Annotated in this window: 48 protein-coding genes and 1 other RNA gene (2 of these 49 only partly in view); 18 read left to right on the plus strand and 31 right to left on the minus strand. The window is 30.8% G+C overall.

Annotated elements, in window-relative coordinates; all coding sequences use genetic code 11:
• From AC2I98_RS10155 to mfd, 8 genes are all read right to left on the minus strand, one after another.
• Positions 1 to 645, minus strand: the 5' portion of a protein-coding gene (locus AC2I98_RS10155; RefSeq protein ID WP_486411571.1) for an NADH-quinone oxidoreductase subunit G. Its footprint begins 438 nt before the window's first position; the window shows 645 of its 1083 coding nt (coding positions 1-645); it begins with the start codon at positions 643 to 645; its stop codon lies beyond the left edge, outside the window.
• Positions 646 to 652: 7 nt separating this feature from the next.
• Positions 653 to 2011, minus strand: coding sequence for an NADH-quinone oxidoreductase subunit NuoF (gene nuoF / locus AC2I98_RS10160; protein ID WP_486411572.1), 1359 nt, complete (start codon positions 2009 to 2011; stop codon positions 653 to 655).
• On the minus strand, positions 2011 to 2502 hold the full coding sequence (locus tag AC2I98_RS10165; protein ID WP_260541458.1) for an NADH-quinone oxidoreductase subunit NuoE family protein: 492 nt from the start codon (positions 2500 to 2502) through the stop codon (positions 2011 to 2013). Before AC2I98_RS10165 ends, nuoF begins: the two co-directional genes overlap by 1 nt.
• Positions 2503 to 2517: 15 nt before the next feature.
• Positions 2518 to 3759: an NADH-quinone oxidoreductase subunit D gene (locus tag AC2I98_RS10170; protein ID WP_486411573.1), complete on the minus strand. Its 1242-nt coding sequence runs from the start codon at positions 3757 to 3759 to the stop codon at positions 2518 to 2520.
• Positions 3760 to 3761: 2 nt separating this feature from the next.
• The gene (locus AC2I98_RS10175; protein WP_486411574.1) at positions 3762 to 4301 is read right to left on the minus strand and encodes an NADH-quinone oxidoreductase subunit C; all 540 of its coding nucleotides are present in this window, start codon (positions 4299 to 4301) and stop codon (positions 3762 to 3764) included.
• A gap of 9 nt (positions 4302 to 4310) precedes the next feature.
• Positions 4311 to 4883, minus strand: coding sequence for an NADH-quinone oxidoreductase subunit B (locus AC2I98_RS10180; protein ID WP_486411575.1), 573 nt, complete (start codon positions 4881 to 4883; stop codon positions 4311 to 4313).
• A gap of 28 nt (positions 4884 to 4911) precedes the next feature.
• The gene (locus AC2I98_RS10185; RefSeq protein WP_092908477.1) at positions 4912 to 5277 is read right to left on the minus strand and encodes an NADH-quinone oxidoreductase subunit A; all 366 of its coding nucleotides are present in this window, start codon (positions 5275 to 5277) and stop codon (positions 4912 to 4914) included.
• Positions 5278 to 5506: 229 nt separating this feature from the next.
• A complete protein-coding gene (gene mfd, locus AC2I98_RS10190; RefSeq protein ID WP_486411576.1) occupies positions 5507 to 8875 on the minus strand; it encodes a transcription-repair coupling factor in 3369 nt (1122 codons plus the stop codon).
• Positions 8876 to 9368: 493 nt separating this feature from the next.
• Between mfd and ilvD the strand changes: the two genes are divergently transcribed.
• From ilvD to ilvA, 5 genes are read left to right on the plus strand one after another with little or no spacing between them, the layout of a single operon-like run.
• Positions 9369 to 11060: a dihydroxy-acid dehydratase gene (gene ilvD, locus AC2I98_RS10195; protein WP_486411577.1), complete on the plus strand. Its 1692-nt coding sequence runs from the start codon at positions 9369 to 9371 to the stop codon at positions 11058 to 11060.
• Positions 10993 to 12753 (plus strand): biosynthetic-type acetolactate synthase large subunit, encoded by a 1761-nt coding sequence (ilvB, locus tag AC2I98_RS10200; RefSeq protein WP_486411578.1) that lies wholly within the window; start codon positions 10993 to 10995, stop codon positions 12751 to 12753. The genes ilvD and ilvB overlap by 68 nt, the downstream gene beginning before the upstream one ends.
• A 6-nt stretch (positions 12754 to 12759) precedes the next feature.
• A complete protein-coding gene (gene ilvN / locus AC2I98_RS10205; protein ID WP_486411579.1) occupies positions 12760 to 13353 on the plus strand; it encodes an acetolactate synthase small subunit in 594 nt (197 codons plus the stop codon).
• 43 nt (positions 13354 to 13396) lie between these two features.
• Positions 13397 to 14878: a ketol-acid reductoisomerase gene (ilvC, locus tag AC2I98_RS10210; RefSeq protein ID WP_486411580.1), complete on the plus strand. Its 1482-nt coding sequence runs from the start codon at positions 13397 to 13399 to the stop codon at positions 14876 to 14878.
• 57 nt (positions 14879 to 14935) lie between these two features.
• Positions 14936 to 16219: a threonine ammonia-lyase IlvA gene (gene ilvA, locus AC2I98_RS10215; RefSeq protein ID WP_486411581.1), complete on the plus strand. Its 1284-nt coding sequence runs from the start codon at positions 14936 to 14938 to the stop codon at positions 16217 to 16219.
• Positions 16220 to 16273: 54 nt separating this feature from the next.
• Here ilvA and AC2I98_RS10220 read toward each other — a convergent pair whose 3' ends face one another.
• The 8 genes from AC2I98_RS10220 to AC2I98_RS10255 all read right to left on the minus strand — a co-directional run bounded on the left by AC2I98_RS10220 (position 16274) and on the right by AC2I98_RS10255 (position 27569).
• Positions 16274 to 17641 (minus strand): T9SS type A sorting domain-containing protein, encoded by a 1368-nt coding sequence (locus AC2I98_RS10220; protein ID WP_486411582.1) that lies wholly within the window; start codon positions 17639 to 17641, stop codon positions 16274 to 16276.
• Positions 17642 to 17871: 230 nt separating this feature from the next.
• Positions 17872 to 19263, minus strand: coding sequence for a T9SS type A sorting domain-containing protein (locus tag AC2I98_RS10225; RefSeq protein ID WP_486411583.1), 1392 nt, complete (start codon positions 19261 to 19263; stop codon positions 17872 to 17874).
• 146 nt (positions 19264 to 19409) lie between these two features.
• The gene (locus tag AC2I98_RS10230; protein ID WP_486411584.1) at positions 19410 to 20909 is read right to left on the minus strand and encodes a tetratricopeptide repeat protein; all 1500 of its coding nucleotides are present in this window, start codon (positions 20907 to 20909) and stop codon (positions 19410 to 19412) included.
• Between the two features lie 310 nt (positions 20910 to 21219).
• On the minus strand, positions 21220 to 22530 hold the full coding sequence (thrC, locus tag AC2I98_RS10235; protein WP_486411585.1) for a threonine synthase: 1311 nt from the start codon (positions 22528 to 22530) through the stop codon (positions 21220 to 21222).
• A gap of 3 nt (positions 22531 to 22533) precedes the next feature.
• Positions 22534 to 23517 (minus strand): homoserine kinase, encoded by a 984-nt coding sequence (locus AC2I98_RS10240; RefSeq protein ID WP_486411586.1) that lies wholly within the window; start codon positions 23515 to 23517, stop codon positions 22534 to 22536.
• Positions 23518 to 23529: 12 nt separating this feature from the next.
• Positions 23530 to 25983 (minus strand): bifunctional aspartate kinase/homoserine dehydrogenase I, encoded by a 2454-nt coding sequence (gene thrA / locus AC2I98_RS10245; protein ID WP_486411587.1) that lies wholly within the window; start codon positions 25981 to 25983, stop codon positions 23530 to 23532.
• 215 nt (positions 25984 to 26198) lie between these two features.
• Positions 26199 to 26627: a hypothetical protein gene (locus AC2I98_RS10250; protein WP_486411588.1), complete on the minus strand. Its 429-nt coding sequence runs from the start codon at positions 26625 to 26627 to the stop codon at positions 26199 to 26201.
• Between the two features lie 150 nt (positions 26628 to 26777).
• Positions 26778 to 27569, minus strand: a complete 792-nt coding sequence (locus AC2I98_RS10255; protein WP_486411589.1) for a DUF2797 domain-containing protein — start codon at positions 27567 to 27569, stop codon at positions 26778 to 26780.
• 52 nt (positions 27570 to 27621) lie between these two features.
• Here AC2I98_RS10255 and AC2I98_RS10260 point away from each other — a divergent pair, with 52 nt between their 5' ends.
• The 5 genes from AC2I98_RS10260 to AC2I98_RS10280 all read left to right on the plus strand — a co-directional run bounded on the left by AC2I98_RS10260 (position 27622) and on the right by AC2I98_RS10280 (position 33971).
• Complete coding sequence (locus AC2I98_RS10260; protein WP_486411590.1) at positions 27622 to 29130, plus strand: GH3 auxin-responsive promoter family protein; 1509 nt, start codon at positions 27622 to 27624, stop codon at positions 29128 to 29130.
• Positions 29131 to 29311: 181 nt separating this feature from the next.
• Positions 29312 to 31783 carry a phosphoenolpyruvate carboxylase gene (locus tag AC2I98_RS10265; RefSeq protein ID WP_486411591.1) on the plus strand — a complete coding sequence of 824 codons (2472 nt, stop codon included), beginning with the start codon at positions 29312 to 29314 and terminating at the stop codon, positions 31781 to 31783.
• A gap of 31 nt (positions 31784 to 31814) precedes the next feature.
• Positions 31815 to 32363, plus strand: a complete 549-nt coding sequence (gene ruvC, locus AC2I98_RS10270; RefSeq protein ID WP_486411592.1) for a crossover junction endodeoxyribonuclease RuvC — start codon at positions 31815 to 31817, stop codon at positions 32361 to 32363.
• 53 nt (positions 32364 to 32416) lie between these two features.
• Positions 32417 to 33475 (plus strand): glutaminyl-peptide cyclotransferase, encoded by a 1059-nt coding sequence (locus AC2I98_RS10275; protein ID WP_486411593.1) that lies wholly within the window; start codon positions 32417 to 32419, stop codon positions 33473 to 33475.
• A gap of 1 nt (position 33476) precedes the next feature.
• The gene (locus tag AC2I98_RS10280) at positions 33477 to 33971 is read left to right on the plus strand and encodes a hypothetical protein (protein WP_486411594.1); all 495 of its coding nucleotides are present in this window, start codon (positions 33477 to 33479) and stop codon (positions 33969 to 33971) included.
• 92 nt (positions 33972 to 34063) lie between these two features.
• On the opposite strand, the gene AC2I98_RS10285 is transcribed toward AC2I98_RS10280, so the two are convergent.
• From AC2I98_RS10285 to AC2I98_RS10300, 4 genes are all read right to left on the minus strand, one after another.
• Complete coding sequence (locus AC2I98_RS10285) at positions 34064 to 34561, minus strand: hemerythrin domain-containing protein (protein ID WP_486411595.1); 498 nt, start codon at positions 34559 to 34561, stop codon at positions 34064 to 34066.
• Between the two features lie 61 nt (positions 34562 to 34622).
• Positions 34623 to 35057: an RrF2 family transcriptional regulator gene (locus AC2I98_RS10290; protein WP_486411596.1), complete on the minus strand. Its 435-nt coding sequence runs from the start codon at positions 35055 to 35057 to the stop codon at positions 34623 to 34625.
• Positions 35058 to 35197: 140 nt separating this feature from the next.
• A complete protein-coding gene (locus tag AC2I98_RS10295; protein WP_486411597.1) occupies positions 35198 to 35782 on the minus strand; it encodes a 50S ribosomal protein L25/general stress protein Ctc in 585 nt (194 codons plus the stop codon).
• 45 nt (positions 35783 to 35827) lie between these two features.
• Positions 35828 to 36763: a ribose-phosphate pyrophosphokinase gene (locus tag AC2I98_RS10300; RefSeq protein WP_486411598.1), complete on the minus strand. Its 936-nt coding sequence runs from the start codon at positions 36761 to 36763 to the stop codon at positions 35828 to 35830.
• Positions 36764 to 36984: 221 nt separating this feature from the next.
• Between AC2I98_RS10300 and AC2I98_RS10305 the strand changes: the two genes are divergently transcribed.
• The 4 genes from AC2I98_RS10305 (at position 36985) to AC2I98_RS10320 (ending at position 43438) form a co-directional block, all read left to right on the plus strand.
• Complete coding sequence (locus AC2I98_RS10305) at positions 36985 to 38250, plus strand: OmpA family protein (protein WP_486411599.1); 1266 nt, start codon at positions 36985 to 36987, stop codon at positions 38248 to 38250.
• Between the two features lie 104 nt (positions 38251 to 38354).
• Positions 38355 to 40295 carry a polysaccharide biosynthesis protein gene (locus tag AC2I98_RS10310; RefSeq protein ID WP_486411600.1) on the plus strand — a complete coding sequence of 647 codons (1941 nt, stop codon included), beginning with the start codon at positions 38355 to 38357 and terminating at the stop codon, positions 40293 to 40295.
• Entirely contained in the window at positions 40285 to 41049 is a 765-nt protein-coding gene (locus AC2I98_RS10315) for a polysaccharide biosynthesis/export family protein (RefSeq protein ID WP_486411601.1), read from the plus strand. The genes AC2I98_RS10310 and AC2I98_RS10315 overlap by 11 nt, the downstream gene beginning before the upstream one ends.
• Position 41050: 1 nt before the next feature.
• Positions 41051 to 43438, plus strand: a complete 2388-nt coding sequence (locus AC2I98_RS10320; RefSeq protein WP_486411602.1) for a GumC family protein — start codon at positions 41051 to 41053, stop codon at positions 43436 to 43438.
• Positions 43439 to 43495: 57 nt separating this feature from the next.
• Here the strand turns inward: AC2I98_RS10320 and AC2I98_RS10325 are convergent, their stop codons facing one another.
• Positions 43496 to 44269, minus strand: a complete 774-nt coding sequence (locus AC2I98_RS10325) for a TrmH family RNA methyltransferase (protein ID WP_486411603.1) — start codon at positions 44267 to 44269, stop codon at positions 43496 to 43498.
• Positions 44270 to 44423: 154 nt separating this feature from the next.
• Here AC2I98_RS10325 and AC2I98_RS10330 point away from each other — a divergent pair, with 154 nt between their 5' ends.
• Together AC2I98_RS10330 and AC2I98_RS10335 are read left to right on the plus strand one after the other, a co-directional pair.
• On the plus strand, positions 44424 to 45716 hold the full coding sequence (locus tag AC2I98_RS10330) for a peptidase U32 family protein (RefSeq protein ID WP_486411604.1): 1293 nt from the start codon (positions 44424 to 44426) through the stop codon (positions 45714 to 45716).
• Positions 45717 to 45731: 15 nt separating this feature from the next.
• Positions 45732 to 45962, plus strand: coding sequence for a ferredoxin (locus AC2I98_RS10335; protein WP_486411605.1), 231 nt, complete (start codon positions 45732 to 45734; stop codon positions 45960 to 45962).
• A gap of 70 nt (positions 45963 to 46032) precedes the next feature.
• Here AC2I98_RS10335 and AC2I98_RS10340 read toward each other — a convergent pair whose 3' ends face one another.
• Positions 46033 to 46734, minus strand: coding sequence for a hypothetical protein (locus tag AC2I98_RS10340; protein WP_486411606.1), 702 nt, complete (start codon positions 46732 to 46734; stop codon positions 46033 to 46035).
• Positions 46735 to 46918: 184 nt separating this feature from the next.
• Here AC2I98_RS10340 and AC2I98_RS10345 point away from each other — a divergent pair, with 184 nt between their 5' ends.
• Positions 46919 to 47773 (plus strand): HAEPLYID family protein, encoded by an 855-nt coding sequence (locus AC2I98_RS10345; protein WP_486411607.1) that lies wholly within the window; start codon positions 46919 to 46921, stop codon positions 47771 to 47773.
• Between the two features lie 129 nt (positions 47774 to 47902).
• Here AC2I98_RS10345 and AC2I98_RS10350 read toward each other — a convergent pair whose 3' ends face one another.
• The 9 genes from AC2I98_RS10350 to ssrA all read right to left on the minus strand — a co-directional run bounded on the left by AC2I98_RS10350 (position 47903) and on the right by ssrA (position 56502).
• Positions 47903 to 50482: a hypothetical protein gene (locus tag AC2I98_RS10350; protein WP_486411608.1), complete on the minus strand. Its 2580-nt coding sequence runs from the start codon at positions 50480 to 50482 to the stop codon at positions 47903 to 47905.
• 11 nt (positions 50483 to 50493) lie between these two features.
• A complete protein-coding gene (locus AC2I98_RS10355) occupies positions 50494 to 50970 on the minus strand; it encodes a type II toxin-antitoxin system antitoxin SocA domain-containing protein (protein WP_486411609.1) in 477 nt (158 codons plus the stop codon).
• Positions 50971 to 51262: 292 nt separating this feature from the next.
• Positions 51263 to 51433: a hypothetical protein gene (locus AC2I98_RS10360; protein WP_486411610.1), complete on the minus strand. Its 171-nt coding sequence runs from the start codon at positions 51431 to 51433 to the stop codon at positions 51263 to 51265.
• Between the two features lie 208 nt (positions 51434 to 51641).
• A complete protein-coding gene (locus AC2I98_RS10365; RefSeq protein WP_486411611.1) occupies positions 51642 to 52577 on the minus strand; it encodes a hypothetical protein in 936 nt (311 codons plus the stop codon).
• 82 nt (positions 52578 to 52659) lie between these two features.
• Complete coding sequence (locus AC2I98_RS10370; protein ID WP_486411612.1) at positions 52660 to 52968, minus strand: helix-turn-helix domain-containing protein; 309 nt, start codon at positions 52966 to 52968, stop codon at positions 52660 to 52662.
• 76 nt (positions 52969 to 53044) lie between these two features.
• Positions 53045 to 53893, minus strand: coding sequence for a hypothetical protein (locus tag AC2I98_RS10375; protein ID WP_486411613.1), 849 nt, complete (start codon positions 53891 to 53893; stop codon positions 53045 to 53047).
• Between the two features lie 17 nt (positions 53894 to 53910).
• On the minus strand, positions 53911 to 54651 hold the full coding sequence (locus tag AC2I98_RS10380) for a Fic family protein (RefSeq protein WP_486411614.1): 741 nt from the start codon (positions 54649 to 54651) through the stop codon (positions 53911 to 53913).
• A gap of 4 nt (positions 54652 to 54655) precedes the next feature.
• Positions 54656 to 55924, minus strand: coding sequence for a tyrosine-type recombinase/integrase (locus AC2I98_RS10385; RefSeq protein ID WP_486411615.1), 1269 nt, complete (start codon positions 55922 to 55924; stop codon positions 54656 to 54658).
• Positions 55925 to 56104: 180 nt separating this feature from the next.
• Positions 56105 to 56502, minus strand: a transfer-messenger RNA (tmRNA) gene (gene ssrA, locus AC2I98_RS10390).
• A 140-nt stretch (positions 56503 to 56642) separates the two neighbouring features.
• Here ssrA and AC2I98_RS10395 point away from each other — a divergent pair.
• Positions 56643 to 57671, plus strand: partial view of an aldehyde dehydrogenase family protein gene (locus AC2I98_RS10395; RefSeq protein WP_486411616.1) — the 5' portion only. Its footprint extends 477 nt past the window's final position; only the first 1029 of its 1506 coding nucleotides appear in the window; the start codon lies at positions 56643 to 56645; its stop codon lies off the right edge, out of view.

Consider the following 57671-nt stretch of genomic DNA (forward strand, 5'->3'; position numbering starts at 1 on the left):
TGGACAAACATCAATAATATTTCCGATAAATTCGTTATCTAAACTTTTGTTAATATGTGTTGAAATTTCAGCGTGATCTCCACGATTCATTACACCATGCTCACGACAACCTGTGATTTGATCCGCAGTTTTTACACAACGATAACATAAAATACATCGGTTCATGTTCAACTGAATATTTGGACCTAAATCTTCTTTCGGGAATGTACGACGATCAAATTCGTAACGCGTAGCTTCTGCTCCATGCTCGTAACTTAAATCTTGTAATTTACATTCTCCTGCCTGATCACACACTGGACAATCTAAAGGGTGATTGATTAATAATAATTCAACAATCCCTTTACGTGCCTCAACTGTACGTTCAGACGTTTTATTACCAACAACCATTCCGTCCATAACCGTTGTACGACATGATGGAACCAATTTTGGCATTGGACGAGGATCTGCTTCACTACCTTTTGATACTTCTACCAAACAAGTTCTACAGTTTCCTCCTGTGTTTTCTAATTTACCGTAGTAACACATCGCTGGAGGTGCTACTTCTTTACCAATCATACGAGCGGCTTGAAGGATCGTTGTTCCCGCAGGTACTTCAATCGTTTCGTTATCGATGGTAACTTTAAATAATGGTGTTTCTTCTGCCATCTTCGTATTAATTTGCGGTTTCTTTTATTTCGATTGGATCAGCATAATGTGCTAAACCAAAATTACGCGTCAAACATTCTTCCGGATTATTAATATGCCACTCGAACTCATCACGGAAGTGACGAATTGCAGCTGCAACTGGCCAAGCCGCTGCATCTCCTAATGGACAAATTGTATTTCCTTCGATTTTACGTTGAACATCCCATAACAATTCGATGTCAGACATTTTTCCTTTTCCTTCATCGATTCGTTTCAAGATTTTCTCCATCCAACCTGTTCCTTCACGACAAGGTGAACATTGTCCACATGATTCGTGACGATAGAAACGAGCTAATGTGTAGGTATGATAAACCACGTCTTGATCTTCATCTAAAACGATAAATCCTCCAGAACCCATCATCGTTCCTGTTTGGAAACCACCTTCTGATAAACTTTCGTAATTCATGTAACGAGGTTTACCTTCGGCAGTTTTTAACAATAAGTTTGCTGGAACAATTGGCACAGAACTTCCTCCAGGAATACATGCTTTAAGACGTTTTCCGTTTGGAATTCCTCCACAATATTCATCTGAATAAATAAATTCTTCAACTGTGATTGTCATATCAATTTCATAAACGCCTGGTTTATTGATATTACCACAAGCAGAAATTAATTTAGTTCCTGTAGAACGACCAACTCCAATTTTAGAATATGCCTCTCCTCCAATTTCAATAATTGGAACAATTGCAGCAATTGTTTCTACATTGTTTACAACCGTTGGTCTTCCCCACAAACCTTTAACAGCAGGAAAAGGTGGTTTAAGACGTGGATTTCCACGTTTACCTTCTAACGATTCTAACAATGCCGTTTCTTCACCACAGATGTAAGCTCCACCACCACGCTGAACATAAACTTCTAAATCGAAACCTGTTCCTTGAATGTTTTTACCTAACCATCCTGCAGCTTTTGCTTCGTCGATTGCTTCTTCTAAAATTTCTGCAACCCACGCATATTCTCCACGGATATAAATGAATGATGTATTAGAACCTAAGCAGAATGATGAAATCAAAACTCCTTCAATTAATAAATGAGGAATATATTCCATCAAGAAACGGTCTTTGAACGTTCCTGGTTCTGATTCGTCTGCATTAACCACCAAGTGTCTTGGAACACCTTCTGGTTTTGCCAAAAAGCTCCATTTCATTCCAGTTGGAAAACCTGCTCCACCACGACCTCTTAAACCCGAAGTTTTTACTTCTTCTAAGATTTCGTCAGCTGTCATTTTAAATGCTTTTTCTGCATTTGCATAACCACCGTTTTCGCGATAAGCTTGGTAATGACGAATTCCTGGAACATCAATATTTTTTAACAGTAATTTTTGTCCCATTATGCTAATTTTTTCAATTCCTCTAATAACTCGTCTACTTTCTCGATCGTCAAATGCTCACGATAAGTTTTCCCTAACTGCATCATTGGTGCATAACCACACGCTCCTAAACATTCGACTGGTTTTAAGGTAAATAAACCATCAGTCGAAGTTCCTCCAGCTTCGATATTTAACTTTGATTTGATGTGTTCGATAATTTTGTCTGACCCATTTAACATACAAGGTCCTGTTTGACAAACTTCTAACACATATTTCCCTACGGGATTTAGGTTAAACATTGAATAAAAAGAAGCTACTTCGTAAACTTCTACTGGTAAAATTTCTAATACTTCTGCAACATAATCTAAATGAGGTGTGTCTAACCAACCACCAAACTCAGCTTGTGCCACATGAAGTAAAGGAATCAAAGCACTTTGTTTTTTATCCGCTGGATAACGTGCAATGATTTTATCTACTTTTTGTTGTGTTTCTTCTGAAAATTGAATTGCCATTTTTAATAATTTTTATTAAGCATCTAATTCTCCAGCAATCAAATTCAAACTACTCATTGTAATAATGGCATCTGAAATCATTGATCCTTGGATCAATTCTGGATAAGCTTGATAATAAATGAAACAAGGTCTACGGAAATGTAAACGATATGGCGAACGTCCACCATCAGAAACGAAATAATAACCCAACTCACCATTTGCAGCTTCTATTGAATTATAAATTTCTCCTTTTGGCATATCTACCTCTCCCATAATAATTTTGAAGTGATAGATTAACGCTTCCATTTTTGTGTAAACATCTTTCTTTAATGGTAAATAGAAGTCTGGAGCATCAGCATGATATTGCGTTGCTTCTTCACCTTCTAATGCATCAATCTTTGCAATTGCTTGTTTGACAATGCTTAAACTTTGCCACATTTCTTGACCACGAACTAAGAATCTATCGTAACAATCTCCCGTTGTACCAACCGGAATATCGAATTCGAATTCTTCGTAACGAGAATAAGGTTTCGCTACACGTAAATCATAATCTACACCAGCCGCGCGTAAGTTTGGCCCTGTAAAACCATAATTTAATGCACGCTCAGCAGAAATCCCTCCTACTCCTTGTGTACGATCCATAAAGATTCGATTACGTAAGAATAAGTTTTCGAACTCTGTTAAAACATCTGGAAACTCTTTTACGAAACGATGAATTTTTGTCCATGCAGTTTCAGAAAAATCACGTTCGAAACCACCAATACGACCAATATTCGTCGTCAAACGAGAACCACAAATTTCTTCGTAGATCTCATAAATCAACTCACGATATTTCATCATGTAAAGGAATCCTGTAAACGCTCCTGTATCAACTCCCATAATCGAATTACATACGATATGATCCGCAATACGAGCTAATTCCATAATGATTACACGTAAATAAGAAACTCGTTTTGGAACTTCAATTCCTACAAATTTCTCTACTGTCATGTGCCAACCTAAGTTATTTAACGGAGCTGAACAATAGTTCAAACGGTCTGTTAAAGGTGTAATTTGATACAAAGGTTTGCGTTCAGCAATTTTCTCAAAAGCACGGTGAATATACCCAACTGTAGGAACCGCAGATTTGATGATTTCACCATCAATCTCTAAAATATTTTGAAATACCCCATGTGTTGCAGGATGCGTAGGCCCTAAGTTTAAGGTAATTGTGCTTTTTTCTAACGAACCATCTGGAAGATCAAGATGCTTTGATTTTTTAGTTTTCTCTTTTCCCATGGTTAATTTGCTTTTAAATTAAAACCTCCATAATTGAAGTCTCCACCACGACCAAACATATCGTCGTCCTTATCTTTACGCGTTTGATCCTCTAATGGGAACTCTTTGCGTAAAGGAAAATAGTCCATTTCTGGAACATTCATGACACGAATTAAATTTGGATGTCCAACAAAATCAACTCCATAGAAATCATACGCTTCACGTTCTAACCAGTTTGCAGTTTCGAATAGTTTAGTTGCTGTAAAAATCGAAGGTTTTTCGATTGGCAAAGCAAATTTTAAACGAACTTCAACATTCTCGTACATATTATATACTAAGTAGGTTACAACTAATTCTTCTCCAACATTATTTGGATAATGAATCGCCGTTAAATCTTTCAAGAATTTGAACGCTAATTGCTCTTCATCATATAAATATTGTAGAATCTTTAAATTGAAATCTTTGTTAGCATGAATTGTTAATACACCAAAGTTTTCTTCGTATCCAACTATATTTTCTTGAAACTTCTGAACCAAACGGTCTTTTATAAATGAATTGTCCATTATTTCAGCTTATTTAATTCCATAACTTGCCAAAAGTTGTTGATATTCATCGCTACTTCTACGACGAACACTTTCTGACTCTACCAACTCTTGGATACGCATTACTCCATCAATAATTGCTTCTGGACGAGGTGGACAACCTGGCACATAAACGTCTACCGGAATAACTTCGTCAATTCCTTGTAAAACCGAATATGTATCAAAAATTCCTCCTGAACTTGCACAAGCACCTACTGCAATTACCCAACGAGGTTCTGCCATTTGAATGTAAACTTGTTTCAGAACTGGAGCCATTTTTTTAGAAATTGTACCCATTACCATCAACAAATCGCACTGACGAGGCGTAAAAGCCAAACGTTCAGATCCAAAACGTGCCAAATCGTATGTCGAACCCATTGTCGCCATAAACTCGATTCCGCAACAACTTGTCGCAAATGGTAAAGGCCAAATTGAGTTTTTACGCGCTAATCCAACTACTTTTGATAATTGCATTGCCATAAAACCCTCACCTTCAAAACCACCTGGAGACTCTACAATCTTCACATTGGTATTGTGTGTTACTGGTCTTTTATTATGAATCATTATACTATTATTTTAGATATTAATCGCCCTATTTTTCCCAATTAAGAGCTCCTTTTTTGCGCACATATATGTACATTACGAAGAATAAACCGACAAATGTTGCAACTGCTGCAAATCCTTCCCAACCTAATTCTTTGAAATTCGCTGCGTATGGATAAAAGAAAATTACTTCTACATCAAACAACACGAATAAAATGGCTACTAGGAAGTATTTAATTGCAAAAGGCTGTCTTGCATTTCCTACTTTCTCAATTCCAGACTCGAAGTTTTCTAATTTTTCGTCTGTTTTTCTTGATGGCCCAAGCAAATGTGTCGCAACAATAGTTCCCGCAACGAACGCAAAAGCAACGACAAAAAGAATGAGAATAGGAATATAACTTGATGCTGTTTCCATAACTACTTTACTATTTTTTCCAACTAATATTTTATCGATAAAAATAATAATAAAATATCACATTATTTATGTAAATTAGTATTCAGCAAGTTACAGTTCTTGATATGATAAATATAATACTATTTATTTATATCGGAATTTTAGTCTATACTAATAAAAAGGAAGAACTAACAACTTGGTCAATTCTCCCTATGTATTTTATTAGATTACTAATTAAAACTTAAAAAAGTTAATGAATTAATAAATTTCGCAAATTTTGAAGTGCTTCGTGCACTGTTTTTATATGTTCAAAACGAAGCAACAAAGTAGGATACTCTTCTCCTTTTTTGGGTGATTTTTCCTTAAAACTGATGTTTTTAGGGTTATTTTGAACGTAATTTAAAATTAATCTAAATTCGTTTGATTGATAAAATTCACTTTGAGGTTTATTGATAAAATATGCCAAAAGCACACCTTTTTTCATAACAATACGTTCAAAACCTAATTTTTTACTGATCCATTTTAACTGAATTGATTCTAATAAGTTTTCTGCCTCAATAGGTAATTTACCGAAACGGTCAATTAAATTATTTTTAAATGTTTGTAAATCTATTTCAGTCTCAATATCAGCTAATTCTTTATACAACAATAAACGCTCTTCAGAACTTTCGATATATTCGTCAGGGAACATAATTTGTAAATCAGAATCAATCTGCACATCTGAAACATAAGATTTTTCTTCTCCAGATTTTTGATCTTCGAACAAATCTTTGAAATCTGTTTCTTTCAATTCTTCGATCGCCTCATTCAAGATTTTTTGATAGGTTTCAAATCCGATATCCGTCATAAATCCAGTTTGCTCAGCACCCAATAGGTTTCCTGCACCACGTATTTCTAAATCTTTCATTGCAATGTTAAATCCTGAACCTAAATCTGAAAATTGCTCAATTGCCTGCAATCGTTTACGCGCTTCATCAGTTAAAACCGATAAGGGAGGCGCCACTAAATAACAAAATGCTTTTCGATTACTACGACCTACACGACCACGCATTTGATGCAGATCTGCCAAACCAAAATTCTGCGCATCATTAATCAAAATTGTATTGGCATTCGGAACATCTAAACCAGATTCGATAATCGTTGTCGAAACAAAAACATCATATCGACCATCAATAAAATCTAACAAAACAGCTTCTAATTCTTTCCCTTCCATTTGTCCATGACCAATTGCAACACGCGCATCAGGAACCAAACGTTGCACCATTCCCGCTACATCTTTAAGAGATTGCACACGATTATGAATAATATAAACCTGTCCACCTCGTTGCATTTCGTACATAATTGCATCACGAAAAACCTCTTCATTAAATCCTACCAACTGTGTATCGACAGGCTGACGATTGGGCGGAGGCGTTTTTATCACTGACAAATCTCGAGCAGCCATCAACGAAAATTGAAGTGTACGAGGAATTGGTGTCGCTGTTAATGTTAAGGTATCAATATTTTCACGCAGTGTTTTCAGTTTATCTTTTACTCCAACACCAAATTTATGCTCTTCATCTACAATCAATAATCCCAAATCTTTGTATTCGATTTTTGGATTAACCAATTGATGTGTTCCAATCACAATATCGACTTGACCGGATTTTAAACCATCTAAAACAGCTTTTTTCTTAGCACCTGTTACAAATCGATTGAGATAAGCAACTTTAACTGGCAAATCTCTCAAACGCTCAGAAAATGTCTTGAAATGTTGAAAAGCTAAAATCGTTGTTGGCACTAAAACTGCAACTTGTTTTCCGTCTACAGCAGCTTTCATTGCTGCACGAATCGCAACTTCCGTTTTTCCGAAACCAACATCACCACAAACCAAACGATCCATCGGACGATCCGATTCCATATCTGCTTTTACATCTTGTGTCGCTTTGAATTGATCTGGCGTATCTTCATAGATAAAAGAAGCTTCCAATTCATTTTGTAAATAGGTGTCTGGCGAATATGCAAAACCTTTTCTAGCACGGCGTTTCGCATATAATTTGATCAAATCAAAGGCTATTTCTTTAACCTTCGCTTTTGTTTTATTTTTTAAGTTTTTCCAAGCTGGCGACCCTAGTTTTGAGATTTTTGGCTCTTGTCCATCTTTTCCTCTAAACTTAGCAATTTTATGTAACGAATGAATATTAACGTAGAGAATATCATTGTTTTGATAAATCAGTTTGATTGATTCTTGCGTTACACCATTATTATTCAGACGCACTAAACCAGCAAACTTTCCGATTCCATAATCAATATGCGTTACAAAATCACCTACTTGCAACGAATTGATTTCTTTTAGTGTAATTGCTTCTTTCTTTGAAAACGAATTTCGAAGATTGAATTTATGGTAACGACCAAAAATTTGATGATCCGTGTAACACGTTAACTTAATTTCTTCATCGATGAAACCTTGATAAATAGATCCTAAAACTGGAATATAAGAAACTTCCTTCCCGATATCATCAAAGATTTCTTCGAAACGTTTGATTTGATTTTCATTCGAACAAATCAATGCATTTTTAAAACCTTCTGTTTTATGCTCATTCAAATCATCAATTAATAATTCGAATTGTTTGTTAAAACTTGGTTGAGGTTTAAATGGTGATTCAATTTCTTCTACTGTTTCAAAATAGGACTTCATCGAGCATTCGATCACTCCAAATGTTGAAATTTGTTGAAGAAATCCATTTTCATTCAAAAATAATTGATTCGGTTCAGCTTGTTTAATTTCACCTTTCAGTTCTGAGAAAGCAGATTCAGCTTGTTCAAAATTTCTGGTGATTTGTTTTGCTAAAACTGAAATGTTTTTTGCTATAACTAAACTATCTTTTGGTATATATTCTAAGAAACTTTCTCGTTTTTCGTTGATCGATTTACTTTCAAGATTAGGAATAATCGTAATTTCTTTTGTCGTCGCAATTGACAATTGATTTTCGATATCAAATGTTCTGATTGTTTCAACCTCATCTCCAAACAACGAAATTCGGTACGGATGCTCGTTCGAAAACGAAAAAACATCAATAATTCCACCACGAATCGAGAATTCACCAGGTTCTGAAACAAAATCTACTCGATGAAAATTATAAGATGATAAAACTTCTGTCAAGAAATCTATTCCCAAATCATTTCCAACTTTTACTTTCAATGTATTTGTTGTCAACGCTTTTTTCGTTACCACTTTTTCAGACAATGCTTCTGCGTAGGTTACAATAATTTTGGGACGTTTAGAATGTGAAAGCACGTTTAACACTTCTGTTCGTATTACCACATTTGCATTGTTTACCTCCTCTATCTCATAAGGACGCTTATATGAAGATGGAAAAAATAGAATTTGTTCTTTATCAAACAAAGTTTCTAAATCATTCAACACATAAGCTGCCTCTTCTTTATCATCAAAAATTAGAAGCGTAGGACGAGCAACACGATCATATAAGTGACCTGTTAAAATACTCAATCCTGATCCCAAAAATCCTTTGATATTAACTTTATGCTGTGGATTATTTTTAAAATTGACAATAAGCTTCTGTACGAAATCTGAAGAATCGTATAAGCTAAAAACGTTGTGAATGGTTTTCTGTTCCAAAGTTTTGCAAATATAAAATTTATTAAGCTTATTTTTAAACAATCTTTAAAAAAAGCAATTAATAAATGCGAATTTTAAATAAATGATATTTTTTCAAATAAAAAATAAAAAAACTTGACTTATTTAAAATAAAATAACTCTAGCTTTGAATAATCAAAAGTAAAAAATGAAATTAGTTCACAACATTATCAACTTGATTATTTTAGTCATTCTTATTCCAAGGAGTGGTAATTAGTTGTGTACATACAAAATAACAATTAAAGCCACTTCTTTACGAGGTGGCTTTTTTATTTTAAACAATTTTAGAAAAATATAAACAAAACAGCATTATGCAACATTCATTTGTCATTATTATCATTATTATTTTGGTCTTAGTCTTACGATTAGGAAAGGTGGTGTTATGACAAATTTTTTGAACAATTTTTTATGAGCCACCTATAACAGGGTGGCTTTTTTTATGATTTTATATGAACAAAATATCAAATAAACAACAATGAACAACAACAATCAAGCACTTAACAAACACAGCCGAACCGTAACGCAAGATGATAGTTTACCCGCATCACAAGCTATGTTACATGGGATTGGCCTAACTAACGAAGACCTAAAAAAACCTTTAATCGGTATTGCAAGTATGGGGTACGATGGAAATACTTGCAATATGCACCTTAACCAATTTGCACAGTTGGTACAAGACGGAATGAAGGATGAAGATTTGATTGGACTAAAATTCAACACAATCGGAATTAGCGACGGAATCACAAATGGAACATCGGGAATGCGTTACTCTTTGGTGAGTAGAGAAGTTATTGCAGATTCTATAGAAGCCGTTTGTGCAGCACACTTTTACGATGGTGTAATCACTATTCCAGGTTGTGATAAAAATATGCCAGGATCAATTATGGCAATGGGAAGATTAAACCGACCTTCTATTATGGTTTATGGAGGAACTATTGCTCCAGGACATTACAAAGAGGAAGAATTAAACATCGTATCTGCATTTGAAGCTTTAGGAAAAAAGCTGAATGGAAAAATTGATGATAAAGATTTTTGCGGAATTATTCAGAATGCCTGTCCTGGTCCAGGTGCATGTGGCGGAATGTACACTGCCAACACAATGGCTGCTGCAATCGAAGCTTTAGGTATGAGCTTACCTTATTCTTCATCTTACCCTGCATTAAGCCAAGAGAAGAAAAATGAATGTTTGACTGCAGGAAAATTTTTGAAAAATCTCTTAGAAAAAGATATCAAACCAAGTGATATCATCACAAAAAACTCATTAGAAAACGCGATAAAAGTAATTGTTGTTTTAGGTGGTAGTACAAATGCAGTACTTCATTTATTAGCAATCGCAGCTACAATGGATATTGAATTATCCTTAGATGATATTCAAGCTATCAATGATAAAACTCCTGTTTTAGCGGATTTAAAACCAAGTGGAAAATACTTAATGGAACATTTAAGTAAAATTGGTGGAATTCCGGCTGTGATGAAATATATGCTAAAAGAAAATCTGATTGATGGAAATTGTTTAACAGTTACAGGAAAAACCATTGCAGAAAATTTAGAAAATGTTGAAGAATTAGATTTCTCTAATCAAAAAATCATTCTTCCATTAGAACAACCTATCAAAGAAACAGGTCACTTACAAATGCTTTACGGAAACTTAGCTCCAAAAGGATCTGTCTCGAAAATATCTGGAAAAGAAGGTTATTATTTCAAAGGGAAAGCACAAGTTTTCAACAGCGAAGTTGAAGTTTTAAAAGCAATCGAAGATTTACAAATAAAAGCAGGAAGTGTAATTGTAATTCGCAACGAAGGCCCAAAAGGTGGTCCAGGAATGCCTGAAATGTTGAAACCAACTTCAGCCATTATTGGTGCAGGTTTAGGAGATAAAGTTGCTTTAATTACAGATGGTCGATTTAGTGGTGGAACGCATGGTTTTGTCGTCGGTCATATCACACCAGAAGCTTTTGAAGGAGGTCCTATCGCTTTGGTAGAAAACGATGACCTCATCGAAATTGACATCAACAAAAAACAATTGAACTTATTAGTTGATGAAAAAACTTTAACAGAACGAAAAAATAATTGGAAACAACCTGCATTAAAAGTAAAAAATGGAATCTTATACAAATACGCAAAACAAGTTAGAAACGCTTCAGAAGGATGTCTTACTGACAGATAGTAAAAATCAAGTTTCAGGTTCTCAAGCTATTATTAATGCTTTATTATATGAAGGAGTTACAACAGTTTTTGGATATCCAGGTGGAGCAATTATGCCTATATATGATGCTTTATATGATTACAAAGATAAATTGGAGCACATTTTAGTTCGTCATGAACAAGGTGGTATTCATGCTGCTCAAGGTTACGCAAGAACTTCAGGAAAAGTAGGTGTAGCCTTTGCTACAAGTGGTCCAGGAGCAACAAATTTAGTAACTGGTATTGCTGATGCTATGATTGATAGTAATCCTATCGTATGTATAACAGGACAAGTTTTTGCTTCACTTTTAGGAACAGATGCTTTTCAAGAAACAGATGTCATTAATATTACTAATCCCATCACGAAATGGAATTATCAAATTACAGATGCAGAAGAAATTAACGATGTATTAGCAAAAGCATTTCATATTGCACGCTCTGGAAGACCAGGACCTGTATTAATTGATATTACAAAAAATGCTCAAATACAGCTTATCGAGAAGAAAAAGTATGAAAAATGTACACATGTTCGTAGTTATAGACCAGAACCACAGATAAGAGTTGAATATATAAATGCTGCTGCTGAAGTCATTAATCAAGCAAAGAAACCATTTGCAATTATTGGTCAAGGAATTATACTTGGAAAAGCAGAACAAGAATTAAAAGATTTCTTGGAAAAATCTGGAATTCCCGTAGCAACAACTTTAATGGGATTGAGCTCTTTAGATACAGATCACCCACAATATGTTGGCTTATTAGGAATGCATGGTAATTATGCTCCGAATGTCAAAACAAACGATTGCGATGTATTAATTGCTATAGGGATGAGATTTGACGATCGCGTAACTGGAAGACTTGACAAGTATGCAAAGCAAGCGAAAGTAATTCATCTTGATATTGATCCAGCAGAAATTGGTAAAAATGTAAAAGTTACTGTTCCTGTTTGGGGTGATTGCAAGAAAACACTTCCGTTATTAACTAATTTGATTGATCAAAATGAACATACCGATTGGTTAAAAGAATTTAGAGATCTCGAAAAAGAAGAACATAAAGAGGTCATTCAAAAAGAATTTTATCCAACTTCTGATGTATTGTCTATGGCTGAAGTTATTAACACATTAAATGAGTTAACACATGGACAAGCTGTAATTGTTACAGACGTAGGGCAACATCAAATGTCTGCTTGCCGATATGCAAAATTTAAAGATTCTAAACTCTTAGTTACATCAGGCGGATTAGGAACAATGGGATTTGGTTTACCTGCAGCAATTGGAGCATGGTATGGAGCACCCGAAAAAGATGTCGTAATGGTTTGTGGAGATGGAGGTTTCCAAATGACTTTACAAGAAATGGGAACTATTATGCAATTTGGAGCAAAAGTAAAAATGCTAATCCTAAACAATAGTTTCTTAGGAATGGTTCGTCAATGGCAGGAATTATTCAACGACAAACGCTATTCTTTTGTAGATATTACAAGTCCAGATTTTGTGGCTCTTGCAAAAGCATATCAAATTGAAGGTCAAAAAATAGATCAAAGAAATGATTTAAAAAAGGCATTAAAAGAGATGCTAGAACACGATGGTTCTTACCTTTTAGAGGTAATGGTAGGAAAGGAAAACAATGTATTTCCTATGGTAGAACAAGGTACAAGTGTTTCTGAAATTAGATTAAAATAAATGATTATGGACTCAAAACAAGAATATACGATTACGTTATATACAGAAAATTCCATAGGAATTTTAGGTAGAGTTGCAGGAATTTTTACCCGAAGAAAAATTAATATTGAAAGCTTAAGTACTTCTCCGTCAGAAATAGAAAATGTACACCGATTTACAATTGTTATTGAAGAATCAGAAGAAGTTGTTCGAAAACTTTGCATGCAAATCGAAAAACAAATCGATGTTCTTAAAGCTTATTTCAATAATAATGAAGAATTAATTTGGCAAGAACAAGCTTTATACAAAGTTCCAACAAATATTATTGCAGAAAAGGCATACGTAGAACGATTATTACGTCAATATGGTGCAAATACAGTCGTAATTCGAAAAGACTATACAGTTTTCGAAACAGCTGGCCATCGTGAAGAAATCGATAATCTAACACAAGAATTGACTAAATATGGCTTAATAGAATTTGTAAGAGGTGCAAGAATAGCCATTATAAAAGCAAGTGCTGGTTTCCATGAAAAATTATTGCAATTCGAAAAAGATGAACCATCAAAAGAAGTTATCGAAAATGAATTCCTAAATGAAGGCAATTCAGTTTTCACCATGTAAAGACAAACAATTCAACAAATAATTTTATTTAAAAAAAACAAAAATGACTAATTATTTTAATTCACTATCATTAAGAGATCAATTATATCAACTTGGACAAGCAGATTTTCTAAATAACACGGAATTTGAAAAAGGTACAGATGCATTAAAAGGCAAAAAAATTGTGATTATAGGCTGTGGCGCTCAAGGATTAAATCAAGGGTTGAATTTACGAGATAGCGGTTTAGATGTTTCTTATGCTCTTCGTAAAGAAGCAATTGAACAACAACGAGATTCTTGGAAAAATGCAACAAGCCATAATTTTACAGTAGGTACGTTCGAAGAATTAATTCCAAATGCAGATGTTGTCGCAAATTTAACACCAGACAAACAACACACGCAAGTTATCAATACTATTCAATCACTTATAAAACAAGGTGCTACACTATTATATTCTCACGGATTTAATATCGTAGAAGAAGGTGTTCAAATCAGAAAAGATATTACCGTAATCATGGTTGCCCCAAAATGCCCTGGTTCTGAAGTTCGTGCAGAATACTTAAGAGGTTTTGGAGTTCCAACATTAATTGCCGTTCACCCAGAAAATGATCCCGAAGGAAAAGGTCTTGATCAAGCAAAAGCATATTGTGTAGGTACAGGAGGTGACAGAGCAGGTGTTTTAAAATCATCATTTGTTGCTGAGGTAAAATCTGATTTAATGGGAGAACAAACCATTTTATGTGGTCTTTTACAAACAGGTTCTATTCTTTCTTTCGAAAAAATGGTTGAAAACGGAATTGATGCTGGTTATGCTTCAAAATTAGTTCAATATGGAGTTGAAGTTATTACAGAAGCCTTAAAACATGGTGGAGTTAGTGGTATGATGGATCGATTAAGTAATCCTGCTAAAATTAAAGCTTTTGAATTATCAGAAGAATTAAAAGACATTATGCGTCCATTATTTCAAAAACATCAAGATGATATTATTTCTGGTGAATTTAGTAAAACGATGATGGAAGATTGGGCAAATGATGATAAAAACTTATTAAAATGGAGAGCCGAAACAGGTGAAACTGCTTTTGAAAAAACACCTGCAGGTGATTCAAATATTACTGAACAAGGATACTTTGACAACTATACCTTAATGGTTGCTTTTGTTCGTGCTGGAGTTGAATTAGCTTTCGAAACAATGGTAGAAGCAGGAATTAAACCTGAATCTGCTTACTACGAATCATTACACGAAACTCCATTGATTGCAAATACAATTGCTCGTAAAAAATTATTCGAAATGAATCGTGTTATTTCTGATACTGCAGAATATGGTTGTTATCTTTTCGATCAAGCTTGTAAACCATTATTAAAAGAGTTTATGACAAAAGTAAACGTAGACGTTGTCGGAAAAAATTACAACGACGGAAAAGATAATTCTGTTGACAATGCGACATTGGTACATATCAATGATGTTTTACGTAATCATCCGGTAGAAACTGTAGGAAAAAAACTTCGTAAAGCGATGACAGCTATGAAAACGATAAAAACAGTGTAGTTAAACAACTTAAAAAATTTAACTATAAAAATTAAAGAAACTCAGAAATAGTGAATTATGGCAAATGGACTTAGAAATGAAAAAACTGAGACCTTAGGCGTTTCGCTTGACGAAGTAAACTTAGCACAAATGAATTTGAAAGGAGTTGCCAAAAACACTCCTTTCGATTTCAATGAAAATTTAAGTCGTCAATTTGAAGCGAATGTCTATCTAAAACGAGAAGATTTACAAGTCGTCCGTTCGTACAAATTACGTGGTGCTTATAATAAAATCGTTCAATTATCAGAACAAGAAAAAGAAAATGGTGTAATCTGCGCAAGTGCAGGAAATCACGCACAAGGAGTTGCATATTCGTGCCAACAATTGGGTATTAAAGGTAAAATTGTGATGCCTACCACTACACCTCAGCAAAAGATAAAACAAGTAAAATGGTTTGGAAAAAATCAAATCGAAATCATTTTACATGGTGATACTTTTGATGATGCTTCTGCTTTTGCACATCAATTATCAACGAAAGAAAATATCACATTCATTCATCCATTTGATGACGAAAAAGTAATTGCTGGTCAAGGAACTATTGCATTAGAAATTTTAGAACAAAGTAACACGCCTATCGATTATCTATTTGTTCCGATTGGAGGTGGAGGATTAGCTTCTGGCGTTATATCTGTTTTAAAAACGTTAAGTCCTTCTACCAAAATTATTGGTGTAGAACCAAGCGGCGCAGCTAGTATGGCAGAAGCAATTAAGCAAAATCAAACTGTTTCATTAGCTAAAATTGATCCTTTTGTAGACGGAGCTGCGGTAAAAAAAGCGGGAGAAAAGACGTATAAAATTTGTGCAGAAGGCTTAGAAAAAACATGTGCAGTTCCAGAAGGAAAAGTGTGCTCGAGCATTTTACGTTTATACAACGAAGACGCAATTGTTGTAGAACCAGCAGGTGCTTTAAGTGTTTCTGCTTTAGATTTTTTCAAGGAAGAAATCAAAGGTAAAAATGTAGTTTGCGTGCTTAGCGGAAGCAACAACGATATTACGCGAATGGAAGAAATTAAAGAAAGAAGTTTACAATACGAAGGTTTGAAACATTATTTCATTATCAATTTTCCTCAACGTGCCGGTGCTTTGAAAGAATTAGTGAATGAAGTTTTAGGTGAAAATGACGACATCACATATTTCCAATACACGCAAAAAAATAACAAAGAAACAGGTCCAGCTGTTGTAGGAATTGAATTGGATCAGAAAGAAGATTTAGATGGATTAATTTTTCGATTAGAAAATCATCATTTCGATTATCAATATCTTAACACAGACAACACACTTTTTTCATTAATGATTGGGTAATAAAAAAGAGGATAGAAAATCTATCCTCTTCAGAAATTAACTAATCTTCTAAATTTACTTTTTAATCACTTTATAGGTTTGTGTTTTTCCGTTAGAATTAACCTCTACAATATAAACTCCCGCTTTGTAAGCAGACATATCGATAGTAGAAGATTTTGTTTGAAATGATTTTGTAAAAATTTGCTGACCTGTTAATGTATAAATTGAAACACTTGAGATTTGTTGTTTCGCATCAATGTTTAATACATTAGTTACTGGATTAGGATATAAAGTTGCTTTAGGAGAAGATTGAATTTCATCTGTTGATAAATTATCTTTTAATTGAATTCTAAACGTAACTTTCTCGTAAGTATCTGTATTAAATCCCCAACCTAATAAATATTTCCCATCAGAAGATAATTTAGTTGGAACATAAATTTTATCCCCTTTAGTATCAAATTTTAATACATTTTTTACGTATTCATTCAAATCCTTCATCCCGCCTTCTTTTGTGTAGATAAATGGACGATACACAGGATTATCACTGATTGATTGCTTCGTAATATAATAACCATAAACAACCGAGCCATCATACGTCATTGTCGTTACATAACCAGTAGTTCCAGGATCATTTGTTAAAGTTCCCATTTTAACCAAACCCCCTTCTTGATTCCAAATCCAAGCATTAGGATAATATCCATTTCCGTTACCACCAATCCACTTACCATCTCCAGATATTGTCTTTGCCCAACCTAAACGATTGCTAATATCTTCCGTACTTTTTTGTGGATCGATTGTTAAACGAAGTGACATAAAATAACCTTTTCCATAAGGATTTTTATGCCACACTGCAGCTTCCCATTGTCCAATTTCATTTTCTTGCCAACCTACTATAGTAGAACCATCTTTACTTATATCTTCTCCACGAGCGTTTACATTTACAAGTTGAGTTTTAAGTTGAGTTAATCCATCTTTTTCACTCCAAGCAAAACCAAACGCTTTATTATTTCCAGTTGCATAGCTATTTCCAGTTACTGTTTTTCCATTACCAGAAATACTAAAAGCACCACCTGCTGCACTTCCAGAAAAACCTCCAAAATTACCTAAGGTTGTCCAAGTTTTTGTAGTTCGGTTATAATAAGCTGGTTCTGCTAAAGGCGTTTGCTCATTATTAAAAGCAGTTCCTGAAATAAAATTAGAATCATCTGAAAAAACAGCTAATCCTCCAAAATTATTACCAGGTGCAACTCCTCCAATTTCTTCTTCTTCATTTGTATCCGCATGCCATAACATATATGGACCTCCCCATTCTTTATACCCCACTACAGTTCCGTCGTTGGCTACACTATGAGGACCAAAATACGATGTAGAAATATATTGACCATAGGCAAAATTTGCTCCAATAGTTAAAAGAGAGGCTAATAAAAGTTTTCTTAAATTCATAATTTTTTAAAATTTTGTGTTAAATAATCTCACTACAAATATCTTTTATCAATAAAAAAAAGCTTTAAAAAAACACTAACTTTTATGATACAAAATGAATTTCAAGTATTACATTTATCGTACATTTTTTTACAAAAAAATGTTAATCAGTACTTTATAAAAAAAACAAAAGATGACCTTTTCTAAAAGGTCATCTTTCAAAATTCATAAAAGTGTTTTTCGGTTGAGAGTTATTTTTTGATTACTTTATAAGTTGTTGTGTTAGATTCTGAAATCACTTCTACTAAATACATTCCTGCTTTTAAAGTTGATAAATCTATTTTAGGATTTTTTGTACGAGCTTCCTTTAATAAAATTTGTTGTCCTGTTAAGTTGTAAACTTTGATTTGATTAATCTGAGTTTTCGAATCAATATTCAACATGTTAGTTACAGGATTTGGATATAGAGTTGCTTTATCTGAAGTCGCAACTTCATCCGTTGATAACTTTGGAAGTTCTACTCTAAAAACTTTAACATTTGTTCCATCTAATCCCCATCCTACAATATATTTTTCATTAGCTGATAACATTGTCGGCACATATATTTGATCTCCTTTTGTATCAAACTTTAAGGTCGTTGTAACATAATCGTTGAAGTTTTGCATTCCTTTCTCTTTTGTCCAAATAAATGGTTTGTAAACTGGCGCAGAATCTATCCATTGTTTAGAGATTGTGTAACCCAAAACAACCGATCCATCATAATTAATAGAAGTTACCCAAGAAACAACATTATTTTCATCTGGTGTTGCTAGAGTTCCTAAGTCAACTAATCCTTTTTCTTCATTCCAAATCCATGCATTGGGATAAGCTCCGTCACTTTTTCCTCCAATCCATTTTCCATCACCAGAAATCGCTCTTGCTTCTCCTAATTGATTAAACTCATTCGTTGCGCTGCCTTTAGGATCAATTAAAAGATATTGTCCTTTTTGATAAGTACCGTCTGTATTCCTTTTCCAAACTTGCGCTTTCCAAGGACCTCTTACATCTTCCCAACCAACAACAACTGATCCGTCTCTTGAAACAGCATTCGCTCTTGATTGTCTTGACGCTGCACTACTTCTTTCTAAAATTGAAACACCTTTTGTATTGTTCCAAGCATAAGCAATTGCTTTTGGAGCCTCTTGTCCTTCAGAAGAAACACCTTTGATATATGATAATCCTACAACTGTATTTCCATCTCCAGAAATATAATATCCTGCACTTAAATCTGAACCTGATAAGTTTGTATTGTAGTTGTAACCTAATGTTTCCCATTGTTTAGTAATCGTATTGTATCGTGACATTTCACCAATTGTAGGGTCTTCGCCACTAATACTTGTTCCTGAGATATATTTACCATCTTCAGAAAATGTTGCAACACCTCCATGATTATCTCCTGGTGCAATTCCACCAATTGTTTCTATTACATCTGTATTTGGATTCCATAAATAGTAAGGACCAGCCCACTGATCATATCCCGCAATTATTCCATCATTCGAAATAGAATGTGAGTTCGGAAAACCAGTTGTTGTAATGTACTGCGCATAAGATTGATTCGCAAATAAACCAAATAATACGACTAAAGCGTAATTTTTTAATTTCATAATTCGATATTTTGTGTTAATGTTCCACAAATATCTTTTCTACTAGAAATTAATTACTTAAAGAATATTTACATTAATGATACTATTTCTATTTCTTAATTTACATTAATGGTATAATATTTTACAAAACACTGTTTTTCAGAAAATTAAATTGTTGAAAGAAAATTAATTAAATTTTTATCTTCTCCTTGAATATTTAATTTTTTACGAAGTCGAGAACGTGACACAGAAATACTATTAACGGATTGATAGGTAATCGCAGATATATCTTTTGTAGACATATTAAGTCGTAGAAAAGCGCATAATTTTTTTTCGTTTGGTGTAAGATCTGGAAATAATTGGTATAATTTCGAATAAAATTCTGGATTTACTTTTGTAAAATACGTTTCAAATTCATTCCATATATCATCGTCTTTTTTCTGACGCATTTCTACAATTAACTTTTGTATTTCTTTTTGATTTTCTGGAATTGCTTTCTTTTTAATTTCGGATAATCTTTCGGCAACTGTATTGATTAATTCATTCTTTTTTAACAAATACATCATTTTAGTTGTCATTTCTCTGTTTTGCAGTTCTAATTCTTCTTTTAAAGTTTCTTTCTCTAAGATTGTATTTTTATGCTGCAAATGCAATTTTTCTTTAGAAAGATTAATATTCTTAATTTTTGATTTCTGTAAATAAATCCACAAAATAGAAATTGCAAGTACACATAACAAAGCTCCAGCAATACTATAATAGAAAATTTTATTTTTTTGTTTTTCAATTTCTTGACTTTTTAACTCAGCTTTATAAATAGATTTCTGCTTATCTAATTTATAATTTAATTCTAACTGAGCCATTTGCTTTACAGATTGATCATTAAATAAACTATCCTTTAGATTGGTTAATTCTTTCAAACATCGATAGGCTAATTTTTCATTATCAGTATATTCGTACAATGTTCGCAACGATTCTAAAGAATAAATAATAGACTCTACATTTCCTACTTTTCTTCCAATCTCTAAAGCTTCATCAAAATAATGTTTAGCTTGAGTATATTGTTTTTTTAAAGCATAAACTTTTCCTAAATTATTATAACATTGTGCTATTTCTCGTTGACTTCCGATAGATTTTCGAATAGATAAAGCTTCTTCTAACACAAAAATTGCCGTTGCATATTCTCCATTTTCTAAATGACAAATTCCTATATTGTTTAGAATAGTTGCTTCTAATTTTTTATTATTAAGACTTGCATTCAATTTTCGAGCTTCTTCATAATATTTCAATGCTTTTTTGAAGTCTTTTTTCTTCGAAAATACACTTGCTGAATTATTTAAAATAGATAGACTTTCTCGTAGTTTAATTTGTTTATCTGTAACTTTTTTAGATTCTATAGTTGCTCGATTATAAAATGATAAAGCTTGATCTAAATTATTTTGACGTAATTCTAAATTTCCAATAAGTATTAATAAATCTACTTTAGAAATTATAAAAGTTTGATTATTGAGATCTTTTTGAAGTTGAGAATCAACAATTTTTGCAGCTTTTAAAAAATAATCTAATGCGATCGGTAAATTTCCTTTTTCTAAATATACAGTTCCCATGTTCTTAAAAAGCGATACATGATTTGTGTTTTCTGGAAGTCGTTGCACAAGATCTTCTGCCATTTTATTATACAAAAGAGCTGAATCTAGATTTTCTCCTAAGAGGTCAAAAGATTTATTTAAATATTCTTCTATTTTTTTTTCTGTCTGAGACTTCGGGTTTATTTTTTCTTGTGCATTTATTATATTAAAAGCAAAAAACAAAACAATAACAAAACATCTAAAACTCATTTTGGCAACTACTATTCACACTATAATTATTAATCTTTTCATAAATCTTTACCAAGATACAATTAAAAACAAAAAAGACATATTCTCTTTTTAGAATATGTCTTTGAAATTAGTGAAATCTAATGTTAAACCATTCAATAATTTAATTATTCTCAAACAACCATTCTTTCAAATCAGAAAAATTGTTTTTCAATTCAATTTTGTATGATGGTTTCAACTTCAAATCTTCTACAGCTTTAGGATAAATGATTTTTTCTCTAATGTTTTCAAAAAACACGTCAGGAAATTTACACGGATGAGCAGTTGATAAAAATACTAAAGCTTCTTTTTTATCCATCTTTATTGCTTGATATTCTTTCGCTGCTAACCACGCAATAGCAGTATGCGGACAAGCGATATAATTATATTTTTCATTGATTTCTTTTATAGCTTTCAACGTTTCATCATCCGAAAAAGCTTTCGAAATCATTTTTGATTTTAATTTTTCTACATCTTGATCAAAAAATTCCATAACACGCACCCAATTACTCGGATTTCCGACATCCATTGCATTAGATAACGTTTGTACTGATGACTTTGGTGAATACGTATTCGTTTCTAAAAACTTAGGAACAGTATCATTTTCATTTGTTGCTGCTACAAATTGTTTCACCTCTAAACCTAATTTCGATGCTAAAATTCCAGCTGTAATATTTCCAAAATTGCCACTTGGAACAACAAAAGAAATCGTTTCAAATCCTTTTCGTTTAGCTTCTGCAAAAGCTTCGAAATAATAAAAAGATTGAGGAATTAATCGCGCAATATTAATTGAATTAGCAGATGTTAAATTCAGATTATCGATTAAATCTTTATCTAAAAAAGCTTGTTTGACTAATGCTTGACAATCATCAAATGTTCCATCAATTTCTATTGCTCTAATGTTATTGCCGTTAGCTGTTAATTGCAATTCTTGAATCGGAGAAACTTTTCCTTTTGGATACAAAATCGTTACTCGAGTTCCTTCCACACCTAAAAAACCCAGCGCAACAGCACCGCCTGTATCTCCAGAAGTTGCGACTAAAACATCTAATAATTGGTCTTCTTTTCTCGAAAAATGAGCCATAATTCTACTCATAAATCTTGCTCCAAAATCTTTGAAGGCAAAAGAAGGACCATGAAACAATTCTAAAACAGCTAAATCATTTTCAAGAAAAACCAAAGGTGCCGGAAAATTAATGACTTCATCAATCAAATCATTTAAATCTTCTTCAGAAAAATCTGCTTTCAATAGCTCAAAACTGATTTTCTTCGCAATTTCTTGAAATGAATAATTATGAATAGAATTAATCCAATTCTGATGTAATTTTTCTATTAATAAAGGCATATACAACCCATTATCTACTGGAAGAGATTGAAAAACTGCTTGCTGAAAATCGACAATATTTTGATGATTATTTGTACTATATAATTTCATGATTTAATGTTTTGTATATGGACCTTGAGTGTTTATTTTTGAGACAAAAGTGAGATGATTGACATGTTTAGAATTTAAAAAATCATGAATCAAACGTTCTATTTTTTCTGCGATTAATTTATCTTTAGAAAGCGCCATAACAGTTGGACCAGAACCTGAAATCCCGAATGTTAATGCTTCATTTTCTAGCGAAATTTGTTTCATATCATCAAAAAAAGGAATCAACAAAGAACGATGAGGCTCGATAATTTCATCTTGCATAGAACGTCCAATTTCATCATAATCATTTTCATAAATCGCAGCAATTAAACTTGCTACATTTCCTAACTGGTTAATCACTTTTTTTAGCTGAATTTTATCTTTAATTAATTTTCGAGCTTCTTTTGTTGGCACATCTACTTTCGGATAAATTAATGTAACATATAAATCTTTTGGAACAGGTAAAGAACGCACCAAAAGTGGTTCATAAGACGGAATTAATGTTATTCCTCCAAACAAAGAGGGTGCTACATTATCTGCGTGAGCAGAGCCGCAAGCCAATCGTTCTCCTTCTATACAATAAGGTAATAACTCATTTTTTGATAAAGGTTTTCCTAATAATTCATTCAAAGCAAAAACACCCGCAACTGTACTCGCTGCACTTGACCCTAATCCACTTCCTATTGGCATTTTCTTATGTAATTCTATCGAAAGTCCAAACGAATCGTTCAATCCTAAGTCACATAATAATTTCCAAGCCGAATGTGATACCGTATTTTTAGTTGCATCTAATGGTAATTTGCCTTCATCACCTGTTATTTTTAGAATTTCTATTCCTAATTTTTCTGTCCTTTTCATGATAACCTCATCACCAGGTTCATCTACCGCAAAACCCAAAATATCAAAACCGCAAATCATATTTGCAACTGTTGCAGGTGCAAAAACATGTACTTGCTGTAAAAATTTATCTTGATTAATCTTATTTTTTATTTCTATTTCTTGAAACATTTTTTTCCTATTTTATCTTATTGAACTAATGTTAACTAAATCTGCAAAAACCCCAGCTGCTGTAACTTCTGCACCTGCACCAGGTCCTTTAACAACCAAAGGTCTTTCCTTGTAACGCTCTGTTGTGAAAGAAATAATATTATCGCTTCCCGAAAGTGAATAAAAAGGATGTTGCGCATCAACAAAATCTAATGAAATCGATATTTTTCCGTTTTCTAAAACACCAATATATCGCATCACTTTTTGCTCTAATTCGGCTTTCTTTTTTATGTTTTCGAAATAATCATTTTCCAACTCAAGTGCATTGTAAAAATCTTCAACAGAATTTGCTTCGAGACAAAATTTTGGTAAGATAGAATCTATTTTTACCTCTTCCGCTTCAACTTGATATCCATTATCACGAGCAAGAATTAACATTTTTCGCATAAAATCAATTCCGCTTAAATCATCACGAGGATCAGGCTCTGTATAACCTAATTCTTGCGCTTTTCTTACTACTTCTGCGAAAGATTTTTCACCTTTAAAATGATTGAAGATATAAGAAATTGTTCCTGATAAAATAGCTTCTACTTTCAGAATTTCATCTCCACTCATCCTCAGATCTTTCAATACAGAAATAATTGGCAAACCTGCTCCAACATTCGTTTCGTATAAATAATCTATTCCATATCTCCTTGCTGTATTTTTCAATTCTAGATACGATTCATACGAAGATGAATTTGCTATTTTATTACAAGTCACGACCGAAACATTGCTTTCAAAAATTTGTTTATAATAATTTGGTACTTGATCACTCGCTGTATTGTCTACAAAAACACAATTAGGAAGATTAAACTGTTTTATTTGCTTGATGAATTCATCCATATTCGCGTCTATCTTAGAATCATCTAAAGCATTTTTCCAATCAGAAAGTGAAATTCCTTTTTCATCAAAAATCATCTTTTTTGAATTTGACAATCCAATTAATTTGATTTCGATATCATTATTCTGAGCAAGAAAATCTTTCTGTTTTTCTAATTGTTTCAAAAAAGTAGAACCTATATTTCCTACACCAACATTAAAAACATGAATGGTCTTTTTTAAGTGATAAAAAAATGCATCATGAACAGCATTTAACGCTTTTGAAATATCTTTATCACTAATAACTACAGAGATATTATATTCCGAAGAACCTTGAGCAATCGCCCGAACATTGATTCCATTTCGTCCTAGCGCATTAAATAGTTTTCCTGAAACACCTATTGTTTGTTTCATATTTTCTCCAACAATCGCAATAATACCAAGATTTTCTTCAATTTCGGTTGGCTCTAGCCATTTTGCTTTAATCTCTAAAACAAATTCATTTTCAATTAAATCCTTCGCTTTTTTAACTTCATCATGATGAATTGCAAGTGTAATACTATGCTCTGATGAAGATTGTGTTATTAAAACAATATTGATTTGATTTTGTGCTAATAACGAAAACAACCTCCCACTAAATCCTAATTTACCAACCAATCCACTTCCTTTAATATTAATTAGAGCAACATTGTTTATAGATGAAATACCTTTTATTGAATGCGTAGTTGGTTCTGAATGAAATTGAATACGTGTACCTTTAAAATCTGATTGAAATGTATTTTTGATAACAATCGGAATTTTTAATTTAAAAACAGGTGACATTGTTGGTGGATATATCACTTTTGCACCAAAATACGATAGTTCCATTGCTTCTGTATACGATAGACTATCCAATGAAAAAGCTTTTTTAACATAACGTGGGTCAGCAGTCATCATTCCGTTAACATCTGTCCAAATCTCTACTTGTTCGACATTTAATGCAGCACCAAATAATGCAGCTGTATAATCTGATCCACCACGTCCTAAAGTTGTTACTTTCCCTTCGGTATTTGCAGCAATAAACCCTGTTACAACCAATAATTTGTTTTGATTATTTTGAATTAATTGCTGAATATTTTGATACGTTTTTTCTTCATAAACATTTGCATGACCAAATTGATTATCTGTCAAAATATAATCTGAAGCATTTACAGCAATTGCATTACCAACATATTGATCGATTATTTTAGTTAATAATAAAACACTACATCTTTCTCCAAAACTAACAATCAAATCTTTTGTTTGAGGACTAAGTTCCTTAAGTGTTTCTACACTTTGCAATAGTTCCTCTAACTCATTCATTAAAAGTTTTAATTTTGTTAAAGTCGGATTTTGATTAGAAATTTCAATTAATGTTTTTACAATGTCAAAATGTGTTTGTTGAAAATTTTCAAGATCTTTTTCATTCAAATTTCCCTCTGAAGCTTCTTCGGACATCTTGGTCAATAAATTGGTCATTCCGGAAATAGCTGAAACAACCAAAATAATTTGATGATTCTGTTGCTTTTCCTGTTTAACAATTTCTACAACTGTGCGAATACTATCTACAGTTCCAATTGATGTTCCTCCGAATTTTAAAATTTTCATACGTTAATAAATTTTGACAATAAAAAAAGCACCTTCTATTTCTTAGAAGATGCTTTGCATAATATTTTTGATTTAAATACATAAAAAGATTCTTCTAAGTGAGCACACTCGAAGTAATCGTAATAATTGTATTTAATCCATTTTTTTTCATTATTGATATCAAATATAGCTATTATATTATAATATCCATAAAATTATATGATTTTTATTGAAAATTATTTCACAGAATCTTTTTTAACAGCTAAAGAATCTGCATTAGCTGCAATAGGTTTTACATCACTCGCATACCCTACAACTATTCCATCTAATTTATCAACCTTTTTTACTTTAAACGTTTCAGTACCTTCTGCTCCTTTAAAAGATACTTTGTAAACAGCTTCATAAACCGTTTTATCACCATCCTCTAAAGGTGTCATTTTCTCAAAATTGTAAACATCTACAGGTCCGTATTGTTTCACTACAGCATTCAAATCATCAACATTTACACCTTCTACTTTTGCAAACAACGAATCTGGCTTATCGGCTCTGTATTTATAAACGTCCAAAATCGCTTCTTTCACTTTATAATCTGGTAAATCTGATTTCTTATTACAAGCTGTTAAAGCTAAAATCCCACCAACCATAAGTAATGCACTTGCTTTCATAATTCTATTTTTTTGTGTTAATTGATTGTATCTAATGTAGCAATAAATAAATTTATAAACAAGTATTTTTATTAAAATCAAACAGATAGAGAAATAAAAAAGTCAGTTCTGTTTATAGAACCGACTTTTTAAAATTATTTTAATTTGATTTTAGACTTCGAAATTTACATAAAACCCTTCGTGTCCACGAACATTAAATACTGTGTTATCTTCAAAAATTAGATATTGACCTTTTATACCTTTCAAAACACCTTCTATTTCGTGTATTTTTTTCAAGTTCAACGATTTTACTTTTTCTGGATAAGACAAAACAGGATACTCTAATTTCATCACTTCAGGTTCTTCTACTAAAAATTGTTTAAAATCTTCGTTTACATATTTTTTGATTTCTTGATACTTTTCAAACAAATCAATTTCGGGCACATCATTTTTCAACATACGTTGCCAGTTCGTTTTATCAGCAATTACATCTTTCAAAGAAACCTCTATCATTCCTGCTTCATAACGATTATCCGTTCGTGCAATAATAATAGCTTCTGATGCACCTTGATCTATCCAACGCGTTGGAACTTGTGTCAAACGTGTTACACCAACTTTAATTCCTGACGAATTTGCTAAATAAACTATATGTGGCTGTAATTCGAACTTCGTTTCAAATTCTAAATCTCGCTGTGCAATTCCTAAATGTGCTGTTGAAAGTTCTGGATTAATAATACTTGGATTAGCCTCTGGCACAGTGAAAAAACAATTTTTACAATATCCCATCTGATAAATTTCTTTATCTTCATGACAGTTTAAACACTCGTAATGATCAAAGTTAATCTTGATTTTTTTACCTAACAATTGATTCATAACGATAAAATCATTCTTGAAGTTCCAATAATAGTTAATTGGAGCTCCATTTTCAGTTGTCATTTTACGAATTTGTCCTTCAAACTGCATCTTGCTAAAAAAGTTTAATTAATTTTGTGTAAATCTACAAAACTTTTAGCGGATGGGAATAGTCAACAAGATTATGGAAATTATGATGCGTAGCCGAATGAATGTTATCGAGGAAAGCGTCAAAAATCCAGTTGGTACACAAGAACGTGTGTTATTTGAAAACATCAAAAAAGCCAAATCGACTATTTACGGAAAAGAATTTCATTTCAATGAAATCAACAATATTCAGAAATTTCAAGAGCAAGTTCCTGCTGTGCATTACGAAGATTTTCAACCTTATATTGAATTAGCAAGAAAAGGTGAAAAAGATGTCACATGGCATGGAAAAATAAAATGGTTTGCGAAATCTTCTGGAACAACTAATGCTAAAAGTAAATTTATCCCAATTAGTAACGAATCGTTAGAGGATTGTCACTACGCAGCTGGTAAAACAATGTTTGCCTTATATTTAAATGCCAATCCAGAAACGGATATTTTTATGCACAAAAACCTTCGAATTGGAGGAAGTAGCGAACTTTATCAGAAATATGATACACGTTTTGGAGACTTATCAGCTATTTTGATTGATAATTTACCTTTTTATGCAGAAATGAAAAATATTCCGAATCGTGAAATTTCGTTAATGTCAGATTGGAATGTAAAAATGAATGCCATTATCAATGCAACTAAAAACGAAGATGTTGGTTCATTAACAGGTGTTCCGTCTTGGATGTTAGTTGTTTTAAATAAATTATTAGCCGAAACTGGAAAAAACTATTTGGACGAATTATGGCCAAATCTTGAAGTCTTTTTTCATGGTGGAATTAGTTTCAAACCTTATGCAGAAAATTATAATTTAATTACTCAGAAAAAATTAAATTATTTCGAATTATATAATGCTTCCGAAGGATTCTTTGGAATTCAAGATCAGTTACACAAAAAAGAATTATTCTTATTATTAGACAATGGAATTTTTTACGAATTTATTCCAATGGAAGAATTTGGTTCTTCCAATCAACGTTATTTAACAATTGGAGAAGTTGAAGTTGATAAAAATTATGCGATGGTCATTACAACAAATGGTGGTTTATGGCGCTATATTATTGGCGATACTGTACGTTTTACTTCAACAAATCCGCATAGAATTGTGGTTTCTGGAAGAACAAAACATTATATCAATGCATTTGGTGAAGAACTGATGATAGAAAATGCCGAAGAAGCATTAAAAAGAGCATGTGACCAAACGAATTCTATTGTTTCTGAATACAGTGCAGGACCTATCTTTATGCAAGGAAAAGAAAAAGGAGCACATGAATGGATCATCGAATTTGATAAAGAACCTGAAAATTTTGAACAATTTTCACAAATTTTAGATAAATCCTTACAAGATGTAAATTCAGATTACGAAGCAAAACGTTTTAATAATATGACATTAAATCCTCCAATAATTCATATCGCTAGAAAAAAACTATTCATAGAATGGATGGCTTCACGTGGAAAATTAGGTGGACAAAACAAAGTTCCTCGCTTATCTAATACCCGAGAATTTATTGAACCGTTAATAGAATTAAACAAAAAATGAGAATATGGAAAGAGAATCGAAAGATTCTCTTTTTGTTTTTAAATAAAATAGGATAATTATATCGAAACAAGTAAATTTACGTAAAGAGAAAAAATACCTATTAATGCGAAGTACGAATTTAAATGAACTTAAGTTCCACCAAATCGTGGAAAATAAGTTTCAAATTTACAACAGCCTCTTTATGAGTCTGCCTTATGAGAAAATGCAAAACATCGGATCATTGATTCCGTTTTTGTACGATGAAAGTCAAAAAGGTTTACCAGAAGGAAAATCTCCAAATGAAATCATCGACAATTTTTTTGAAAAATACACCGATCTAAAAACTGAACAAGAACAAATTGATTTGATGTTCCGTATGATACAATATATCGAGCGTCAAGTGGTTTTATTCGATAGTATAGAAGATGCTGCTTTCCCTTCTTTACATTCCGAAAATGAAAAAGGAAGCTTAGAAAGTATTTACCATATTGCGCAAGCACAAGGTAAAATGGAGCAGGTAAAAAATAAAATTGAAGATTTTGTTACAAGAGTTGTTTTTACGGCGCATCCAACACAATTTTACCCAACAAATGTTCAACAAATTATTCAAGATTTACGCGATGCAATACAACAAGATTCTGTTAGTAAAATAGATATGTTGTTACAACAATTAGGAAAAACACCTTTTATTAATGAGGAAAAACCAACTCCTTACGACGAAGCTGTCTCTATTATTTATTATCTGAGAAATGTATATTATCAAACAATTGGACGATTATATAACGAAATCAATCATTTGTTTTTTACAGAAAGTGAGCCTCTAAAATCTCCTGTTATACAATTAGGCTTTTGGCCAGGTGGAGATCGTGATGGTAATCCGTTTGTAACAGCAGAAATTACATGGAAAGTTGCGAGTTTATTACGCACAAGTATTCTGAAAAATTATTACAATCATCTTAAAATTGTTCAACGTAGACTAACATTCAAGCATGTTACAGAGCCATTAAAAGAGTTAAGTAATCTGATTTATGAGAATATGTTTAACGAAAATGGGACAATTACATTGGATGAAATAAAAAATCGTTTACAATCAATCAGAACCATTTTAATTGAACAACACAATGGTGTTTTCTTAGATATTTTGGATGATTTTATCACGCGTGTTGATATTTTCGGGTTACATTTTGCTTCGTTGGATATACGTCAAGATTCTCGTGTTCATCAAAAAGTAATTAATCAAATTGTTGAAAAATATACTGGAATTAACTTAAAAGATTTGAGTGAAACAGAGCAAATCGAAATCTTAACAAATCCATCATTCAGAGTAAAACCGGAAGATTTTGAAGATGAAATTGTAATCGATACCATTAAAAATGTTTATCAGCTAAAAACCATTCAACAACGCAACGGAGAATTAGGAGTAAACCGCTATATAATTTCAAATTCTGAAACTATTTTCGATGTGTTAAATGTTTATGCATTATTCAAATTTTGTGGATATAACGATAATGAAATTAATTTTGATATCATGCCACTTTTCGAAACAATTCGAGGCTTAGATGGAGCTGAAAACACAATGAATAGATTGTACAATTTACCAATTTATGCACAGCATTTAGAACGTAGAAACCAACGACAATCAATCATGTTAGGATTTTCTGATGGAACAAAAGATGGTGGTTACATCAAAGCGAATTGGGAAATTTATCGCACCAAAGAAATTCTTTCGAATGTCTCGGATAAAAATCAAATCGAAGTTATTTTCTTTGATGGTCGTGGAGGACCTCCTGCACGTGGTGGTGGAAAAACTCACGAATTTTATGCATCTCAAGGAAAAACAATTGCCAATCACGAAATTCAAATTACGATTCAAGGGCAAACAATTACCTCAAATTATGGAACATTGCCACAAGCAAAATATAATTTTGAACAATTGTACACTGCTGGAATTATTTCGGATGTCTTTGCCACGAGTACAAGTCAAATATCACCTGAAGAGCGCATTTTAATTGATAAGTTAGCTACAATTAGTTATCAGAAATACGAAGATTTAAAAGCGCATCCTTCGTTTCTTCCTTATTTAGAGAACATGAGTACGCTTAACTATTATGGAAAAACAAATATCGGAAGTCGCCCAAGTAAACGAGGTGGTGATAAAAAATTAGAATTTGATGATTTACGTGCCATTCCTTTTGTTGGTTCTTGGAGTCAGTTAAAACAAAATGTACCAGGTTATTTTGGTGTAGGAACGGCAATAAATGAATTAAAAAAACAAGGTCATTTAGAAGATGTAAAAGATTTATTCAAAAATTCGAGTTTCTTCAAAACCTTAATTCAAAATAGTATGATGTCGATGGAAAAAACATATTTCCCATTAACTTCTTACATGAAAAATGATCCTGAATATGGTGAATTTTGGAATATTTTGCACGACGAATTCGAATTATCTAAAGCATTATGTTTAGAAATTTCTGATTATTCAGCTTTGATGCAAGATGAACCTTTAAATAGATCTTCGGTACAAATGCGCGAAAAAATTGTATTGCCATTGCTAACAATTCAACAATTTGCATTGAACAAAATTCATCACGAAAGTGAATTTAAATCTATCTATGAGCAAATTGTTATGCGATCGTTATTTGGAAACATTAATGCAAGTCGAAATTCCGCTTAATTTTTGAGAATATCTTAATACCTTCGCAACGATGGAAAAGATTATTTTAGGGATTGATCCTGGGACAATGGTAATGGGTTTTGGTTTGATTGAAGTCAAAAACAACAAAATGAAGTTAATTACTTTAGATGAATTGTTGTTGCATAAACTTCCCAATCAACAAGCAAAATTGAAAAAGATTTTCGAAAAAACCCTTGCCATTATCGATCAATATCATCCGGATGAATTAGCCATTGAAGCGCAATTTTTTGGTGTTAATGTACAATCTATGCTAAAACTTGGCCGCGCGCAAGGTGTTTGTATTGCAGCATGTCTACATCGCGATATGCCTGTGGTAGAATATGCTCCAAAAAAGATTAAAATGGCGATCACTGGAAACGGAAATGCCTCAAAAGAACAAGTGGCAGGCATGTTACAGCATTTACTTGGCTTAAAAGAAATTCCGAAACGTTTGGATGCCACAGATGGTCTTGCTGTTGCGGTTTGTCATTACTTAAACTCTGGTAAAACAACAGGAACATCAAGCTCATATTCAAGTTGGGATGCTTTCGTAAAAAATAATCCTAATCGAACAAAATAGATATATTTGTAGTAGAATTAGCAACCTAATTCGTAAAACATAAAAAACATCAAATGAAAAAATATTTAATCGCTGCATCAGTTTGTGCAACAGTTTTCTCTTCGTTGTTATTTTCTTGTAAAGATTCTTCAGGAAAAAATAACACTGCTATTACCGAAATTGTTTCGAAAATTGAACAAAACAAATACAAAATTGGCGACAAAATTGATATTCCTCTTTCAAGCTTAGAAGGAATTACAAAAGTTGTTGTTTCGGTAGATGGACAAGAAGTTCCGGCAGATTTTACAATTGACGGAAAAACAATTGGTTTAGGAAATCATACAGTTAATCTAAAATTCTTTAAAGGAGAAGAAGAAACAAATTCGCGCGATTTTACTTTTGTCGTTTATGCTAACGAACCTGCTGCTCAATGGTCGTATGAAATTGTTGGAACTTATCCACATAACAACGATTATTTTACACAAGGTTTCTATTTCAAAAATGGAAATATTTTCGAAGGAACGGGACTTCGTGATGGTAAAACACGTTTGATTGAATATAAATTAGGAGCAACAGAACCAACAAAATTATACCAAATCAAAGATGATGTTTTTGGTGAAGGAATTACGGAACTGAATGGTTTTATTTATCAATTAACATGGCAAGATCGTGTTATTTATAAATATGATTTGAATTTTAATCAAGTTCAAAAATTTGATATGCCAGCTCAAATTATCGAAGGTTGGGGAATAACTACAATTGGGAAAGAATTAGCTGTTACAGAAGGTTCTCAACGCATTCATTTCTTTGATGAAAACTTTAATTATTTAAGAACTGTACAAGCTTTTGACAGTCAACAACCATATAGTTATCTGAATGAAATTGAATATCACGATGGTTTAATTTATGCAAATGTCTACTTAAAATCTGGACACGCAGATAACAGTAATATCGTAGTAATAGATCCACAAACTGGAGCTGTAAAAGCAGAGTTTAACTTCGCTGAATTGAAAGGAAAACAAGGAAATCCACAAGCGCAAGAATTAAACGGAATTGCATTCAAAGACAACGGAAATATGTTAGTAACCGGAAAGCTTTGGGACAAAATTTTTGAAGTGAAAATTAAGAAATAATATGGCTGTTTGGCAGTATAATATTTTCTTAATTCCATTAATTAACTTCAAAGAAAACTATTTAGAATTTCTTAAACAAGAAGATTCAGAATATCTTAAAGATACTGAGTGTTTTTGGAATAATGTTTTTATTAATAAAAATGATATTGAATTAAAGATTGATAAATTCATTTCCAACTATAAAAGTGCAAATGAACACTTTATTTATTGGAAAGGAAATACTTCGAATTTTGAAGACAATGATTGTTCTATAACTTTTGATGATAAAAACAATATTAATTTTTTCAATTTTAGATTCGATTTAAGGAGTGAAATTAATGTTATACATTCAATTGATTTTTTAATTGAAATTGCTCAAGAATATCAACTAAAATTTATGAATGTTAAATATCAATTTTTTGAACCTGAAAAAAATTTATTTACCGAAAACATTCGTCAATCTAATGGATTTAAATTTCTTGAAGATCCTGAAACATTTTTAGAAAATTTACAATAAATAAAAACAAAAAGCTCGACCTGCAAAATCGAGCTTTTCTTTTCAAAAATCATCTAAAAAATTATAAGTAAAAATTTATGGTTACGAAAGATTTATAACCAAAATTGATCTTTCCAATCTGTGTTTGTTAAAAGTGAACTAAATCGTTCTTTAATTTTTTTTAATTTTTTCTGAGTTGCATTTTTTTCAAATTCCGGAAACATTTGTTTTTCCTCGAATCGAATATGTAAATCCAATTCTTCTTCGATATAAATTAAACTTTTCATCGGATTCTTAACATCTATTTTAAACAAACGACGCAAACGTCGGTGTTCTTTTAAAGCTCTTTTTACCAAATAATGATCCTCATCCAATAACGTGAAAAGTGATTGTTCTTCTATTTCAAACTTTTTGAACAATACTTCTTTTCCGTACCAATTTACATAATCCACGATACGTTGTATATCGATTCCTTTATCTATTCCCGCTCTAATATTCCAACAAAAAAACAAGGTTTTATGATGTCTTTCGCAAGCTTCATTTAAATTTACTCCTACTGAATAAGTTAAATGCGAGAGATTTGTCTGAGGAATTTCTATAGCTAGTTTCATTTCTTAATAATTTTTAATTCGGATATTCGGATACTTTTATCTTATTTATTGGCAAATTTTTTTAATGTTTAAGGAAAGCCAATCCTTTTTCAAGATCATCAATTAAATTGAACATAGATGTTCTTTCTAACATTCCTCTCAAATCATTTCTTATGGCGAAAACTCTACTGTGTAAAGCACAAGGTTTATTCGCATCACATTCTACTAATCCTAAAATACAGCTGTGATATAAACCATCTCCATCTATTGCCTTGATAATATTTACTAATTTGATATCTTCTAAATGTGCTGCATCCATCTGGAAACCACCCATTTTTCCTTTTACAGACGATATCACATTTGCTTTTACTAATTGTTGCAAAATCTTAGCAGTATAAGCTTCTGGCGAATTAATAGAATTCGCAATTTGTTTCAAGTTTACTCTCTTTCCTTGTACAGATTCTTGTGCAATAAAAACACACGCTTTTATTCCGTACTCACATGCTTTTGAAAACATTAATTTCTTTTATTCATTATAAATTACATTGCAAATATACAACTAATTTTAAATCGGACAAATTTATCTTATTAAATTTTTAACTATAAAAAAAACCACTCAATATTGAGTGGTTTAATTTATCTGAAAAGAATAATTTCTTAATCTTCGTCTTCGTCTTGATCAGCATCCTTAACAGCGTTACGAGAAGTACGGATAGCTACTACTACTGCGTTATCTGGATGAGCGAATGTATAGTTATCATTTTTCAATGATTCAACATACATTTTGTGACCAATTCTCATTGGAGTGATATCGATTTCGATTTCGTTTGGTAAGTTTGCTGGAATAGCACGAACTTTTAATTTACGCATATTGAAACGTAAAACCCCACCAGCTACTAAACCGCGAGCACGTCCTACTAAACGAACTGGAACTTCCATTGTTACTGGTTTGTCGTCGCTTAATTGGTAAAAATCTACGTGTAAGATTTTATCTGTTACTGGGTGAAACTGGATGTCTTGTAAAATTGCTTGAATTTTAGTACCATCAGCTAACTCGATAGAAGCTGTATGAGCATCTGGAGTGTAAACTAATGATTTGAAAGCTTTTTCATCAGCTGAAAAGTGGATAGGCTCTCCTGAACCATAAACCACACAAGGTACTTGTTCAGCATTACGTAGGTTACGTGTAGCCACTTTACCTAAGTCTTCTCTTTTTACACCTTGAATTGTAATTGACTTCATAATAATATGTATATAATAAAAATAATTTAATTTTTAGCTAAATCACTAGATAACAAAACGTTGACTAATAGATTTATTACTATGTACTAAATGCATAACATCTGCAAAAAGCGGAGCGCAAGATAATACTTTTATTTTAGATACGGAAGTATTTTTTAATGGAATACTGTCAGTTATAGCAATTTCCGTTAGCATAGAGTTCTCAAGACGCTCGTAAGCAGGTCCAGATAAAACTCCATGAGTAGCAATTGCTCGAACAGATTTAGCTCCTTTTGACATGATTAATTCTGCAGCTTTAGCTAAAGTTCCAGCTGTATCAATCATATCATCTACTAAAATAACATTTTTACCTTCAACCTCACCGATTAACATCATGCTATCAACTTGGTTTGCAACTTTACGTTCTTTATGACAAATTACGATATCTGCATTCAGATATTTTGCATAAGTATTTGCACGTTTTGCTCCTCCCATATCTGGAGAAGCTATACAAATATTATCTAATTCTAATCCTTTAATATACTCTACGAAAATTGTAGAAGCGAATAAATGATCTACAGGAATTTCGAAAAACCCTTGAATCTGATCTGCGTGTAAATCCATTGTCATCACACGAGTTGCTCCGGCTGTCATTAACATTTTAGCAACTAATTTAGCTCCAATTGGTACACGAGGAGCGTCTTTTCGATCTTGACGAGCAAAACCAAAATAAGGAATAACTACAGTAATACTTCTTGCAGACGCACGTTTTGCTGCATCACACATTAATAGTAATTCCATTAAATTGTCTGTTGGTTGCATAGTAGAACCGATTAAGAATACACGAGCTCCACGAATTGGTTGTTCGAAAGCAGGCACAAATTCTCCGTCGCTAAATTCTACGATTTTAGATTTACCTAGTTCTTGACCATATTGATCGGCAATTTTTTGAGCCAATTCTACTGATCCACGAGTTGAAAAAAGAAATGCTGATTGTTCCATTGTTTGTTTTGGGAAATATTTGTGCAAAAATAATTTAAATGATTCAAAGATGAGATAAAAAAAGCAAAATTTAATTTCGGCACAACTTTTGTAATAATTTTTAAACACGTTAAAATAATCATAATAAAAATATATGACTTTAATTAGTTTTAGACATTTTTAACATGATTTATAAATTCGTTTTTAAGTATTTATATAATTTTGTAATTAAATATATCCTCATGAAAAAGATTTCATACCTATTAAGTGTAATTGGATTAGGAATTTTTGCTCACGCGCAAGAAGTTACTGAAACAGTTAACAACAATGATTACAACAAGTGGTCTATCGAGGCCAATGGTGGTGCTGTAAAAGCACGTAAAGCTTTTGCTCCTGGTTACTATTCAGAAACACCTAGCTTTTTTCACGCTGATTTTGGTGTGCGTTATATGTTCAATCCTAAATTTGGTTTAAAATTAGATGGTGGATACGATCGTATCAAAGAAGGTGAAGGAGTTGCTCGTTTTCGTTCAAATTACTACCGTGTAGATTTACAAGGGGTTGTAAACGTAGGACGTGTATTAAATTTTGAAACTTGGACAAACAGAATTGGATTATTAGCTCATGGTGGTGCTGGTATTTCTATGATGAACAACGACCTTACTAAAGGTGTTGATGGGAAAATTTTCAAAGACAACGATAACATGGCAAATGTTATGGTTGGTTTAACACCTCAATTAAGATTAACTGATCGTGTAGTTTTAACAGGAGACGTTTCTTATGTAAGAAATATTCGTCAAAATGTAACATTTGATGGTACTACTAAAACTTCAGGTTCTGGATTTGGTGGTGAACTATGGAATGCTACTTTAGGTTTAACATTTTACTTAGGTAAAAACCAAAAACATGCTGACTGGGTTTACGAGCCAACACGTTCTGATTTAGAAGATCGTATTGCTAACATCGAGCAAATGTTAAAAGATACTGATGGAGATGGTGTTGCTGATTATTTAGATCAAGAGCCAGATTCAGCTCCAGGTGCAGTAGTTGACACTAAAGGTGTTACTATCGATCATAATGGAAATGGAATTCCAGATAATATTGAAGAATATATCAAACAAAATGCAGGAGGAAATACAACTATCGTTAACGATGCTGATTTCTTAGAGCAAATGATTAATTCTGGTATTATAAACGTATACTTCGATTACAATTCTGACAAACCATACCAACAATCAGTTGGAGGTATCAAATTTGTATCTGAGTACTTAAAAGCTAAACCAAATGCTCAAATTGACATTTTAGGTTTTGCTGATCCAGTTGGTGGAGATGCTTTCAACAAAGATTTATCTCGTAGAAGAGCAGAAAATGTAAAAGCTATATTAGTTAGTCAAGGAGCAAACGCTTCTCAATTAACTACAGTTGGTGAAGGAGAAGATAAAGAGTTCAAAAACTCTCAAGTATCATCTCATCAATTAGCAAGAAGAGTTGTTTTCAGAGTAAAATAATTTCTCCTTAAATAAAATATTAATCAGGGATAGATTTTTCCTCTTAAGGAGCTTTCTATTCCTGATTTTTTTTTATCTTTACCATTACTTAAATTACTATAACATTGAACCCTTTTAACCAACACTTTAATACTCCTAGATGGGTAGTATTAGTGATAGATATATTAATTGTATTTATAAGTTATATTATAAGTAATTTTATTTTAAATAGTTTTCTAAATACTTTTAGTATTGAAAAACTATTTTATAAATTACCTTTTATAACATTAATCTATACTTTATGTTTTTTAAACTTTAAAACATATAAAGGTGTCGTAAAAAAAACAGGACTAAAAGATGCTGAAAATGTCTTTGTATCAAACACTACTGCATTTTTAATACTTTTCTGTATATCATTTATTTTTAGACAATTTCTTGAACAAAAAATATCAACTTCTTCTAGTTTAATATCAACTTTTAGAATGTCTTATTCAGTAATTTTTGTACATCTATTTATAACTACCGTAGCAATGGTAATCGCTAGATTATATTATAAATGGATTTATGATTACTTCTTTTCAAAAAACAAAACAATAGAAAGAGTATTAATTTATGGCGCAGGTGATTCTGGATTAATTACACGAGATATTCTTCAAAACGAAACACAGTATAATTATAAAGTTATTGGTTTCATAGATGATAATCAATCAAAAATAGGAACCTTTATAGATGGTATAAAGATTTATTCTATTCATGATATAAATGATAAATTTATAGATCGAAATGATATTTCTGAGATAATTATTTCTATTCAGAATATCAAAACAAATCAACTATTAACACTTTCAAAATCTATAGAAGATTTACCTGTAAACATTAAAATTATTCCTCCAATTTCAAATTGGATTGATGGAACATATAAACCTAACCAAATTAAACAATTAAAAATTGAAGATTTATTAGGTAGAGAATCAATAAAATTAAAAAATCCTATAATAAACGAAAGTATTAAAGGTAAAAAAATATTAGTTACTGGAGCAGCTGGTTCAATTGGAAGTGAAATTTCTAGACAAATTGCTATGATGGATTTTCATCATTTAACATTAATTGATCATGCCGAATCTGCACTTTATGATATACAGCAATATCTTAAAAATGAGATACCAGAAGAAAAGCAAAATAGAATAGATTATATTGTTTCAAGCGTTAGAGATCGAAAACGTATGCAAAGCTTATTTGATAAATATCAACCACAAGTAGTTTTTCATGCTGCAGCTTATAAGCATGTACCTCTAATGGAAAAATTCCCATATGAAGCTATTAACACTAATATCTATGGAACTAAAATCATTGCTGATTTAGCGAGCGATTTTGGAGCAGAAAAGTTTGTTATGGTTTCAACTGATAAAGCTGTAAATCCTACAAATGTAATGGGCGCTACAAAACGTGTTGCAGAAATATATGTGAATTGTATTAACGAAGTTTCTAAAACTAATTATATTGTAACTCGATTTGGAAATGTTTTGGGGTCAAATGGTTCTGTAATTCCTCTTTTTAAAAGACAATTAGAAAACGGAGGACCATTAACAGTAACTCATCCTGATATTACACGTTTTTTCATGACTATTCCAGAAGCTTGTCAACTAGTATTAGAAGCAGCAATAATGGGAAAAGGTGGTGAAATTTTTGTATTTGATATGGGAGAATCTATGAAAATTATTGATCTCGCAAAACGAATGATTAGACTAAGTGGCTACAAATATCCTGAAGAAATTGATATAAAAATTGTAGGGTTAAGACCCGGTGAAAAAATATATGAAGAATTATTGGCTAATGATGAAAATACAGTAAAAACACATCATGAAAAAATAATGATTGCAAAAGTTAATAGAACTAAATGTCAAGACAATAAAAAATTAATAGAAGAATTATGCTTAATGTCTTCTACAATAGAGAAACATGAACAGGTAATGCATTTAGTTGCTAAAATAAAAGAAATCGTACCTGAATTTAAATCTCAAAACTCTGAATTTGAGAAACTTGATAATGTAATATATGAAAAATAGAATTTTCCAATTTTTATGTATCTTTTCTTTAATAATAATCACTGCATGTGGTTCAAGAAAAGAAATCGTTTATTTTCAAAACCAAGAACAATTAACAACTAGTTTTGAACAATATATACCCAAAATACAACCTACTGATCAATTAGCAATTGTAATATCTGGGGCAGATGTTGCTTCTGTAGCGCCATTTAATCAATTAAGCACTATTCAAACAACAGCTAATAGCAGTAATATTTCTCCTTTTAGCCCAACATATACTGTAGACGAAGCTGGAAACATTAGCTTACCTATTGTAGGAAACATAAAATTAGGAGGATTAACAAGAAGTCAAGCTATAGAAACTATAAAAGAAAAAGTAGGAAAATATATAGTAAACCCTGGAGTTAATGTAAATTTTGTAAATTTTAGAATTAGTGTTTTAGGAGAAGTAACTCGTCCAGGAAGTTTTATTGTACCAACTGAAAGAATTACGCTTTTAGATGCATTAGGTATGGCAGGCGATTTAACAATTAAAGGAAAGAGAGAAAATGTAACCGTAATTAGAGAAAGTAATGGGGTTAAGCAACGCTATAATGTTGATTTAACATCAGAATCTGCTTTAAATTCTCCTGTTTATTACTTAGCTCAAAACGATGTAGTATATGTAGAACCAAATGCAGCGCAAGTTTCAGCTTCTAAATTTACACCTAATTACACATTATGGATTTCTATGGCTGGTGTAATTATTTCTGTAATTTCTGTTTTAACAAGATAAAATGAATCAAAATAATAATTCAATAAAAAATTCCTCATTTGAAGAAGAGGAAGAGTCTATCAATCTAAGGCAAATTTTAGAACAATATCTTTACTATTGGAAGTGGTTTGTTTTGGGTTTGATTATTGCGATAATTGGTGCTTTATTCTATTTAAAATATACCCAAAAACAATATCAAGTAACAGCAAAAATTCTTTTAAATGAGAAAGAGTCTGCTGCTGGTGAATTAGCTGGTTTAGCTGATGCTGCAACTATGTTTGGAAATAATACAAATGCAGAAGTTGGTGATCAAATTGAAATATTAAAATCTAGAAGACTTATCTCTAAAGTTGTTGAACAAAATAATTTTAATATTCGTTATTTTAGTGTTGGTAGAATTGCAGAAATCGAAACTAAAGCAAGTAATTCGCCTATTAAAATTTTGTTCTTAAATGAAGCTGATAAACTTAATGATGATTTATTTGAAGAACTAAATATAAAAATTGAATCTACAACTAAATTTGTATTAACAAATAACAAAACAAAAGAAACTAAAGAATATTCTTTCGGTCAAAAAATAATTACAGATTTTGGAAACATCGTTATTAGTCCTAATAAAAATATAGAAAAAAGTATAGATTCAGAATACCTAATCAAACTAGGCTCATTAAATAATACTGTTAGTTATTATCAATCTCAAATTCAGATAGAACCTAATAGTGATAAAAATTCTAAGATTGTAAACTTTAATTTGGTTGGTACTGTTCCTGATATTTCTAAACAATTTATTAATGATTTAATCAATCAATACAATCTTGATTTAGTCACTGATAATAACAAATTAACAGAAGCTACTTCAAAATTTATTGATTCTAGGTTAGCGATTGTAACTGGAGATTTACAAGGCGTTGATAAAGATTTAGAAAGATATAAACAAGCTAATAATATTACTGATGTCACTTCAGAAGCAAATATATTTTTACAAAATGCTTCTGATAATGAAAAAAAATTATTAGAATCTACAAATCAATTACAGTTAGTTGACTATATGAACTCAGCTTTAAATTCTAATAAAACTGACCTTTTACCAACTAACATTGGTTTACAAGACCAAACTATTGCTTCTCAAATTGCTTCATATAATGAATTAGTTTTAACAAGAGAAGATATGTTAAAGTCTGTAACAAATGAGCATCCGAATGCTATTAAGCTTCAAGAGCAAATAAATGATATAAAAAGAAACTTAAAAAACAGTTTGCGTTTATATAGAAATAATACACAAACAACTTTAGGCTCAATTCAAAATAAACAAAATCAAATCACAAGCAGAATCCAAAAAGTTCCAAGTCAAGAACGTGGTTTTAGAGATATTTCTCGTCAACAACAAATTGTAGAAGCATTGTATTTATTCTTACTACAAAAAAGAGAAGAAAATGAAATTAAAGCTGCGGCAACACCAGAAAATATAAAAATTATTGATTTTGCCTATGATTCTAAAATACCAGTATCTCCTAAAAAGAATATAGTTTTATTAGGTGCAATGATTTTAGGATTAATTATTCCTTTCGCTTTTATTTATATCTACAAGTTGCTAAACAACAATGTAAATTCTAAAGAAGATGTTGAAGATGCTGTTGGAGCTCCAATTGCTGGACAAGTTCCTAAAAGTGAGATTTCTATCATCGAAAATAATGATAGTTCAAGTACAGCGGAAGCATTTAGAATTCTGAGAACAAATATCAATTTCTTGTTAAAAAACTCTACAGATTCTAAAGCGATTTATGTAACATCTACTACAAGTGGAGAAGGAAAATCTTTTATCTCAACAAATTTAGCACAGATTTTAACCATGTCTGGAAAATCTGTTTTATTAATAGGTGCGGATATTAGGAGTCCAAAAGTATTAGATTATTTAGGTATAACAGATCAATACAGAAATCACTATGGAGTTACAGAATACTTAATTTCTAAAGATATTGAAGTAAAAGATGTTATCATTAAAAATCCTTCTCATTATAAATTTGATGTAATTTACTCTGGACAAATAGCTCCAAATCCTTCAGAATTATTAATGAATGGAAGATTTGATGACATTATTAATTACGGAAAAGAAAATTATGACTACGTTTTAGTAGATACTGCTCCTGTAAGTTTAGTAACAGATACATTACTAATTTCTAATAATGCAGACATCACAATGTATGTAGTTCGTGCAAATTATTTAGACAAGCGTATGTTAGCCATTCCTAGAGATTTGTATCGTGATAATCGCCTTGAAAATATGGCAATGGTTGTAAACGATGTTGACTTTACAAAAGGTTATGGATACGGATATGGCTACGGTTATGGTTATGGAGAAAATCACAATAAAGGAGATAATTTCTTAAGTAAATTATTTAAAAAGAAATAAATTAAAACAATAAAACCACTTCAATTGAAGTGGTTTTATTGTTTTATTAAAGAGTTATTATTGTCTTTGTCTCACTGCCTCATAAACGCAAATAGCTGCTGCATTACTAACATTCAGAGAATCTACAAAACCTAACATTGGAATTTTAATTAATGAATCAGAATGATCTGCCCAAAAATCTGAAAGTCCAGTTGCTTCTGTTCCTAAAATAATGGCAGATGATTTTGTAAAATCTGTTTCATATAAATTCATCGTTTCTTCTCTCAAAAATGTAGAAACTACATGAATATTCATTGATTTCAAGAAGTCTAATACAGATTCCTTACTCGCAGAAGCAATTTGATTGGTGAACAAGGTTCCAACCGACGAACGAATAACATTTGGATTAAAAAAATCGACCGTTTCGTCACAAACAATTACTGCATCTACTTTTGCTCCATCCCCTGTTCGTAAAACAGCACCAAGATTTCCTGGTTTTTCTACAGCTTCTAATACAACAACCAAAGCATTTTCTGGTAACTGTAAATCTGATAATGTTGATGATTTTGTTTTATAAGCACCAATTATTCCTCCTGTCGATTTTCTATACGCAAGCTTCTCAAAAACTTGTTTTGTAATTGTAAAAACTTTTGCAGCACCAAAATCGATTGACTTATTATAAATATCTTCGCAAAGATAAATTTCAACAGCTTCGTAACCTCCTTTTATAGCCAATTCATTTTCTTGTGTTCCTTCCACAATAAATAAACCTTGATTTTTACGTTCTCTTGATTTTTCTTGCAATTTCAGCAAGTTTTTAATCCTTGGATTTTGAAGACTTTCTATTAACATTTTACAAAATTAATTCTTTTTCAATCAAAAAATAACACATTTTATAATTAACATTTGATATCAGTTAAAAAACTCATTTCCAATCATATTTAATTTATATTCAGTATAAACTTATATTTTTTGTACCTTTGCACCTTAAAATCAGAATTTTCGTATGACCAAAGATGGAAAAATGGAGTTGATGGCTCCTGCTGGGAATTTCGAATCTTTGCAGGCTGCATTAGATAATGGTGCTGATTCTGTATATTTCGGAGTTGATCAGTTAAATATGCGTGCGAGAGCATCGATCAACTTTACAATGGGAGATTTGCCAGAAATCGTACAACGTTGTGAAGAAAAAGGTGTGCGTTCTTACCTTACATTAAATACAATTATATATGATCATGATTTGTCATTAATCAAAAACTTATTAGACAGAGCAAAAGAAGCTAATATTACGGCTGTTATTGCAATGGATCAATCAGTTATTGCTTATGCAAGACAAATTGGTATAGAAATTCATATTTCGACACAGATTAACGTTACGAATATCGAAACAGTAAAATTCTATGCAATGTTTGCTGATACGATGGTATTGTCGCGTGAATTGAGTTTGAAGCAAGTAAACAAGATTTGTGAACAAATTATCAAAGATGATGTTCGTGGACCAAGTGGAAATTTAGTAGAAATAGAAATATTTGGACACGGAGCGTTGTGTATGGCAGTATCAGGTAAATGTTATTTGAGCTTACATTCGCATAATTCATCTGCAAATCGTGGTGCTTGTAAACAAAACTGTCGTAAAAAATATACTGTTATCGACCAAGAATCTGGTTTCGAAATCGAATTGGATAACGAGTATATGATGTCACCAAAAGACCTTTGTACAATGGAGTTCTTAGACGAAGTTGTTGAAGCTGGTGTAAAAGTATTGAAAATAGAAGGTCGTGGACGTGCGCCTGAGTATGTTGCAACTGTAATTCGTGCTTATCGCGAAGCGATTGATTCTATTGCTGACGGAACTTATTCGAAAGAAAAAGTTGATTACTGGATGGGATTATTGCAAACTGTTTATAATCGTGGTTTTTGGTCTGGATATTATTTAGGTCAAAAATTAGGAGAATGGTCTGCTGTTCCAGGCTCTATGGCAACTCAGAAAAAAGTTTATATCGGAAAAGGAGTTCATTTCTTCCCAAAACCAAGTATCGGTCAATTTGTTATTGATGCATATGATTTGAAAGTTGGAGATTTAATCCTAGTTACAGGACCAACAACTGGAGCTAAAGAAATGGTTGTAACAGAAATGATGGTAGAAGATTTGAAAGCTGACACTGCTAAAAAAGGTGATTCAATTACAATTCCAATGGAATTTAGAATTCGTCCTTCTGATAAATTATACAAATTAGTAAAAGTAGAAGAGCCAGGTACACAACAAAATAGTGTTGAAGAAGGAGCGTATTCTCATTAAAAAATAGAAGAATTCATGGTCATTATTACGTTACAACGCGATAAATGCATCGGATGCAACTATTGTTATGAGTTAGCACCAGAACGTTTCAGAATGTCTAAAAAAGATGGTAAATCTGTCTTGTTAAAAGCAATTGATAAAAAAGGGTTTCATACTTTAAAAGATCCCGATCACACTATTGCTGATAGCTGCGAACGTGCTGCAAAAGCTTGTCCTGTAAATATTATTACAGTAAAAGAAATATAGATTAAACATTAGCTATATAAAAAAGTCCATCAAATTTTGATGGACTTTTGCTTTATATAAAAAATAAATCTTAATTCATTTTACTTTCTTTTTCTAATCGCTCTAATGCTTTCTCGTGCGCAGATTTCACATCATTTTTGATCTTTTTATCTTGAGTCGATTTTCTTATCTTTTCTGCATGATAAGCCAAATCATCTAATGTCATTTTATAACTGACATAAAAACCTCTATTGTAGCGAGAATATGAAGCTAACCCCCAATTTGCAATCAATTGATTTTTGATTTTCTTTGTTTGATATTCATTCAGATAGCGTTGTAATTTAGGTGAGATTTCTTCTTTCGCAATTGATTTTGCTGAACCATTCATTCGACTAAACCAATATTTATTATCCAATTTGATATACGATTTTGCTCCCAAAATACTCTTAAAAGCAAGATCTCCAATCAACAATACTTTCTCAAATTCTGACTTTTCATTGGTCATATAATCCCAATACATTTCAGAAGTCATACCAACCATTGGACTTTTATCTATAGTTGCTTCGTACAAATCTTTTCCATTTTGATAAGCAGCTGCTACATTCTTAAATTCGATTCCGAAATCATCACAAGCCTTTTGATAACCTGTAAAAGAACCTGAATATTTTTCGAAATTATCAATAAAAACACGATAAATACAGTAATGTGAAATATCTATCAAAACTTTTTTAGAGTCATCTAAAAAACCATTTATCAACTGAATCGGAAAGTTATAATATTCGTACGAACTCATAATTATTTGATTGTCTTATAGAGGTGTTAATTTATCGACTAAGATAAGATAGTTTTTACGAATCATAAAATGATAAGTATCAAAATACTTCAAAATATAAGGGATAATATTTTGACAAATTTGGTTTTTTATTCCTAATTCCTTCCTAAATCTTCACATTACTTTGTCTCAAAATAATAAACAAATGAAGATTTTCTTATCAATAATTACAAGTTCGATGTTAGCATTATCAGGTTTTGCACAAACAAAAAATGATACAATAACTATAGATTCTATCAAAACTTCACCATCTCAACAAAAAAAATTAAAACCAAAAGTTGATCATGCAGAACCTTTATATATGGACTTGATGCGCGATTTAGGAGCAAGAAAGGGGGAAGCAGAAATAAATGTAGGATTTGGAATCGCATCGCACAGAGGATACAATGAGTATAACGGATTTATCGAATATGAGTGGGCAGTTGCAGATCGATTAGGAATGGAAGTGGAAGTTCCTTTTTCGTTTAATCATAAAAACTCAAATAATGATGGTTCAATCTATGTACCAAATAATAAAATAGAAGGTTTAAAACTTGCGACTCAGTATACTTTTTTGGTGAATGAAAAACGAAAAATGTCGTTAGCGGTTGCATATGTTCATGAGTTTGAATTCAATAATTTCAAAGAATTAGGTCATCAAGGAAGTGTTTTTACAGGTATGAAAATGAATCCCGTTTTTATTGGAGCAAAGAATTTCAAAAATTTCAACACTTTATTATATACAGGTCCAGTTTTCGAACACAATTATAAAGAGCAAAAAGTAGAAATTGGTGCAACTATAAATGCAAGTATGATGTACGTTTTGCCCAATTCTAAAAACTTTATCGGTTTGGAAAATAATATGGATATTGACCAAGAAGGTTTTCATTACACCTTAAGACCTCAAATTAAATTAGCTATTCAACATAATTTAATGATTGGTTTAGTCACAGGAATTCCAATTACAAAGCATACTGGAACTAACCTTGATGTGATGACAAGAATTATTTGGGAACCTTAATTTATAAAAAAAACTCATTCTGAAATAGAATGAGTTTTTTAGTGGAGCTGGCGGGACTTTTATTTTTTATTGATAATCAATTATTTATATTGAATATATTTGAAAAGAAGACGGTAAAGGGGACGGTTTTTACTTTTTTGTAACTTTATTATTAATTGTTTTAATAGAGTCTTTAGTTATTTTTGGTTCAGATAACGAATCTTTTTTATTTATTTGTAAATATGAATCTTTAATAAAGCCATTCCTTATACTGTCTATAATTAATTTCTCTTTTTGATTTTTATATTGCCTATCAATAATTGTATCAATAGGATCTTTACACTTAATTAACATAAAAGAAGAAAGTAATGTAGTAATTACTAGAATAGTAATCCCTACATTTATTTTATTATTTGCATTCGTATCGTTATTTTTTCCATTTTTTAATGAATTGTTCGTAAAATAAAAAATTGCAATTATAAACATTGATAACCCACCACCTAAAGCTACCATAAATAATATAGCACCTTGAACATTTTCTATAAATTTAAAGGCTGGTATAGACGATAAAATAAAAGTGATAATTGCAGTAAACAAACCTATAATCTCAATAGATTTAAAATCTTTTTTTTCTAAATCTTGATTAAGATTAGATATTTTAGTATTAAAATCAGCCTTTAATGTTTTAACACTTTCCAGATCATCATTTAAAGTATTAAGTACATCTACTATATTTTTAATATTTCTAAACTTTTGACGAACCTGAGAATATTGATAATCTAAACTATCATAATCTATAGGAAGAACAAAACTAGAAAAAAAGAAAACTTCATCTAAATAATCAATTTTAAACAACTTTACATCAATTTTAGATTCTTCAAAAGATAGTCCATAAATAAAATTATTCTTCGTTTTAGCCCATTCTTTTTTACTATAATATATATCTAAAATTGGCTCTAATCTGTCTACTAAATTTTTATAATATCCTATATCTAATTTTCTTTTACTATCTAATTCTTTGAGTAAAATATTAAAAATAGTTTCTAATAATTTAAATTCCAGAAAATAATTATCAATATATAATACTAAATCACTTTTTATATCTTCATACTTTTCAAGTAGTTTTTCAACGCCTTTTTCAAAATCACAATAACTTGAAAAGTAATTATTTATTAAATAATTCGAATTAATTCCTTTTACATAATTATTATAAAAATTATCAGATAACTTTAATTTATTAGAAGAATTATTTATTAATTCACTTAATTTATCACTTTTCTTCTTAACATCTTTGAAAAATTTAGTTAGAGAATGTAAATCAAAAAATGAAGTTAAATTTTGTAAATCAATATCCTTAACACTATTTTTAATACCATCACTACAATCTTCACTCAACTCATAATGATACTCAATTTTATTTAACCATTTTTTAAATATTAATTCATATTGATTAGGATTACTTTTATATGATTCTAATTCTTTTAAATCGCCATTGATAGTTACTTTTAGTGCTTTTTTCTTTTGAATATATTGTCTTCTTTTTATCCATTTCTCTATTAAAAAATCTAATTTTAAATTAATTACTTTAATAATTGGATATTTATCTTCTTTAAAAACACTTAATCTACTTTTTAAATCTAATAGGGAAACTAATTGTTTATATGTTGATTTTAAAGAAACATCTGAATAAGTAATTTCTATTAATAATTTTAAAATTTTAAATAAATCATTTATATCAGGATTATTATGATTCTTTGATGGTATATTTTGATAATCTATATAAATTAAATCAAATTTATTTTCATTAGAGAATTCTGATTTAATTTTAAAATAAAAAGATTTATATATATCAATTAAATAATCAATAGAGTTTTTGAAATCAATTATTTTTGTCAAAACATCTGATTCTACATCTTCTGTTAATTTTTCAATACTTGAATCATCTATTAATTCCTGAATTGATTTTAATTTAGATTCAAAATCATTCTCACTAATAAACTCACCTGATAAAATTGAAATATAAAATAATGAAATTACATTTTTTAGTTTCTTAGTGATAAAAGTTTCTGATTTAACTAATTTCTTTTGATAATCATCTAAATATTTTTGATAATCATCCTCACTTTTAACTTTTACTTTAGCTTGAAGTGTTTCATTAGAAGATTCTAATTCTTCCGTATTTGCTTGAAGTGTTTCATTAGAAGATTCTAATTCTTCCGTATTTGCTTGAAGTATTTCATTAGAAGATTCTAATTCTTCCGTATTTACTTGAAGTATTTCATTAGAAGATTCTAATTCTTCCGTATTTGCTTGAAGTATTTCATTAGAAGATTCTAATTCTTCCGTATTTGCTTGAAGTGTTTCATTAGAAGATTCTAATTCTTCCGTATTTGCTTGAAGTGTTTCATTAGAAGATTCTAATTCTTCCGTATTTGCTTGAAGTGTTTCATTAGAAGATTCTAATTCTTCCGTATTTGCTTGAAGTGTTTCATTAGAAGATTCTAATTCTTCCGTATTTACTTGAAGTGTTTCATTAGAAGATTCTAATTCTTCCGTATTTACTTGAAGTGTTTCATTAGAAGATTCTAATTCTTCCGTATCTACTTGAAGATCTAAACTTTCATTTTCTTTAATGAAATCTTCTTTAGACTTTAATTTTTCTTTATGATAAGAATAATTTAAAAAATCCTTTAAATCAGAATTAATTTTATCAAAATAGGAGTCAAACATATTAATATTTCTTAAAGAAAATATTTTTTCTCTTCCTCTCTGATAACATCAGTAGGAATTGAAATTATTGAAGAATATTTTGACTTAACTGTATTAAAATAATAATCCCATGAATACCATTCATGACTCAAATTCACTAAATCAAATGCGCCAAAATTAATTATGTTAGGATTTATTGATAAAAGCCTATTTAATGAAGATTCAAGTAAAATTTGAGTATTATTATTTAATTCTGAGAAATCATTTCTATTAATTGTTTCTTGCTTAAAAAGAGTCATTTTATTATTCAGCGAGAAGAATCTCAAATCATCAGATTTTATAGCGTTATAAATATCAATTTCTACATGACCGTAAGGCATAGCAACATAATTATCAAAAATGTTTAAAGGATCTCCTTGCTCAGTTTGGCTAGTAGATATAAAAAACAATAATTTGATAGCTTTTAATAAACTTAAATCATTTGCCTTTTTTCTTTCTTTATAAGACAATAGAAGTTTATATAATAAAAACTCAAATGCTAAATTTTTGTTCACTTAATGTCGTAATATGGTACAAATATATCAAGAAGTATGCTAATATCAACAGTTATGTTAATAACTTTTGTCTTTTTTTATAGAAATATCTCATAATTATTCTTAATAAAAAATATGTATATCAAATGATAAGCGGTATTAACAATAGTTTTATAAAAACATATTTATATCAATTAGTAATTAAAAATCTTTTTATTCATCCCCTTTTTTACGAGTCGGAAAACTCTACGATTTAATTCAATTTGTTTCATTCAGATTTATATTTTGAATTATTTTTTATATCTCTTAAAGTTTCTATACTCAAATTTGAATAATCAATTTCGGGGAACAAAGACTGTTCAATTTTCGTTTCAATTTCTTGTTTGTCTGCCAATCCGTTTAATCGTTGCGTAATACTTGAATTGTAAATACTCTCCATTCCACCCTCTATTTGGTCTTGACGTATTATTTTACGTATGCGTGAACAGATTGTCATTGTTTAAATATTTATAAAAAATAATGACAGATTTGTTTAACCTCTTTAGTGTTTAAAATAAATAATCCGAATTTTTACAGTTTAACACTTACGTGATTGTAAAAACTCGGATTTTAATATTAATAAAACTCATCTTAAAACCTTTCTATTACTATGTTTTGACAAAATTATTTAAAGCATAATCCTTTGGTAAAAATTCGGAATCGTATAACCTCATCAAAGTCTTTACAACCAATGTGTCAAAATCATCTTTTATTGACGTAATTCTGTTGTACTTTTTTCGTTCATAATCAAATTGGCTTTTATATGTTTCATCTGTCAATCCTTTCCAATAATTAACTTTTGAGGTTTTAGTTAAATAATTACGATTTTCTTTTCCTTGACCTTTCAGAGTTGGATTGACATCTATTATCAAAATATATTTTAATTCCTTTATTAACTCTGTAAACACGTTAGAATATGTTTTAGTTAATGTCAAATCATATAAGCTTTCTATTGCTAATGCTTTTTTTATGTAATTCGATTTTTTACTCTTTATTTCATAACGAATCGTATTATTATTGATTTCTTTCAAATCTTGAAACTGTAAACCTTTTGCATAAATTTTTATTTGTTTTCTTTCAGAGCTATCTGATATTTTAGAGTTAATATTTTTATTGATTTTGAAAGGCGATTTTTTATAATAAATTACTCCATTCATAAAACTCTCTACATTTCTATTAAGAATCATATTTAAACCTATCTCAATATTAATTACATAAAATTCTTTGAATTCATTTTGTTCAATAGATAAAAATGAAAAAACTTCACTAATTACACAAATACAATCTGACGGACTAAAATCGTTAGCGTTATGTAAATGATTATTAAAAATATAATGAGGTTTTAATCTTATTTCAACCGAACTATATCCGATATGTAGATTATTTTCCCAAGCTTTTCTAAATTCAAATCTTAAATTATATTTCTTGATTTCGAAAACATCAATAATATTTATTTTTTGTTCAATTTTCTCTAAATCATTACGGTTTAAAATCTTATCAATAATATCTTTACAATTAGATATTAATTTCAGAAAATCAACCATTTTATTTATATTTGGTAAACTTAAAATCTATTATAGATTTATTGTATCGGTTAAAGGAATTGTGCTTCATACAGTTCCTTTTTTATTTTATTTTGAATTTCTGATTCTGAATCTTTTCAAATAATGATTCATTTATCTCATCAGATTTAAATAAAACTCTATGACCTATTTTATAGGAGTTTATCAAACCTTTTTTTACGTAAACATCTAAAGTACCCAAAGACAAATGAAGTTTGTTTGCGACTTGTTTCCTTGTTAAGTATTCTTGACCTTTTTTTTCTGATTGATTTTGAAAATCGGAATACTCTTTTAATGCTTTAGCAATTGAATTATTAATTAAAGTTTCTAATTGATTTAGAGGAAGTGAAATTAATATAGTTTCTTGTATCATAACCTTTTCTTTTTGTTTGATACAAAGTTGAGTTTAGTTGATTTCTCAAATTGTTCCGAAGTATTTCCGAATCATTTCAATTCAATTTATCAAACTCTTGATGTCTTTCTTTCAATAGTAGATTATCATTATAATTTTCATCTAAAATTTTGGAAATACTAACATCATAAGTTTCTTTGATAAACTTAATATAATAGGATTGACTACATATAAAACCGTTTAAACTATCTATGTAACGGAAAATTTGAGAATACTTACCTTTATTTAAATTGTAGTAGTTTTCAATCAAGTAATTGAATAAATCATTAATATCAGAATTACGAAAAACATCTTTTCTAAATTCTTTTATTTGAATTTCAGATTTTACGTTTTCTAACTTTTCCGAATTATTTTCTTCTAAAACTTGAAAAACCTCATCATAAATAGTTGAGCTAATTAATTCTAAAAAAGTATTAATTTTTCTAATAAATGAAACTTGTAAGAATTCATTAATCTCATTTTGAGAAAAGAAATTATCTAAACTTTTGTAGAAATTGCTTTCATTAAGAAAACTAAAAATTATGTATGTCTGTAATGATTGATGAGGTAAAAAAGAAAAATCATTTTCTAAATCATTGTAAATAGTTTCTTTGTTATTTTCAAAAATCATCAAAAAATTAGATTCTTGTAAACTATTCTCATTTAAAAATTCTTCATTTTCATCTACATAAAAATCTAAATCTTTAATTAATTGATTTACTAAATATTTTACTTGCTTTCTGTCTATATCAGATAATAATATTTGTTTGATATTACTTGAAACAAAGTCTAATAAATTTTCAATTTCAAAATCTAATTGTCTGAATGATTCAAGTTCTACAAGTTCATCAATTAAGAATAATTTTAATTCAAAATCATTATAGAATTTAACTAATCTATTTTCCATAAATAAACACGCTTATACTAACCCTCAACGGTTTTAATAATACGTTTCATAGTTTCTTCTACATTTTCAACAATAAGATTAATAAAAGGCTTTTTATTATGCTCTACTTGTGCCATTTCTAAAGCAGAATAATATTTTAATCTACTATCTGTATCGCCTTTTAAAATTGCAATAGGAAAACCATTTTGTAAAAGTATTAAGTTCATTAATAATCTTGCAGTACGTCCGTTTCCGTCTATAAATGGGTGTATAGTTACTAATCGTTCGTGCATTTCGGCACTTAATACAACAGGGTGTAATTTACCTTTGTTCTCATTGTACCACAAAAATAAACTTTCCATTTCTTTAGCAACTAAAAATGGTTGAGGTGGAACGTGCTTTGCTCCCGAAATCAAAACTTGTAAATTTCTATACTTTCCCGCTTGTTCGTTGTTTATTCCTTGCAGAATTAAATAATGTATTTGCAATAAGTCCCTTTCCGTAATTGTTTCATTTTGTTTTGCAAGGTCTTTGATATATTCTATTGCGTGTTGATGATTAACCGCCTCTAAATGCTCATTCAAAGACTTACCACCAATTGTTAAACCTTTTTCAATAACTAAGGCTGTTTCTTGTAACGTCAATGTATTGCCCTCGATTTTGTTACTTTCATACGTGTACTCAATATCGAACGCATTTGCGACTTTATCACTTTGTAAGTTTCTAAGCTGGTTAAGATGATGTTTTAATTTATCTAAGTAGTCATATTTATTTTCCATAATCTTATTCGTTAATTGCTTTATTAATATTGATAACTTTTCCTTTTTGTGGTTTTTCGTTAGGTTCTAATTTTGAACGCAATAAATCAGCTTTTTGTTTATCATTCATTTTAATATACGTTTGCAAGGTTTTAGTTTGTTTGTGTCCTGTTCCTATTTTCAATGTATCTAAATCAATTCCTTTGCTATAATTAAGTGTTACAAATGTTCTTCTTGCAGTATGACTACTAACCATTTTGTAACGTGGTGTATCATTTTCAGAATTAAAAGGTTTTTGCAAAGTATCGCATTTTTCGGCAACTTCTTTTATGTAATCATTAAATTTTGCATTTGAAATCTTAGGTAGCTTATAGTTATATTTTTCTAAAACCTTTCTAATTGAATTAAGTAACGGAAGTGTAATTGCTTCTTTAGTTTTTTGTTGACGAATAGAAATATATTCATCATCTATAATATTATTTTTATCAACCTTATTCAAATCTGAAAACCGTTGACCTGTATAACAAGCTATCAAAAATAAATCTCTAACCTGTTCTAATCTTTTATTCGTGGTTAAATCTAATGATTCAAGTTCTAAAAGTTCTTTATCACTTAGCGCAATATTATCAACCTCAACATCTTTAGTTAAAAATCTACTGTTATGTAAAAATGGATTTACGGTAATTCCTTGCTCATCTATAAAATTTAATATGGTTTTTAGAGACTTCATTTTTCTATAAACAGTTGTTTGTGCATAATGTTTAACATTAATCAAAAAATCAACATATTCATTTCTAAATTTTAAGTCTATCATTTCAGTATTATAAACACGTCTTTTCAATTTCTGAAAATCTTCAAAATTGTTTTTTGCTTGTTTATATTTTTGAACAGTGCTATTTGCTGTATTCGACTTTATTGTTTCTACATAATCATCAAAATAATCTGTAATCGTTTTTTGAACTGTTTTCTTAAACTGCGGGTTTTGTTGAAAATATTCTAAATCAAATAAATTCTTTATTTCTTCCTTTAAAGGCTTACGATTATATTTTTCAATAAACTTCCCAAAGATTAATTGTAGACAGTTCTCAATAGTTGATAATTCATCATTAATCTTTTTAGAATCACGAACATTTATCGTGTCTTTTACTCTTTGCTTTTCTTTATTCCAATATTCGGGATTTAGTTTTTGTTTAGTCGAAATTTTTAAACTATTATCTTCCCAACGAAAAACAACATAAATAGGTGTTTCAGTTTTTGCGTTTGGCTCTTTTAAAACAAATGTAGATTTTGCCATAATTGTAATTTGTTATATCGGTTATAACAAATATAATCAATTTTAAAAAAGGGGACGGTAAAAGGGACGGTAAATTTAGTTTTAGTTGCTTTTATTTGTTTTTAGTTGAGGTCTTGAAACAACAAAACCCGCCTATTTAAGCGGGTTTTTGTAATTTTTAAAAACTTCTAAAATTCGTCTTTGTGGAGCTGGCGGGATTCGAACCCGCGTCCAAACAGGCAACAAATAAGCTTTCTACATGTTTAGTTTATTCTTAATTTTCGACGAAATCCTGAGAACAAACACTCTGTCATTCGCTTATCATCTAAAATCTCGAAACCTATCCGATGCACTAAGGTTTCTATTCTTACTTTCCCGTGTTCCTATATCAAACGCCGTAAGTCAAGGCTTTTGAGGAACATTCAGCTTCTATACCTTGTATAGACGTGGCGTATTCTTACTAAAATTCAGAATTATGCAGCTAAAGCGTACTCTTCGTTGCCAGTTAAAAAGTTGAAGTGCCTGATTAAAGTGAGTACACAACCTATCACTACATGCTTACTTACCCATTGGCCCTGCTGTCAAAACCAGTCAGCCCCATAAAGTAAATTGTCAATATATAATTGACGGATGCCAAATGTACAAATTTTATACCAAATAGAATTAACTTTTTCTAAACATACTTCCTCAAATTTAATTTCTAAATTAGAAAAAGTAAATCATTAAAAAAGAAACAAATATGGAAAATTTAGTAAACGTTCCTGCTTTTAAAGAGCATTACGATAATTATATTAATGGAAAATTTACAGCACCAACTCAAGGAAAATATTTTGATGTTGTAACACCTTTAACAGGTAAAGTATTTACAAAAGCTGCACATTCAACAGAAGAAGATTTAACTTTAGCTGTTGATGCTGCTTACGAAGCGTTTAAAACGTGGAGCCAAACATCTGCAACGGAAAGAAGTTTAATTTTAAACAAAATTGCAGATCGAATGGAGCAAAATTTACAAAATATTGCTGCTGTAGAAACTTACGATAATGGAAAACCTGTTCGAGAAACATTGAATGCTGATATTCCTTTAGCTATCGATCATTTCAGATATTTTGCTTCTGTTATTCGTGCAGAAGAAGGTTCTTTGAACGAGTTAGATAAAGATACCGTATCTATCATTGTTCATGAGCCAATTGGTGTTGTTGCACAAATTATTCCATGGAACTTTCCTATTTTAATGGCTGTTTGGAAATTAGCTCCAGCATTAGCCGCAGGAAATTGTGTCGTATTAAAACCTGCAGAATCTACGCCTATTTCGATTTTATATTTAACAGAATTAATAGGAGATTTATTGCCTCCTGGTGTCTTAAATATTGTGAATGGTTTTGGTGGCGAATTAGGTCGTGCATTAGTTACAAATCCAAAAGTATCTAAAGCAGCATTTACAGGATCTACTGCAACAGGTCGTTTTGTAATGCAGTATGCTACAGAAAATATTATTCCAGTAACATTAGAATTAGGAGGAAAATCACCAAATGTATTCTTCGAATCGGTGATGGATCATGATGATGACTTCTTAGATAAAGCAATTGAAGGAGCAGTTTTGTTTGCGCTTAATCAAGGAGAAATTTGTACGTGCCCTTCTCGTCTATTAATTCAAGAATCTATTTATGAAAAATTTATTGCACGAGTTGTAGAACGTGTTAATGCAATCAAAGCAGGAAATCCTCTTGATCCAGAAACAATGATTGGTGCTCAAGCTTCGCAAATTCAG

The sequence above is a fragment of the Empedobacter sp. EJD.6dd genome, assembly GCF_057369435.1.

Bases quoted from the DNA above. Each gene is read 5' to 3' on its own strand.
- nuoF (WP_486411572.1), bottom strand. From the start codon at position 2,011: ATGGGACAAAAATTACTGTTAAAAAATATTGATGTTCCAGGAATTCGT.
- AC2I98_RS10165 (WP_260541458.1), bottom strand. From the start codon at position 2,502: ATGGCAATTCAATTTTCAGAAGAAACACAACAAAAAGTAGATAAAATC.
- AC2I98_RS10170 (WP_486411573.1), bottom strand. From the start codon at position 3,759: ATGGGAAAAGAGAAAACTAAAAAATCAAAGCATCTTGATCTTCCAGAT.
- AC2I98_RS10175 (WP_486411574.1), bottom strand. From the start codon at position 4,301: ATGGACAATTCATTTATAAAAGACCGTTTGGTTCAGAAGTTTCAAGAA.
- AC2I98_RS10180 (WP_486411575.1), bottom strand. From the start codon at position 4,883: ATGATTCATAATAAAAGACCAGTAACACACAATACCAATGTGAAGATT.
- AC2I98_RS10185 (WP_092908477.1), bottom strand. From the start codon at position 5,277: ATGGAAACAGCATCAAGTTATATTCCTATTCTCATTCTTTTTGTCGTT.
- ilvD (WP_486411577.1), top strand. From the start codon at position 9,369: ATGAACAACAACAATCAAGCACTTAACAAACACAGCCGAACCGTAACG.
- ilvB (WP_486411578.1), top strand. From the start codon at position 10,993: ATGGAATCTTATACAAATACGCAAAACAAGTTAGAAACGCTTCAGAAG.
- ilvN (WP_486411579.1), top strand. From the start codon at position 12,760: ATGGACTCAAAACAAGAATATACGATTACGTTATATACAGAAAATTCC.
- ilvC (WP_486411580.1), top strand. From the start codon at position 13,397: ATGACTAATTATTTTAATTCACTATCATTAAGAGATCAATTATATCAA.
- ilvA (WP_486411581.1), top strand. From the start codon at position 14,936: ATGGCAAATGGACTTAGAAATGAAAAAACTGAGACCTTAGGCGTTTCG.
- AC2I98_RS10220 (WP_486411582.1), bottom strand. From the start codon at position 17,641: ATGAATTTAAGAAAACTTTTATTAGCCTCTCTTTTAACTATTGGAGCA.
- AC2I98_RS10225 (WP_486411583.1), bottom strand. From the start codon at position 19,263: ATGAAATTAAAAAATTACGCTTTAGTCGTATTATTTGGTTTATTTGCG.
- AC2I98_RS10230 (WP_486411584.1), bottom strand. From the start codon at position 20,909: ATGGCAGAAGATCTTGTGCAACGACTTCCAGAAAACACAAATCATGTA.
- thrC (WP_486411585.1), bottom strand. From the start codon at position 22,530: ATGAAATTATATAGTACAAATAATCATCAAAATATTGTCGATTTTCAG.
- AC2I98_RS10240 (WP_486411586.1), bottom strand. From the start codon at position 23,517: ATGTTTCAAGAAATAGAAATAAAAAATAAGATTAATCAAGATAAATTT.
- thrA (WP_486411587.1), bottom strand. From the start codon at position 25,983: ATGAAAATTTTAAAATTCGGAGGAACATCAATTGGAACTGTAGATAGT.
- AC2I98_RS10250 (WP_486411588.1), bottom strand. From the start codon at position 26,627: ATGAAAGCAAGTGCATTACTTATGGTTGGTGGGATTTTAGCTTTAACA.
- AC2I98_RS10255 (WP_486411589.1), bottom strand. From the start codon at position 27,569: ATGCAGTTTGAAGGACAAATTCGTAAAATGACAACTGAAAATGGAGCT.
- AC2I98_RS10260 (WP_486411590.1), top strand. From the start codon at position 27,622: ATGGGAATAGTCAACAAGATTATGGAAATTATGATGCGTAGCCGAATG.
- AC2I98_RS10265 (WP_486411591.1), top strand. From the start codon at position 29,312: ATGAGTCTGCCTTATGAGAAAATGCAAAACATCGGATCATTGATTCCG.
- ruvC (WP_486411592.1), top strand. From the start codon at position 31,815: ATGGAAAAGATTATTTTAGGGATTGATCCTGGGACAATGGTAATGGGT.
- AC2I98_RS10275 (WP_486411593.1), top strand. From the start codon at position 32,417: ATGAAAAAATATTTAATCGCTGCATCAGTTTGTGCAACAGTTTTCTCT.
- AC2I98_RS10280 (WP_486411594.1), top strand. From the start codon at position 33,477: ATGGCTGTTTGGCAGTATAATATTTTCTTAATTCCATTAATTAACTTC.
- AC2I98_RS10285 (WP_486411595.1), bottom strand. From the start codon at position 34,561: ATGAAACTAGCTATAGAAATTCCTCAGACAAATCTCTCGCATTTAACT.
- AC2I98_RS10290 (WP_486411596.1), bottom strand. From the start codon at position 35,057: ATGTTTTCAAAAGCATGTGAGTACGGAATAAAAGCGTGTGTTTTTATT.
- AC2I98_RS10295 (WP_486411597.1), bottom strand. From the start codon at position 35,782: ATGAAGTCAATTACAATTCAAGGTGTAAAAAGAGAAGACTTAGGTAAA.
- AC2I98_RS10300 (WP_486411598.1), bottom strand. From the start codon at position 36,763: ATGGAACAATCAGCATTTCTTTTTTCAACTCGTGGATCAGTAGAATTG.
- AC2I98_RS10305 (WP_486411599.1), top strand. From the start codon at position 36,985: ATGAAAAAGATTTCATACCTATTAAGTGTAATTGGATTAGGAATTTTT.
- AC2I98_RS10315 (WP_486411601.1), top strand. From the start codon at position 40,285: ATGAAAAATAGAATTTTCCAATTTTTATGTATCTTTTCTTTAATAATA.
- AC2I98_RS10320 (WP_486411602.1), top strand. From the start codon at position 41,051: ATGAATCAAAATAATAATTCAATAAAAAATTCCTCATTTGAAGAAGAG.
- AC2I98_RS10325 (WP_486411603.1), bottom strand. From the start codon at position 44,269: ATGTTAATAGAAAGTCTTCAAAATCCAAGGATTAAAAACTTGCTGAAA.
- AC2I98_RS10330 (WP_486411604.1), top strand. From the start codon at position 44,424: ATGACCAAAGATGGAAAAATGGAGTTGATGGCTCCTGCTGGGAATTTC.
- AC2I98_RS10335 (WP_486411605.1), top strand. From the start codon at position 45,732: ATGGTCATTATTACGTTACAACGCGATAAATGCATCGGATGCAACTAT.
- AC2I98_RS10340 (WP_486411606.1), bottom strand. From the start codon at position 46,734: ATGAGTTCGTACGAATATTATAACTTTCCGATTCAGTTGATAAATGGT.
- AC2I98_RS10345 (WP_486411607.1), top strand. From the start codon at position 46,919: ATGAAGATTTTCTTATCAATAATTACAAGTTCGATGTTAGCATTATCA.
- AC2I98_RS10350 (WP_486411608.1), bottom strand. From the start codon at position 50,482: ATGTTTGACTCCTATTTTGATAAAATTAATTCTGATTTAAAGGATTTT.
- AC2I98_RS10360 (WP_486411610.1), bottom strand. From the start codon at position 51,433: ATGGAGAGTATTTACAATTCAAGTATTACGCAACGATTAAACGGATTG.
- AC2I98_RS10365 (WP_486411611.1), bottom strand. From the start codon at position 52,577: ATGGTTGATTTTCTGAAATTAATATCTAATTGTAAAGATATTATTGAT.
- AC2I98_RS10370 (WP_486411612.1), bottom strand. From the start codon at position 52,968: ATGATACAAGAAACTATATTAATTTCACTTCCTCTAAATCAATTAGAA.
- AC2I98_RS10375 (WP_486411613.1), bottom strand. From the start codon at position 53,893: ATGGAAAATAGATTAGTTAAATTCTATAATGATTTTGAATTAAAATTA.
- AC2I98_RS10380 (WP_486411614.1), bottom strand. From the start codon at position 54,651: ATGGAAAATAAATATGACTACTTAGATAAATTAAAACATCATCTTAAC.
- AC2I98_RS10385 (WP_486411615.1), bottom strand. From the start codon at position 55,924: ATGGCAAAATCTACATTTGTTTTAAAAGAGCCAAACGCAAAAACTGAA.